Source organism: Serratia sp. JSRIV006, assembly GCF_019968685.1.
Lineage (GTDB): Bacteria > Pseudomonadota > Gammaproteobacteria > Enterobacterales > Enterobacteriaceae > Chania > Chania fonticola_B.
Genome location: NZ_CP074137.1, coordinates 1897658 through 1954500, shown reverse-complemented (window position 1 = coordinate 1954500; position 56843 = coordinate 1897658). Strand labels below are relative to the sequence as shown.

53 protein-coding genes (2 of these 53 running past the window's edge) are annotated in these 56843 nt (G+C 54.7%); 24 read left to right on the top strand and 29 right to left on the bottom strand.

Going from position 1 to position 56843, the window contains the following annotated elements:
• Positions 1-240 carry the beginning of a uridine kinase gene (udk, locus tag KGP16_RS09085; protein WP_021180590.1) on the bottom strand. Its footprint begins 402 nt before the window's first position, so only the first 240 of its 642 coding nucleotides appear in the window; the start codon lies at positions 238-240; its stop codon lies beyond the left edge, outside the window.
• Between the two features lie 256 nt (positions 241-496).
• Here udk and KGP16_RS09080 point away from each other — a divergent pair, with 256 nt between their 5' ends.
• Positions 497-1138 carry a phosphatase PAP2 family protein gene (locus tag KGP16_RS09080; RefSeq protein ID WP_021805050.1) on the top strand — a complete coding sequence of 214 codons (642 nt, stop codon included), beginning with the start codon at positions 497-499 and terminating at the stop codon, positions 1136-1138.
• A 328-nt stretch (positions 1139-1466) separates the two neighbouring features.
• Here the strand turns inward: KGP16_RS09080 and apbC are convergent, their stop codons facing one another.
• Positions 1467-2579, bottom strand: coding sequence for an iron-sulfur cluster carrier protein ApbC (apbC, locus tag KGP16_RS09075; protein ID WP_021805051.1), 1113 nt, complete (start codon positions 2577-2579; stop codon positions 1467-1469).
• A gap of 160 nt (positions 2580-2739) precedes the next feature.
• Between apbC and metG the strand changes: the two genes are divergently transcribed.
• Positions 2740-4770, top strand: a complete 2031-nt coding sequence (gene metG / locus KGP16_RS09070) for a methionine--tRNA ligase (protein ID WP_094982922.1) — start codon at positions 2740-2742, stop codon at positions 4768-4770.
• Positions 4771-5038: 268 nt separating this feature from the next.
• Here the strand turns inward: metG and KGP16_RS09065 are convergent, their stop codons facing one another.
• Positions 5039-5356 (bottom strand): endonuclease domain-containing protein, encoded by a 318-nt coding sequence (locus KGP16_RS09065; protein ID WP_371822689.1) that lies wholly within the window; start codon positions 5354-5356, stop codon positions 5039-5041.
• A 276-nt stretch (positions 5357-5632) separates the two neighbouring features.
• On the opposite strand from KGP16_RS09065, the gene KGP16_RS09060 reads away from it, so the two are divergent.
• The 7 genes from KGP16_RS09060 to sanA all read left to right on the top strand — a co-directional run bounded on the left by KGP16_RS09060 (position 5633) and on the right by sanA (position 13099).
• On the top strand, positions 5633-6706 hold the full coding sequence (locus KGP16_RS09060; RefSeq protein ID WP_021805054.1) for a sugar ABC transporter substrate-binding protein: 1074 nt from the start codon (positions 5633-5635) through the stop codon (positions 6704-6706).
• A 135-nt stretch (positions 6707-6841) separates the two neighbouring features.
• The gene (locus tag KGP16_RS09055) at positions 6842-8065 is read left to right on the top strand and encodes an MFS transporter (protein ID WP_094983328.1); all 1224 of its coding nucleotides are present in this window, start codon (positions 6842-6844) and stop codon (positions 8063-8065) included.
• A 139-nt stretch (positions 8066-8204) separates the two neighbouring features.
• Positions 8205-8612 (top strand): CidA/LrgA family protein, encoded by a 408-nt coding sequence (locus KGP16_RS09050; RefSeq protein ID WP_059200306.1) that lies wholly within the window; start codon positions 8205-8207, stop codon positions 8610-8612.
• Positions 8609-9304: a CidB/LrgB family autolysis modulator gene (locus KGP16_RS09045; protein ID WP_021805057.1), complete on the top strand. Its 696-nt coding sequence runs from the start codon at positions 8609-8611 to the stop codon at positions 9302-9304. The genes KGP16_RS09050 and KGP16_RS09045 overlap by 4 nt, the downstream gene beginning before the upstream one ends.
• A gap of 137 nt (positions 9305-9441) precedes the next feature.
• Entirely contained in the window at positions 9442-10326 is an 885-nt protein-coding gene (cdd, locus tag KGP16_RS09040) for a cytidine deaminase (RefSeq protein ID WP_202670744.1), read from the top strand.
• A 157-nt stretch (positions 10327-10483) separates the two neighbouring features.
• Positions 10484-12181, top strand: a complete 1698-nt coding sequence (locus KGP16_RS09035) for an NAD-dependent malic enzyme (RefSeq protein WP_021805059.1) — start codon at positions 10484-10486, stop codon at positions 12179-12181.
• Positions 12182-12346: 165 nt separating this feature from the next.
• Complete coding sequence (sanA, locus tag KGP16_RS09030) at positions 12347-13099, top strand: outer membrane permeability protein SanA (RefSeq protein ID WP_021805060.1); 753 nt, start codon at positions 12347-12349, stop codon at positions 13097-13099.
• Between the two features lie 436 nt (positions 13100-13535).
• On the opposite strand, the gene mglC is transcribed toward sanA, so the two are convergent.
• The 7 genes from mglC to KGP16_RS08995 form a co-directional block, all read right to left on the bottom strand.
• On the bottom strand, positions 13536-14546 hold the full coding sequence (gene mglC / locus KGP16_RS09025) for a galactose/methyl galactoside ABC transporter permease MglC (protein WP_021805061.1): 1011 nt from the start codon (positions 14544-14546) through the stop codon (positions 13536-13538).
• An 11-nt stretch (positions 14547-14557) separates the two neighbouring features.
• Complete coding sequence (gene mglA, locus KGP16_RS09020; RefSeq protein WP_223501184.1) at positions 14558-16066, bottom strand: galactose/methyl galactoside ABC transporter ATP-binding protein MglA; 1509 nt, start codon at positions 16064-16066, stop codon at positions 14558-14560.
• 127 nt (positions 16067-16193) lie between these two features.
• The gene (gene mglB / locus KGP16_RS09015) at positions 16194-17186 is read right to left on the bottom strand and encodes a galactose/glucose ABC transporter substrate-binding protein MglB (protein ID WP_021180577.1); all 993 of its coding nucleotides are present in this window, start codon (positions 17184-17186) and stop codon (positions 16194-16196) included.
• 257 nt (positions 17187-17443) lie between these two features.
• Positions 17444-18481 carry an HTH-type transcriptional regulator GalS gene (gene galS / locus KGP16_RS09010; protein WP_223501183.1) on the bottom strand — a complete coding sequence of 346 codons (1038 nt, stop codon included), beginning with the start codon at positions 18479-18481 and terminating at the stop codon, positions 17444-17446.
• Between the two features lie 129 nt (positions 18482-18610).
• A complete protein-coding gene (yeiB, locus tag KGP16_RS09005; RefSeq protein WP_094983263.1) occupies positions 18611-19792 on the bottom strand; it encodes a DUF418 domain-containing protein YeiB in 1182 nt (393 codons plus the stop codon).
• Between the two features lie 67 nt (positions 19793-19859).
• A complete protein-coding gene (gene folE / locus KGP16_RS09000; RefSeq protein ID WP_218519613.1) occupies positions 19860-20525 on the bottom strand; it encodes a GTP cyclohydrolase I FolE in 666 nt (221 codons plus the stop codon).
• A 314-nt stretch (positions 20526-20839) separates the two neighbouring features.
• Positions 20840-21997, bottom strand: coding sequence for a YbfB/YjiJ family MFS transporter (locus KGP16_RS08995; RefSeq protein ID WP_218519614.1), 1158 nt, complete (start codon positions 21995-21997; stop codon positions 20840-20842).
• Between the two features lie 105 nt (positions 21998-22102).
• Here KGP16_RS08995 and KGP16_RS08990 point away from each other — a divergent pair, with 105 nt between their 5' ends.
• The 3 genes from KGP16_RS08990 to fghA are packed head-to-tail and all read left to right on the top strand — an operon-like array spanning position 22103 to position 25027.
• Positions 22103-23005 carry a LysR family transcriptional regulator gene (locus KGP16_RS08990; RefSeq protein WP_021805066.1) on the top strand — a complete coding sequence of 301 codons (903 nt, stop codon included), beginning with the start codon at positions 22103-22105 and terminating at the stop codon, positions 23003-23005.
• Between the two features lie 39 nt (positions 23006-23044).
• Positions 23045-24169: an S-(hydroxymethyl)glutathione dehydrogenase/class III alcohol dehydrogenase gene (locus KGP16_RS08985; protein WP_021805067.1), complete on the top strand. Its 1125-nt coding sequence runs from the start codon at positions 23045-23047 to the stop codon at positions 24167-24169.
• Positions 24170-24184: 15 nt separating this feature from the next.
• A complete protein-coding gene (gene fghA / locus KGP16_RS08980) occupies positions 24185-25027 on the top strand; it encodes an S-formylglutathione hydrolase (RefSeq protein WP_115159877.1) in 843 nt (280 codons plus the stop codon).
• Positions 25028-25210: 183 nt separating this feature from the next.
• Here fghA and gsiD read toward each other — a convergent pair whose 3' ends face one another.
• The 6 genes from gsiD to KGP16_RS08950 form a co-directional block, all read right to left on the bottom strand.
• Positions 25211-26116, bottom strand: a complete 906-nt coding sequence (gsiD, locus tag KGP16_RS08975) for a glutathione ABC transporter permease GsiD (RefSeq protein WP_024485755.1) — start codon at positions 26114-26116, stop codon at positions 25211-25213.
• A 12-nt stretch (positions 26117-26128) separates the two neighbouring features.
• Complete coding sequence (gene gsiC, locus KGP16_RS08970) at positions 26129-27049, bottom strand: glutathione ABC transporter permease GsiC (protein ID WP_094982927.1); 921 nt, start codon at positions 27047-27049, stop codon at positions 26129-26131.
• Between the two features lie 58 nt (positions 27050-27107).
• The gene (gene gsiB / locus KGP16_RS08965) at positions 27108-28643 is read right to left on the bottom strand and encodes a glutathione ABC transporter substrate-binding protein GsiB (RefSeq protein ID WP_059200300.1); all 1536 of its coding nucleotides are present in this window, start codon (positions 28641-28643) and stop codon (positions 27108-27110) included.
• A gap of 25 nt (positions 28644-28668) precedes the next feature.
• The gene (locus KGP16_RS08960) at positions 28669-30546 is read right to left on the bottom strand and encodes a dipeptide ABC transporter ATP-binding protein (RefSeq protein ID WP_223501182.1); all 1878 of its coding nucleotides are present in this window, start codon (positions 30544-30546) and stop codon (positions 28669-28671) included.
• A 19-nt stretch (positions 30547-30565) separates the two neighbouring features.
• Positions 30566-31525: an isoaspartyl peptidase/L-asparaginase family protein gene (locus KGP16_RS08955; RefSeq protein ID WP_059200298.1), complete on the bottom strand. Its 960-nt coding sequence runs from the start codon at positions 31523-31525 to the stop codon at positions 30566-30568.
• Positions 31526-31865: 340 nt separating this feature from the next.
• Positions 31866-32402 (bottom strand): DUF924 family protein, encoded by a 537-nt coding sequence (locus tag KGP16_RS08950; RefSeq protein WP_223501178.1) that lies wholly within the window; start codon positions 32400-32402, stop codon positions 31866-31868.
• A 118-nt stretch (positions 32403-32520) separates the two neighbouring features.
• On the opposite strand from KGP16_RS08950, the gene moeA reads away from it, so the two are divergent.
• Together moeA and moeB are read left to right on the top strand one after the other, a co-directional pair.
• Complete coding sequence (gene moeA / locus KGP16_RS08945) at positions 32521-33759, top strand: molybdopterin molybdotransferase MoeA (RefSeq protein WP_209527861.1); 1239 nt, start codon at positions 32521-32523, stop codon at positions 33757-33759.
• 2 nt (positions 33760-33761) lie between these two features.
• A complete protein-coding gene (gene moeB / locus KGP16_RS08940) occupies positions 33762-34571 on the top strand; it encodes a molybdopterin-synthase adenylyltransferase MoeB (RefSeq protein ID WP_115159241.1) in 810 nt (269 codons plus the stop codon).
• 264 nt (positions 34572-34835) lie between these two features.
• Here moeB and KGP16_RS08935 read toward each other — a convergent pair whose 3' ends face one another.
• The gene (locus tag KGP16_RS08935; RefSeq protein WP_021180561.1) at positions 34836-36428 is read right to left on the bottom strand and encodes an ABC-F family ATPase; all 1593 of its coding nucleotides are present in this window, start codon (positions 36426-36428) and stop codon (positions 34836-34838) included.
• Between the two features lie 174 nt (positions 36429-36602).
• A complete protein-coding gene (cynR, locus tag KGP16_RS08930; protein WP_223501177.1) occupies positions 36603-37490 on the bottom strand; it encodes a transcriptional regulator CynR in 888 nt (295 codons plus the stop codon).
• 118 nt (positions 37491-37608) lie between these two features.
• Between cynR and KGP16_RS08925 the strand changes: the two genes are divergently transcribed.
• On the top strand, positions 37609-38262 hold the full coding sequence (locus KGP16_RS08925) for a carbonic anhydrase (RefSeq protein WP_021180560.1): 654 nt from the start codon (positions 37609-37611) through the stop codon (positions 38260-38262).
• Between the two features lie 25 nt (positions 38263-38287).
• Entirely contained in the window at positions 38288-38758 is a 471-nt protein-coding gene (cynS, locus tag KGP16_RS08920; protein WP_223501176.1) for a cyanase, read from the top strand.
• Positions 38759-38821: 63 nt separating this feature from the next.
• Here the strand turns inward: cynS and KGP16_RS08915 are convergent, their stop codons facing one another.
• Positions 38822-39166, bottom strand: a complete 345-nt coding sequence (locus tag KGP16_RS08915; RefSeq protein WP_223501510.1) for an antibiotic biosynthesis monooxygenase — start codon at positions 39164-39166, stop codon at positions 38822-38824.
• On the bottom strand, positions 39147-40124 hold the full coding sequence (locus tag KGP16_RS08910) for a cytochrome P450 (RefSeq protein WP_209527876.1): 978 nt from the start codon (positions 40122-40124) through the stop codon (positions 39147-39149). The genes KGP16_RS08915 and KGP16_RS08910 overlap by 20 nt, the downstream gene beginning before the upstream one ends.
• A gap of 79 nt (positions 40125-40203) precedes the next feature.
• On the opposite strand from KGP16_RS08910, the gene KGP16_RS08905 reads away from it, so the two are divergent.
• The 4 genes from KGP16_RS08905 to KGP16_RS08890 all read left to right on the top strand — a co-directional run bounded on the left by KGP16_RS08905 (position 40204) and on the right by KGP16_RS08890 (position 43886).
• Positions 40204-40887, top strand: a complete 684-nt coding sequence (locus KGP16_RS08905; RefSeq protein WP_021805091.1) for a helix-turn-helix transcriptional regulator — start codon at positions 40204-40206, stop codon at positions 40885-40887.
• 77 nt (positions 40888-40964) lie between these two features.
• On the top strand, positions 40965-41672 hold the full coding sequence (locus tag KGP16_RS08900) for a glutathione S-transferase N-terminal domain-containing protein (RefSeq protein WP_021805092.1): 708 nt from the start codon (positions 40965-40967) through the stop codon (positions 41670-41672).
• 138 nt (positions 41673-41810) lie between these two features.
• The gene (gene phoA, locus KGP16_RS08895) at positions 41811-43223 is read left to right on the top strand and encodes an alkaline phosphatase (RefSeq protein WP_223501175.1); all 1413 of its coding nucleotides are present in this window, start codon (positions 41811-41813) and stop codon (positions 43221-43223) included.
• A gap of 219 nt (positions 43224-43442) precedes the next feature.
• Positions 43443-43886: a helix-turn-helix domain-containing protein gene (locus tag KGP16_RS08890; protein WP_021180553.1), complete on the top strand. Its 444-nt coding sequence runs from the start codon at positions 43443-43445 to the stop codon at positions 43884-43886.
• Positions 43887-43988: 102 nt separating this feature from the next.
• On the opposite strand, the gene KGP16_RS08885 is transcribed toward KGP16_RS08890, so the two are convergent.
• From KGP16_RS08885 to KGP16_RS08870, 4 genes are all read right to left on the bottom strand, one after another.
• Positions 43989-45020: a fimbrial protein gene (locus tag KGP16_RS08885; protein WP_059200288.1), complete on the bottom strand. Its 1032-nt coding sequence runs from the start codon at positions 45018-45020 to the stop codon at positions 43989-43991.
• On the bottom strand, positions 45017-47575 hold the full coding sequence (locus KGP16_RS08880) for a fimbria/pilus outer membrane usher protein (protein ID WP_223501173.1): 2559 nt from the start codon (positions 47573-47575) through the stop codon (positions 45017-45019). The genes KGP16_RS08885 and KGP16_RS08880 overlap by 4 nt, the downstream gene beginning before the upstream one ends.
• 74 nt (positions 47576-47649) lie before the next feature.
• Entirely contained in the window at positions 47650-48381 is a 732-nt protein-coding gene (locus tag KGP16_RS08875; protein ID WP_021180550.1) for a molecular chaperone, read from the bottom strand.
• A 168-nt stretch (positions 48382-48549) separates the two neighbouring features.
• Positions 48550-49107, bottom strand: a complete 558-nt coding sequence (locus KGP16_RS08870; protein WP_021180549.1) for a fimbrial protein — start codon at positions 49105-49107, stop codon at positions 48550-48552.
• Between the two features lie 471 nt (positions 49108-49578).
• Between KGP16_RS08870 and KGP16_RS08865 the strand changes: the two genes are divergently transcribed.
• Both KGP16_RS08865 and KGP16_RS08860 read left to right on the top strand, forming a co-directional pair.
• Positions 49579-50295 carry an EAL domain-containing protein gene (locus tag KGP16_RS08865; protein WP_021805096.1) on the top strand — a complete coding sequence of 239 codons (717 nt, stop codon included), beginning with the start codon at positions 49579-49581 and terminating at the stop codon, positions 50293-50295.
• Between the two features lie 21 nt (positions 50296-50316).
• On the top strand, positions 50317-50907 hold the full coding sequence (locus tag KGP16_RS08860) for a LuxR family transcriptional regulator (protein WP_024527543.1): 591 nt from the start codon (positions 50317-50319) through the stop codon (positions 50905-50907).
• 79 nt (positions 50908-50986) lie between these two features.
• Here the strand turns inward: KGP16_RS08860 and KGP16_RS08855 are convergent, their stop codons facing one another.
• The 4 genes from KGP16_RS08855 to KGP16_RS08840 are packed head-to-tail and all read right to left on the bottom strand — an operon-like array spanning position 50987 to position 53048.
• A complete protein-coding gene (locus KGP16_RS08855; protein WP_080673319.1) occupies positions 50987-51238 on the bottom strand; it encodes a YdgH/BhsA/McbA-like domain containing protein in 252 nt (83 codons plus the stop codon).
• 60 nt (positions 51239-51298) lie between these two features.
• A complete protein-coding gene (locus KGP16_RS08850; protein ID WP_024527541.1) occupies positions 51299-51589 on the bottom strand; it encodes a pentapeptide MXKDX repeat protein in 291 nt (96 codons plus the stop codon).
• A gap of 60 nt (positions 51590-51649) precedes the next feature.
• A complete protein-coding gene (locus KGP16_RS08845) occupies positions 51650-52438 on the bottom strand; it encodes a molybdopterin-dependent oxidoreductase (protein ID WP_223501171.1) in 789 nt (262 codons plus the stop codon).
• A 10-nt stretch (positions 52439-52448) separates the two neighbouring features.
• Positions 52449-53048 carry a cytochrome b/b6 domain-containing protein gene (locus KGP16_RS08840; RefSeq protein WP_021805100.1) on the bottom strand — a complete coding sequence of 200 codons (600 nt, stop codon included), beginning with the start codon at positions 53046-53048 and terminating at the stop codon, positions 52449-52451.
• A gap of 150 nt (positions 53049-53198) precedes the next feature.
• Here KGP16_RS08840 and KGP16_RS08835 point away from each other — a divergent pair, with 150 nt between their 5' ends.
• Together KGP16_RS08835 and KGP16_RS08830 are read left to right on the top strand one after the other, a co-directional pair.
• A complete protein-coding gene (locus KGP16_RS08835) occupies positions 53199-53912 on the top strand; it encodes a response regulator transcription factor (protein WP_037375074.1) in 714 nt (237 codons plus the stop codon).
• A 3-nt stretch (positions 53913-53915) separates the two neighbouring features.
• A complete protein-coding gene (locus KGP16_RS08830) occupies positions 53916-55382 on the top strand; it encodes a HAMP domain-containing sensor histidine kinase (protein ID WP_209527884.1) in 1467 nt (488 codons plus the stop codon).
• Positions 55383-55459: 77 nt separating this feature from the next.
• On the opposite strand, the gene KGP16_RS08825 is transcribed toward KGP16_RS08830, so the two are convergent.
• Positions 55460-56843, bottom strand: the 3' portion of a protein-coding gene (locus KGP16_RS08825; protein WP_223501169.1) for a fimbria/pilus outer membrane usher protein. Its footprint extends 710 nt past the window's final position; 1384 of the gene's 2094 nt are visible here — the last part of the coding sequence; its start codon lies beyond the right edge, outside the window; its stop codon occupies positions 55460-55462.

Sequence of the window (56843 nt, the reverse complement as noted above, 5' to 3'; positions counted from 1 at the left end):
ATGCTGGAACAACAGGTTGTGATCCATGGCGCTGGGGTGGTCATAGTTGGTTTTGACCCGCTCTTCCATGGTCAGGTGCGTCTGGTCTTTGTAGTAACTGTCTTCCGGGATCACACCGATATGTTGATCGCCAACCTGATCGCGGAGTTCGCGGTATAACGTACTGGCAATAAGGCTTTTTCCGGAGGCTGATGCGCCAGCTATACCAATAATGACGCACTGATGCGACTTGTCAGTCATAAAATTAAAGACCTGATTTCATATGTGGGGAAAGGGGGTATAAAACAGGTCAATTATAGGGAGTTAGTGCTCTCGGCGCCAGCGTTTAGACGGTAAGGCGGGAGATTATCCCCACAAACCGGCGTAATTGACATACAGAGTATCTTTTGCCGGGGGATTTAAGATTTTTTACGCTACTGCAAATCGGCGACTCAGGGTACAATTCACGCCATCATCAAGACCGTCTTCGATCCTATTTCTTAGAGTAAAACCATACATGAACTGGCATTTCCTGACATTCTTTGGTGACAGCATGCTGCTGCTGCCCTGCGCAGCCATCGTCTTTATTATTTTACTCCTGTCCCCTACCAGCAGAAAACCGACCTGGCAATGGATGCTGCTGTTTGGCGGCGTGGGTGCCGTAGTTTGCGTATCGAAGCTGGCGTTTATGGGCTGGGGTATCGGCAGCAGCCACTGGGATTTTACCGGGTTCAGCGGCCACTCGGCCCTGTCTGCCAGTATCTGGCCGGTGTTGCTGTGGTTGCTCTGTGGGCGTTTCTCGTCGCCGGTCAGGCGCACCGCGGTGATCGTCGGCTATCTGTTGGCCGCCGCGGTAGGGTATTCACGTTTGGTGATACACGCCCATTCCACTTCTGAGGTGATCACCGGTCTGGCACTCGGCTTTATTGTCAGCAGCACCTTCTTAATGCTGCAACGTGGCACGCAGCCACCACGGCTGTCCTACCGCAAAATTGCCGTTACGCTGGCTCTGCCCCTGGTCCTGATCAATTCCGGCACTGCAGCACCGACCCAGGGGTTACTGGAAAGGATTGCCGTGACTATTGCGCCAGTAGAAAAACCTTTTGTGCGGGCTGATTTGCACAAAAAACCACAGGTTTCAGCACCTCAGAGTCGTTAATGACCCCTCACCCTAACCCTCTCCCACAGGGAGAGGGGACAGAACGTGCCACAACGTTAATTACTACATCTAACCTCAATATCCGTCGAATACGTTTGCCACAGATTGACTCCTGTACCTCAACGCATCTCCATACTGCTCCCTCTCCTTTTTGGGAAGTGGGGACAGAACGTGCCACAGCGTTAATTACTACATCTAACCTCAACATCCGTCGAATACGTTTGCCACAGATTGACTCCTGTACCTCAACGCATCTCCATACTGCTCCCTCTCCCTGTGGGAGAGGGTTGGGGTGAGGGGACAAAGCGGGCACGTAATTCTGGGCGTATTAGAGCGCGCGGAAAGAGATCTCGGTAGGGATGGCTTCCCCCTGCCAGTACATCTGAGCCGCAACGCGCCCCGCCAGTTGACGGTACATTTCGGCAAACTCGCTGTCCGGGCGGCTGACCACGGTCGGTTGTCCGCGATCCAGATCTTCTCGCAACGAGATATGCAACGGCATCTGCCCCAACAGGCGGCTATGGTATTTCTGCACCAGCTTCTCTGCCCCACCGGTACCGAAAATTGGTTCGTGATGACCACAGTTGCTGCACACGTGCATGCTCATGTTCTCAACGATGCCCAATACCGGCACATGCACCTTTTCGAACATCACAATGCCTTTAGCGGCATCAAGCAAGGCGATATCCTGAGGCGTCGTCACCACCAGCGCACCGGTCACCGGGATATTCTGCGACAGGGTCAGTTGGATATCCCCGGTCCCCGGTGGCATATCCAGTACCAGATAATCCAGATCCGGCCACAGCGTGTCCTGCAACAGTTGCAGCAGCGCCTTGCTGGCCATCGGCCCACGCCACACCATGGCGTTGTCGTCGGTCACCAGGTAGCCGATAGAGTTGGTCGCCAGGCCGTGCGCCATGATCGGAGCCATATGCTGTCCGTCCGGCGAGGTTGGGCGTTCATGTTCAGTGCCCAGCATGTTGGGGATCGACGGGCCATAAATGTCCGCATCCAGGATCCCCACTTTGGCACCTTCGGCGATCAGCGCCAGCGCCAGGTTGACCGCGGTGCTGGATTTCCCCACCCCGCCTTTGCCTGAGCTGACGGCAATAATGTTACGCACCCCCTTCACCCCAGCCTGGTCGTTGGCGCGTTTCAAGGTGGTGATATCGTGCTTCAGCTTCCATTCGATAGCCTGAACGCCGGTCACGCGCAGCAGTTCGGCGCTTACCGATTCTTTCAGCGCCTCAAACCCACTTTGCCAGGCAAACGGCATGACTAACTCGATATGCAGGACATTGTCCAGCAGCGTGCAGTGGTGAATAGCTTTCAGTGCGGTCAGGTTGTTTTTTAACGTCGGGTGTTCGAAGGCGGCCAATACTCCGGTCACCAGGGCGCGCAGAACTTCAGGGTTGGTCTGCTCAGGGGATTTGGCGTTCATCCCGGCTCCTTGATTTTGAATGGGTAGCAACCCGATAAGCATATCAGAACTGCAGGGTAACTCGCTCGTATAACCCGAAAGAAACCGCCCTAGCAGCAGAGAGCGCGATCGGGTAACATCAAAGACCCTTTTCACTCATTAAAGAAAGCAACTTTTCATTATGGCTCAAGTCGCGAAAAAATTATTGGTGACGTGCGCGCTACCGTACGCAAATGGTTCCATCCATCTCGGCCACATGCTCGAGCACATCCAGGCAGATATCTGGGTTCGTTACCAACGAATGCGCGGCAACGAAGTTCATTTCATCTGTGCGGATGACGCGCACGGTACGCCAATCATGCTCAAAGCACAGCAGATGGGTATCCCGCCAGAAGAGATGATCGCGGAAATGAGCCGCGAGCACCAACAGGATTTCGCCGGTTTTGGCATCAGCTATGAGAATTATCATTCGACCCATAGCGAAGAAAACCGTGAACTGTCAGGTATCATCTATGGCCGCTTGAAAGAGAACGGTCATATCAAGCGACGCACCATTTCTCAGCTTTACGATCCTGAGAAAGGCATGTTCCTGCCGGATCGTTTTGTGAAGGGTACCTGCCCGAAATGTAAATCTCCGGATCAATATGGCGATAACTGCGAAGTTTGTGGCGCAACCTACAGCCCAACCGAGCTGATCGACCCTAAATCCGTGGTTTCCGGCGCTACCCCGGAAATGCGTGATTCTGAGCACTACTTCTTCGACCTTCCCGCTTTCAGCGACATGCTGCAAGCCTGGACACGCTCCGGCGCGCTACAAGAGCAGGTGGCAAACAAGATGCAGGAATGGTTCGAATCCGGCCTGCAACAGTGGGATATCTCCCGCGATGCGCCGTATTTCGGCTTCGAAATTCCGGATGCCCCAGGCAAATATTTCTACGTCTGGCTGGATGCGCCAATCGGTTACATGGGTTCGTTCAAGAACCTGTGCGATAAACGCGGCGATCTGGATTTCGACGAGTTCTGGCGTAAAGACTCCACTACCGAGCTGTATCACTTCATCGGTAAGGATATCGTCTACTTCCACAGCCTGTTCTGGCCAGCAATGTTGGAAGGCAGCGATTTCCGCAAGCCAACCAGCCTGTTTGTGCACGGCTATGTGACCGTGAACGGCGCCAAGATGTCCAAGTCGCGCGGCACCTTCATTAAAGCTGGTACCTATCTCAAGCACCTGGATGCCGATTGCCTGCGTTATTACTACGCCGCCAAGCTCTCTTCACGCATCGACGATATCGACCTGAATCTGGAAGACTTCGTGCAGCGCGTGAATGCCGATATCGTGAACAAAGTGGTCAACCTGGCTTCCCGTAACGCTGGCTTTATCAACAAGCGTTTTGCCGGGAAGTTAGCCGACCACCTGGCCGCCCCCGCGCTGTACCAGACCTTTGTGGATGCTGCCACCAGCATTGCGCAGGCCTATGCCAGCCGTGAAACCAGCCGGGCGATCCGCGAAATCATGGCGCTGGCCGATCTGGCCAACCGCTATGTCGATGAGCAGGCTCCTTGGGTAGTGGCGAAAGAAGAAGGCCGAGACGCCGATCTGCAAGCTATCTGTTCGATGGGCATCAACCTGTTCCGCGTGCTGATGACCTACCTGAAGCCGGTTCTGCCTGCGTTGACCGAACGTGCCGAAGCGTTCCTCAACTGCGAACTGAGCTGGGATGGCATTGAGCAGCCGCTGCTGGGCCATCAGGTGAGCACCTTCAAGGCGTTGTTCAACCGTATCGATCTCGACAAAGTGAATGAAATGGTCAATGCATCAAAAGAAGATCTGGCCGCCAGCCAGAAGGTTGTCAGCGGACCGCTGGCGGACGATCCGATCCAGGACACCATCAGCTTTGATGATTTCGCCAAAGTCGATATGCGTATCGCGCTGATCAAGAGCGCCGAGTTTGTTGAAGGTTCTGACAAGCTGCTGAAGCTGCAGTTGGATCTGGGTGGCGAATCACGCCAGATCTTCTCCGGTATTCGCTCTGCCTACCCTGATCCTTCACTGCTGGAAGGGCGTTTGACGATTATGGTGGCCAACCTGGCGCCGCGTAAAATGCGCTTTGGCGTTTCCGAAGGGATGGTGATGGCGGCTGGCCCTGGCGGTAAGGAGATCTTCCTGCTCAGCCCGGACAGCGGCGCACAGCCTGGTATGCAGGTTAAGTAAGCTTCTGTAATATCGAGAAAAGTCCCCTCACCCTAACCCTCTCCCACAGGGAGAGGGGACCGATCGAGTTCGTTGATTTTCCTGAGTCATACCCAACCTTTCTTCTTATTCATTTCTTTCCGATCTAGTAATACCTATCGAGTTCGTTGATTTCTCTGAGTCATACCTGCCTTTCTTCTTATTTATTTCTTCCCGAAGCAGCACGGACTAATTATATGCTCCGGGCAGCCCCCTCGCCCTACGGGAGAGGGTTGGGGTGAGGGGTATCTCAGAAGCTAGAATGAGGGGAAACACGATCCTGCAAATGCCATAAAATCACCTGTCTCACACCCTCCCAATTAAGTAAAACCTCATCATTCCAAAAACGAATCACGGTAAAACCTTGCTGCTCTAGAAAATAGGTGCGCTGCTGATCATAAGCCACCTGCCCCGAATGCTGACCACCATCCAGCTCAACAATCAGCTTCGCCTGCCAACACGCGAAATCGGCAAAGAAAGGCCCAACCGGAAATTGCCGTCGGAACTTAAACCCAGCCAAGCGGCGATCGCGCAGCTGCAGCCACAAAGCTTGTTCTGCCTCTGTCATATCAGATCTTAAACGGCGCGCCTTAATCAGCGTGATTGCACTCTTCATCAGCCAAGATTAGCGCCACCAGCACCGTCGATCTCTCGGTTCCTGCCAAAACTGCGCACCCCATCCAAACCAATCGTTATATCACCTGAGAAAAATTCATAAGCCGGCGGATTCCCAATTGCCAGGCATCTGGTTATGATGCTGCATTGCACTAAATAGACGTCTAGACAGAAAGATATCTAAACATCCAATTTTAACGGGAACTCTTCACCTGCTTCGGAGCCAATAATGAAAACGATAAAGACCTCACTGCTCGCCCTCAGCCTGCTGACCAGCCTGCCCCTGCTGGCCGCTGAAGCCACGCTTGCCCCCGTTCCTGACGCTATTGCTCAGCATCAAGGGCAGATCCGTGTGGCGGTGATCCGTAACCTGGGTTCCGATGACAACACCACCCAGTTTTTGGCCGGAGCAATCCAGGAGGGGCGCAAGCTCGGTTTCAAGGTCGATACCTTCCTGAGCAACGGCGATGACGCGCGCTTTCAGGACTTCGTTAACCAGGCCATCAGCCAGAAATATGACGGCATCATTCTTTCTCAAGGCCGCGCGCCCTATTCCACCGATCTGGTCAAGCGCATCGCTGCGGCAGGTATCGCGGTGTCAGCCTTTGATACCGACGTTAGCGGCGAGATCCCCGGCGTCACCGTTTCCCAACAGGATGATGCCTCGCTGGCCAATGAATCCTTCGGCCAACTGATTAAAGACTTCGACGGCAAGGCCAACATTATCAAACTGTGGGTTGCAGGCTTCCCGCCGATGGAGCGCCGCCAGGCCGCTTACCAGCAATTGCTCAAGCAAAACCCGGGCATTCATGAGTTGGAATCAATCGGGGCAGTTTCCTCCGACGTTCAGGGCGATACCGCCAATAAAGTGGGGGCGGTGCTAGCCAAATACCCGAAAGGTAAAATCGATGCCATCTGGGGCACCTGGGATGCCTTCAGCCAGGGAGCCTATAAGGCGCTGCAAGAAAATGGCCGCACCGAGATCAAGCTCTACAGCATCGATATCTCCAACCAGGATCTGCAACTGATGCGCGAAGCCGGTAGCCCGTGGAAGGTCAGCGTCGCGGTAGATACCAAGTTGATCGGAGCCGTCAACCTGCGCCTGATTGCCAACAAGCTGGCGGGCGAGCCAACACCAGCCACCTATCAGTTTAAAGCCGCCGCCATCCCGCAAGCCTTGCTGGTCAGCCAGACCGGTCCAATCAACGTAGCCTCGCTGGGTAAAATTATCCCAGGCTGGGGCAGCAGTGAAGACTTCATCCAACCCTGGTTTGCCACCCTGCAGGCCAAATCCGGTAAATAATGCTGTTTTACCGAGGGGCTACAGACGTAGCCTCTTTTTTTTAAACAATTTTTCCGTTCGCCCCTTCTCAGCACCACAAAATACGCTACTGTAGTTGCATTGACGTAATAACTGTATGCATCAACAGGTTTGGTTATGAAGGGATTCCCCCCACTGATTAAGATATTGCTGGCAAGTTCGCTGGTGCTGACCATAGGCCGTGGCGTCACGCTGCCCTTTATCACCATTTACCTGACCGAGCACTTCCACCTGCTGCCGAAAAGCGTGGGGATTATCTTGGGCGTCAGCCTGACTATCGGCATCATCAGCAGCTTTTATGGCGGTTATCTGGTCGATCGCTTTAATAAAAATCCGCTGATCCTGCTGGCCATCCTGCTATTTTCGCTGAGCTTTTTTGCTATCCCATGGGTCTCGCACCCCGCTGGCGTTATCCTGGTGCTGGCCATCTTACATACCGCCTATGCGGTGCTCAGCATCGCCATCAAGGCCTGCTTTGCCAGTTGGCTGCCGGTAAATCAGCGTATCAAGGCCTTCTCGATCAACTATACGCTGGTGAACGTCGGCTGGGCCGTCGGCTCATCATTGGGCGTGATGGTAGCCGGTTACAGCCCACTGCTGCCGTTCTACCTGTCCGGCGGGTTGGCGTTACTGACTGTGATAACCCTGAGCTTCCGCCTGCGCAGCTATCCATCGCCACCGATGGAAGACACCGGCAACACTCCACCATCGGTTCTCAACTTCCGCCAGACGTTGAATGTGCTACGCGGCGATCGGCGGCTGATTTATTTCACCCTTGGCAGCACGTTAGGCGCGGTGGTATTTGGCCAATTTACCGGCTATCTGTCGCAGTATCTGATCCTCGTTAGCGATGCCGAATTTGCTTACAAAGTGATTGGCGTGGTGATGATCGTCAACGCCTGCATCGTGATCGCCCTGCAGTATCTGCTGAGCCGCGGTATGCGCCAGGACAACATGCTGCGCTGGCTGATGCTGGGCACGCTGTTCTTCGTCCTGGGGCTGATCGGCTTTATGCTGGCAGGGCTTTCGATATGGCTATGGGTGCTGGCCATGGCGATTTTCACCCTGGGGGAAATCATCGTCATTCCGGTTGAATATATGTTTATCGACTTTATCGCCCCGCCGCACCTGAAAGGCAGCTATTACGGCGTACAGAGTCTGAGTAATCTGGGTGGTGCCATCAACCCGGTGATGTGCGGTTTCCTGCTGAGCTATGCGCCACCGCCGGTAATGTTCCTGGTGTTGATCGCCGCCGCGTTGTTCAGCCTGCTGTTCTTCTTCCTCGGCCATCGGTTAGCGGAACAGCAAAAGCCACTAGCCAGCCTGAGCAGCGCGGAATAGCCTGGCCCGCTACACTTAAGGCGGGCCACAATCTTGCCAAAATGGCATGATAGGCATAGCGAGAATTCATGATGCGTTTTGTGGCGTAGCTCACAGTTTAATTGTATGATGAATACGTCAACATCAACGAGAATGCACTATGGGCAACCTATTTAACCTGTGTTGGAAATATGTCAGGGCGATCGTGCTGATCTACCTCAGCCTGTTCGCCGGTAACGCCATTGCGGCGCTGCTGCCGATCGCCATCCCCGGCAGCATTATCGGGATGTTGATCCTGTTTGCCTTGCTCTCCTCACAAATTTTACCGGCCAAATGGGTCAAGCCTGGCTGCCATCTGTTTATCCGTTATATGGTGCTGCTGTTCGTGCCAATCGGCGTCGGCATCATGAAGTATTACGACCAGATAGTTGACGATCTGGCTCCGCTGATCGTGTCTTGCCTGATCAGTACGCTGCTGGTGTTTGTGGTGGTTGGCTATACTTCACATTACTTCCATCGCGAGCGTCCCATCCTCGGTAAAGCAAAAAATGCGGAGGATGAACAATGATGCAAAATATCTGGTGGTCCTTGCCGCTGACCCTGGTGGTATTTTACGCGGCACGCAAGCTGGCGCAAAAGCTCAACATGCCATTGCTGAACCCATTATTGGTCTCGATGGCGGTGATTATCCCGCTGCTGTTGCTGACCGGCATTCCTTATGAACGCTATTTTCAAGGCAGCAAAATCCTCAACGATCTGCTGCAACCGGCGGTGGTCGCCCTTGCTTTTCCGCTATACGAGCAGATCCATCAGATCCGCGCGCGTTGGAAATCCATCATCACCGTCTGCTTTATTGGCAGCATGACCGCGATGATCAGCGGCGGTGCCATTGCCCTGCTGATGGGGGCCAAACCTGAAATTGCCGCCTCGATCTTGCCAAAGTCGGTGACGACCCCAATAGCCATGGCGGTAGCCGAGTCGATTGGCGGCATCCCGGCCATCAGCGCGGTGTGCGTGATTTTTGTCGGAATTCTGGGGGCGGTTTTCGGCCATTCGCTGCTTGGCCTGTTACGGATCAACACCAATTCATCGCGCGGTTTGGCGATGGGGACCGCCTCGCATGCGTTGGGTACAGCACGCTGCGTAGAAATGGATTACCAACAGGGCGCATTCAGTTCGCTGGCTCTGGTTATCTGCGGGATTATCACTTCGCTGACCGCGCCGTTCGTATTCCCGATACTGCTGCGGCTGTTTGGTTAACGGCTAAAAACCTGCGATACATCTCGCATTTATAAGTTTCATTGCAGTTGTTTCATTAAAAAATAGATACAAGTCACATTTTGTTGTGGGCCGGTTGCCTAGAATGTTAACCCGTTAACTTGTAGAGAGACTTCCTTATGCATTCTCGCTTTCACTCCGCCTACAGCGAATTGCCTGCGGCCTTGCAATCCGCCCTGCTGCCCTATTTAGATGCGCCTGATTTCGCAGCCATGTTCAAGGCCGAGCAGATTGCGGCGATCAAGCAACAGTGCGGGTTGGATGACGATGCTCTGGCCTTTGCTCTGCTGCCATTGGCGGCGGCCTGCTCGTTAACGCCGATTTCGCATTTCCACGTTGGGGCGGTGGCGCGTGGCGTCAGCGGCAACTGGTATTTTGGTGGCAACATGGAATTCCGTGGTGCACCTATGCAACAAACCGTGCACGCGGAACAGTGCGCTGTCACGCATGCCTGGCTGCGCGGCGAAGCCAAGCTGGTCGCGGTCACCGTCAACTACTCGCCTTGCGGCCACTGCCGCCAGTTTATGAATGAGCTTAACAGCGGCACCGAGTTGGAGATCCATTTGCCTGCACGGGCAACCGCCACTCTGGGTGATTACCTGCCTTACTCCTTCGGCCCGAAAGATCTGCAAATCAGCGAGTTGCTGATGGATCCGGTCGATCACGGCTTCCAGCTGACGCTGGATGATGAACTGGCGAAAGCGGCTCTGGATGCCGCCAACCGCAGCCATGCCCCTTACAGCACCGCCCATAGCGGCGTAGCGCTGGAAGCCGAAGACGGCAAGGTTTACGCTGGCCGCTATGCAGAAAACGCCGCGTTCAACCCTAGCCTGCCGCCATTGCAGGCCGCACTGATCCTGATGAATGTCTCCGGTGGTGATTGCCAGAAAGTACGCCGTGCCGTATTGGCCGAAGCGGAAGGCGCAATCCTGACCCAGTGGGATGCCACCCGCGCCACCCTGGCGGCCTTGGGCTGCGAAGACGTCCAACGCGTGACCTTCTGATCCCTCAGGCGGAGCCACCGTGCTCCGCCGCAATCCGGCTAAAAAACCAGCAACAAGCGACAATTCCTCATTATTTACTAACAAATGCTGTACATATTTTGCCGATATCTTAGGATCGGCAGTAATAAAGCTTACCCTAGGCAAAGAGTAGAAACTGATGGAACTGGAATACGAAAGCAAACGCCCTCTCTACATCCCCTACGCTGGCCCCATTCTGTTGGAATTCCCGTTGCTGAACAAAGGCAGCGCCTTTTCCGAAGAAGAACGCAGTAACTTCAACCTGCACGGCCTGCTGCCGGAAGCGATAGAAACCATCGAAGAACAGGTGGAACGCGCTTACCGTCAGTATCAGGATTTCAAGAACGATAACGACAAGCACATCTACCTGCGCAATATCCAGGACACCAACGAAACGCTGTTCTATCGCCTGCTGGATTCGCACCTGAGCGAGATGATGCCCATCATCTATACGCCAACCGTGGGCGAAGCCTGCGAGCATTTCTCTGACATCTATCGCCGCGCACGTGGGCTGTTTATCTCCTACCCGAACCGCGATCGCATCGACGATATGCTGCAAAACGCCACCAAGCAGAACGTTAAGGTGATTGTGGTCACCGACGGGGAACGCATCCTTGGCCTAGGCGACCAGGGCATCGGGGGCATGGGTATTCCTATCGGTAAGCTCTCTCTGTACACAGCCTGTGGCGGCATCAGCCCGGCCTATACCTTGCCGGTGGTGCTGGACGTGGGCACCAACAACCCGCAGCGCCTGAACGATCCGCTCTATATGGGGTGGCGTCATCCACGTATTTCTGGCGACGAATATCACGCCTTTGTGGAAGAGTTCATCCAGGCGGTGAAACGTCGTTGGCCGAACGTGCTGTTGCAGTTTGAAGATTTTGCCCAGAATAACGCCACGCCGCTGCTTAATCGTTATCGTGATGAGCTGTGCTGCTTTAACGACGATATTCAAGGCACCGCCGCAGTGACGCTGGGCAGCCTGATCGCCGCCAGCCGTGCCGCTGGCAGCCAACTGCGCGATCAAACCGTCGCCTTCCTGGGGGCAGGTTCCGCAGGCTGTGGGATTGCCGAACAGATCATCGCCCAGATGAAATCCGAAGGGCTGAGCGAAGAAGAAGCCCGCTCTCGCGTGTTTATGGTTGACCGTTTTGGCCTGCTGACGGATAAGCTGCCGAACCTGCTCGATTTCCAGAGCAAGCTGGTGCAGAAAAGTGCCAATCTGGATCAATGGCAGGTGGAAAGCGATGCGATCTCCCTGCTGGAAGTAGTGCGCAACGCCAAGCCGACCGTGCTGATCGGCGTCTCTGGCCAGCCGGGGCTGTTTACCGAAGAACTGATCCGTGAGATGCACAAGCATTGCCCGCGTCCGATCGTGATGCCGCTGTCCAACCCAACCTCCCGCGTGGAAGCCCGGCCAGAAGATATCATCAACTGGACCGACGGTGCTGCACTGGTCGCCACTGGTAGCCCGTTCTCACCGGTAACCTATAAAGACCAGCTGTTCCCGATTGCCCAGTGCAACAACTCCTATATCTTCCCAGGGATTGGCCTTGGCGTATTGGCTGCTGGGGCAAAACGGGTCACCGATGCCATGCTGATGGCCGCCAGCCGAGCCCTGGCCGACTGTTCTCCGCTGGCTACCGACGGCCACGGCGCACTACTGCCGAATATCGATGATATTCAAGGCGTATCCAAATGCATCGCGATGGAAGTGGGCAAAGCTGCTCAGTTGCAGGGTGTAGCTGTGGTGACGTCGGAAGAGGCGTTGTCTAAAGCCATCGAGCATAACTTCTGGCGTCCGCAGTATCGTATCTACAAGCGTACCTCGTTCTAAGTTCCTCACCGGGCCTGTTAGTCAGGCCCGGTTATCACGCCAAGACCAGATTTTGCTGAAAAATGCAGCGTAACACCTGCGGTAAACGGCTCATTGCTTGCGTCTGCCGGGCAGGTAAAGTAGCCTTGAGTCTTACTTTAGCCCTCGTTCGCGCAAGGCATCAACATGTGGAAACGCCTGATAATTAGCCTGTTCATCATCATTTCGGTGCTGATGCTGTCGGCTATCGCGCTCGATCGCTGGATAAGCTGGAAAACCGCGCCTTATATTTACGAAGAAATGCAAACGCTACCACACCGTCAGGTGGGGGTGGTGCTTGGCACCTCCAAATATTACCGTACCGGAGTGCTTAACCAATATTACCGCTACCGTATTCAAGGGGCGATCAACGCCTATAACAGCGGCAAGGTGAAGTACCTGCTACTGAGCGGCGATAATGCCCAGCAAAGCTACAACGAACCGATGACCATGCGCCGCGATCTGCTGGCCGCTGGCGTTGCGCCTAGCGATATCGTGCTCGACTATGCCGGTTTCCGTACCCTCGACTCCATTGTCCGTACGCGCAAGGTGTTCGATACCAACGACTTCATCATCATCACCCAGCGATTCCACTGCGAGCGCGCCCTATTTATCGCCCTGCATATGGGTATCCAGGCGCAATGCTATGCGGTACCTTCGCCAAAAAATATGATGACGGTGCGCGTGCGCGAGATCTTTGCTCGCCTGGGTGCCCTGACCGATCTGTATATCCTCAAGCGTGAGCCCCGCTTCCTTGGCCCATTAATCCCGATATCTGCGATGCACAAGGTGCCGGAAGATGCACCGGGTTACCCGGCGGTGTCGCCGGAGCAGTTGGTAGAGCTGGAGCACAAGCTGACGGCGGAGAAGCTTAAGGCCCAGCAGCAGAAAAAGAGCTGAGTTCACCTCACGCTCCAGCGATTGCCCCTCACCCTAGCCCTCTCCCACAGGGAGAGGGGACTGTACGTGCCACAGATTGGCTCCTGCGCCTGACCACAACACTGAATGCGTAAGCGAGCACAACATGGCCACAGATAAACTCTTGTGCCTGAACGCAGCTCCGTACTGCCCCCTTTCCTTTTTGGGGAGAGGGGACCGTACGTGCCACAGATTAACTCCTGCGTCTGACCACAACACCGAATGCGTCATGGCCACAAATAAACTCCTGTCCCTGAACGCAGCTCCGTTCTGCCCCCTCTCCTTTTTGGGGAGAGGGTTGGGGTGAGGGGGAACAGCGACGAATGGAATAACAGTAAGATGGCATATCTGCCGTGTTACATAGCAAAAGCAAAACGGCCAGCAGATGCTGGCCGTTATCGTAAAGCGCAAAACAGACTTATTTTTTCTTGGCGTACTTCAGGGAGTCCAGCGCTACCGCGAAGATGATAATGCTACCCTTGATGATGTACTGCCAGTAAGGGTTCACGCCGATATAGGTCAGGCCGTAGTTGATGACGGTAAAGATGATCACCCCGGTCACCACGCCCAGCACCGTACCTACCCCACCGGCGAACGACACCCCGCCGACCACACAGGCCGCGATTGCATCCAGTTCATACATAAAGCCGAGGTTGTTAGTGGCACTACCGATACGGCCCGCCTCCAGTAAACCGCCAAAGGCATAGAACACCCCGGACAGCGCATAAATCATGATCAGGTTCAGCGGAACGTTGACGCCAGAGACTTTCGCCGCTTCCGGGTTACCACCGATGGCGAAGATATTCTTGCCGAAGCGGGTTTTATTCCACAGCACCCAGACAAAGGCGATCGCAATAATGGCGTAGAAGGTGATATAGGACAGCTTGAAGTCACCGAATCGCAAGAACCCTTGGGCAAAGGTGGAGAATTTCGGATCGAAACCGGCCACCGGTGAAGCCCCCACGTAATCGTAATACAGGGAGTTAATCCCATACACGATGATCATGGTGCCCAACGTGGTGATAAACGGCGTCACGTTGAGATAGGCAATAATCAAGCCGTTGACCAGGCCAATCACCGCGCCCACGGCGCAAACCAGCAAGATCACCAGCGGGATCGACCAGGTTTCCATATGCGGGAACACTTTGTTGACGTTATCCATCGATTGCAGCAGGGTCGCGGCAATTACCGCTGCCAACCCTACCTGACGCCCGGCGGAAAGGTCTGTCCCCTGCGTGACGATCAGCCCGGCCACGCCCAGCGCAATGATAATACGCACCGAGGATTGGGTCAGGATATTACTCAGGTTCATCAGGCTTAAAAAGGTGGGGTCCTGGATAATAATAATCGCCAGTAACACCAACAGGACCAGATAAATGCCACCCTCTTTAAAATAGGTGAACAAGGTTTTTTTATTCAGTGCGCTCATAATTACGATCCTTAAAGATGCAAGGAGGCTAGCCGCAATATTTCATTTTGCGAGGTCTGTTTGGTATTCACAATGCCCGCAACCTGACCATTACTCATCACCAATATTCTGTCGGTAATTCCCAAAAGCTCCGGCATTTCGGAAGAGATTATAATGATCCCCTTGCCCTTCTTCGCCAATTCGGTCATTAACTGGTAAATTTCAAACTTGGCCCCCACGTCGATACCGCGCGTTGGCTCATCCATCATCAGGATTTCCGGCTGTGTCAGTAGCCAGCGGCCAATGATCACCTTTTGCTGATTACCGCCGGAAAGCGAACCGATATTGGTATGGTGGCCCGGCGTTTTCACCCGCATGGCATCGATCACCCATTGGGTGTCGCTTTTCATCCGGTTATTATCCAGCAGGCCCATCTTGTTTTTGTATTGGCGAATATTGGCAATCAACGAGTTAAAGCCAATATTCAGGTAAGCATAAATACCGGTGGAACGACGCTCTTCCGTCACCAGGGCAAAACCGTGGTTGATGGCTTCGTTAGCACTGTTATTGTTGATATTTTTACCGTGCAGCTTGATGGTGCCGGCCACCTTTTCGCGGATGCCAAACAGGGTTTCCACAATGTCGGTGCGCTTGGCGCCCACCAGCCCGGCAATGCCCAGGATCTCTCCCTGATGCAGATCAAAGGAGATATCGCGGATCGAAGGCTGGTGCAAAGAGGTCAGGCCTTTCACCTCTAAAATCACCTCACCCGGCGTATTCTGACGATCGGGGAAACGCTGGCTCAGCGAACGCCCAACCATCATTGAGATAATCTTGTCCATATCCAGCCCTTCCAGCGGCTGGGTGGCGATCCATTGGCCGTCGCGCAGAATGGTGATTTCATCGCATAGCTGGAAGATCTCTTCCATCTTGTGCGAGATATACACGATGCCGCAGCCACGCTCTTTCAGCTTACGGATAATGGTGAACAGATGATTCACCTCTTTCTCGGTCAGAGAAGAGGTTGGCTCATCCATAATCACAATTTTAGCGTTGTAGGAGAACGCCTTGGCAATTTCGATCATCTGCATCTGGGATACCGACAGCGTGCCGACTTTGGCTCGGGGATCGATATCAATATCCAGTTCGTCGAAAATTTCCTTGGTGTCTTTGTACATCTTGTCCTGATCGACAAACAGCCCTTTGGTGGGATAGCGCCCCAGCCACATGTTGTCCATCACGGTACGTTGCAATACCAGGTTCAGTTCCTGATGTACCATCGAAACGCCCTGCTCCAACGCCTCTTTGGAACTTTTGAAATCGACTTCCTGCCCCTGAAACAGAATACTGCCGGAGTCTTTTTTATAAATGCCAAACAGGCATTTTAATAAGGTGGATTTTCCGGCGCCGTTCTCCCCCATTAGTGCATGAATGGAGTTTGGACGTACGCGTAAATTCACTTTGTCTAATGCCTTTACGCCGGGAAACGACTTACTGATATCCGTCATTTCCAGTAGCCACTCACGAGAGTTTTCGGCCATAAATAGTCCTGGCTAATTCTGGAACCAGCACTCTCCCAAGCTGGCTTGCAGCAGTGGAGAATTAACGGGTTCTTCTAATAAGTTCCCCCGCCTAAATTCCGGCGGGGGCATTTCTCTCTATCTCGGTTTATTTCACAAACTGAGACAGGTTATCTTTATCTACACCCACGTAAGGAATACGTACAATTTTATCGACGATCTTCCATTGGGTGCCGTCAGCAGCAGGTTTGCCCGCGGCCAGGTTCTTCGCCAGATCGAAGGTCGCCTTCGCCTGATTGTCGGCATCGTTCAGCACGGTACCGGCCATCGCCCCGGACTTCACCATTGCCAGTGCTTCTGGCAGGGCATCGACACCAAACACCGGAATGCTGCTCTTGTTATGAGCTTTCAAGGCTTCAACCGCACCCATGGCCATCGCATCGTTGTTAGCGATTACCACTTCGATCTTGTTGGCGTTAGGGCCAGACAGCCAGGCGTCCATCTTGTCTTTAGCCTGAGCGGTATCCCACATCGCGGTGTCCATCTGCAGTTGCTGAGTCTTATCGCCTTTTTCATTCAGCGTTTTGATCACGTAGGTGGTACGCGCTTCTGCGTCCGGGTGGCCTGGTTCACCTTTCAACAGTACATATTGGATCTGACCGTCTTTGTTCAGATCCCAGGCTGGGTTGGCTTTCCAGTGTTTGGCAATCAGCTCGCCCTGGATCACGCCAGACTCTTTAGAGTCGGTACCAACGTAATAGGCTTTGTCGTAGCTATCCAACGCCTTGCGGGAAGGTTCTTTGTTGTAGAACACCACCGGGATATCGTTGGCACGTGCCTTGTCAATCACCACCGGAGCGGCGGCCGGGTCCACCAGGTTGATCGCCAGCGCTTTTACGCCTTTGGCAATCAGTACGTCGATCTGGTCATTCTGCTTGGACTGGTCATTCTGTGAGTCATTCATCAGCAGCGTGACATCCGGAGAGGCCTTGGCATCTTTTTCGATCGCCTTACGCACCACCGACATAAAGTTGTCGTCATATTTGTAAATCGTGACGCCAATGCGGGTATCAGCATGCGCAGCTGCGCCAAACATCATGCTTGCGGCCAGCGCGGCCAGGGTGAAAACCTTCTTATTCATTGTCTGTCTCCGGTTTGTAGAGGGTCGTACTCGGTATTAAGCCTTTAGCCACAATGCACACAGTTGGGCGTGGCAGTTTCAAAAGAATTCCTGTCATCCGTGTTGCTTGTTATTCCTGTGATGCTGTGTCAGCGCCAGATTAAAAGCTTGGCTGGCAAGAGCCTTTGCGCTGGAAAACGACTAGAGCATAGACGGCACTATGTTAATAATCTGTGAATTTTCTCACAGATTGAAAACGGTTACACACTATTAAATGTTCAGAGAGTGACCGAAGCCTCACTTTGCCACGGCGCTACAGAATGGCGGCGTACCAGCGTCGGCATAAACAGGTGTGAAGCCTGAGGTTCAAGCTGCCCGGCAGCGCCCTTCAGCGCCAGCTCGGTAGCCAGCGTGGCCATTGAAACGATCGGATAACGGATGGTGGTCAGCTTGGGGCTGGTATAGCGGGCAATGGGGATATCATCAAACCCCACCAGCGAGAAATGCTGCGGCACTGTGATACCGTTTTCTTTCAGTACCGCCATCGCACCGGCTGCCATGGCGTCGTTATAGGCGAACACGGCGCTAAGGTGCAGGTTGCGACCCAGCAGTTCAACCATCGCTGCCTCACCCCCCTGCAGGTCCGGTGAACCATAGGCACGCCAGCTATCCGGTGGGGAAAAACCTGCCGCGGCCATCGCCTGGCTATAGCCTTGCTGGCGCAGCGGGCCGTCTTCGATGGGGTGATCGGAACCCAGGTAACCGATCCGTTGATGCCCCTGCGAGAGCAGCAAGCGCATGGCAACTTCAGCGCCAAACACATTGTTCAGGCCAACGCAGCGGTGCTCATGGCCCGTTACAATTCTGTTAATTAACACCATACCCGGGATCTGATCCATAAAGGCGATCAGTTCCGCGTCACCTAACGCTTTTGCATGAACAATCAAGGCATTGCAGCGTTGACGGATCAGCACCTCGATGGCATGGCGCTCTTTGTCCGCCTGATGATAACTGTTGCCGATCAGCAGGTATTTGTGGTTTTGCTGCGCCACTGTGTCTACCGCTTTCACTAACGCGCCGAAGAACGGATCGGAGACATCCATCACCACCACGCCCAGCGTTTCACTGCTCTGGGTAGCCAATGCCTGCGCGTTGGCGTTTGGCCGATAACCCAGTTCCGCCACGGCCTTCAGCACCTGTTCGCGGGTCTCTTTGCTGGTCAGGGTACTGTTGTTCAGCACTCGCGAGACGGTAGCGACGGACACACCCGCACGCTTCGCCACATCGCGAATGGTGGTTGAATGCACAGAATTCATGAAACGTCCCGAGGTCGACAGAGTAGACAGTGGCGCTATCCTACCCCGTTTGTCATCCTCCTCAGCGTGAATTACGTCACAGGAAAGAAAACGTTTACATACAATTTTTTAACCTACCTGCGCCAGATCTCATTTTGTCGGCTGACGTAGACTTTCGCCCGCAGCAAGGGAAGTCAGCTTGCGCCATAGCCATTCCATCGGGCCCTGCGCGAAGTACCGCAGCCACAGTGTGGAAAACAGCAGGTTAGCCAACCACACCAAGGGAACGACCGCCAATAGCTGCAAACGGTCGAGCTGTTGATAGAGGCCAAAATGAAAGAACAGCGTGCTGCAAATCAGGGTTTGTAGCAGATAATTACTTAGCGCCATCCGCCCAACCTGGGTTAACCAGTGGCTGATACGCAGACGGGAAAGCGTTGGCCAAAAACCGTAGACCAGAGCCAGGTAGCCAATAGCCTGCAGCGGCGAGCCCAACTCACGCGGCACCTGCAGCAAAAAGCCACTCCAGCGATAATCCCAATTCAGCTGCCACTGCAGCAGCACACCGGGCAACTGGATCAGCAATGAAAGCGGTATCAGCCAGGCGGCCTGACGGCGGTAATAAGCAGGCGAATAGCTGTTACGCAGCCAACCGCTGCGCATCATGCCTGCACCAAACAGCATCAGCCCGGCCAGTTGCCAGCCATACTGCGCACCGATGGCTATCAGGCTGGAAGAGAGCAGATCCAGACGGCTGCGCCAGGCTTCCGGTCCGCCTTGCAGCTTCCAGAACTTCTCATACTGCAATTCGGCCACGCTCGGCTGCCAGAAACTGCCCGGCTCACCGTGAGAGATAAACCCTAGCAGCAACAACACCGCCACGCCGATCAGATACAACACCGCCCCTGTTTTCAACAGGGTGAAGGTATTCTGCGCGTCGCGGATCATCCTCCAGCACACCAGGCCGATCAGCCCGTAGGCCAGCAGGATGTCCCCATCCCATAAGAAAATGGCGTGCCCCAAGCCAATCAGGACCAGCCAGGATAACCGGGCACGGATCCAGACTTTGCCCCGCCGTAGCAGCAGTTGCAGACCGGCACCAAACAGCAGCGCGAACATGGCCAGGAACTTGACCTGAGCGAACAGATCCAACAGTGCCCAGGTCCAGACATCGCGTGTAGAGGGCATACCCAGATAGGCGGGGTTGAGATAGGCGGCTTTCGGCAGGCCAAACGCGCTGATATTCAGCAACAGAATGCCAAGGATGGCGATACCGCGTACGCAGTCCAGCGTAGCAATGCGTGGTAGCCGGGGAGTTTCGTTAGCGTTCATGTTCTTCCGCTGTATTTCTATCAGTAAAAAGGCGCCCACAGGCGCCTTCATCGTCATAGCTCAGCCATCAACCGTGATGGTGACGCACCGCACGCAGGAACTCCTGGCGCGTATTCTGGCTGGACTTGAACAACCCACCCAGCGACGTGGTGGTGGTAGCACTGGTAGCGTCACGAATACCGCGAGCCTTGACGCAGTAATGTACCGCATCGATCGATACCGCCACGTTGTTGGTGCCTAACAGCGTTTGCAACGCCACCAGGATCTGCTGAGTCAGCCGCTCCTGTACCTGTGGGCGACGGGCAAAGAACTGCACGATGCGGTTGATTTTCGACAGGCCAATCACCGAGTCTTTGGGAATATACGCCACGGTGGCTTTACCATCGATGGTGACAAAGTGATGTTCGCAGGTGCTGGTCAAGGTAATATCACGCACCGTCACCATTTCGTCCACTTTCATCTTGTTTTCGATGACGGTGATCTTCGGGAAGTTGGCGTAATCCAGGCCGGAGAAGATCTCATCGACATACATTTTCGCAATACGGTGTGGCGTTTCTGCCAGGCTGTCGTCGGACAGATCGAGGTTCAACAGCCGCATGATTTCCGTCATGTGCTCTTTGATACGGCGCTTGCGCGTCTCACGATCCAACACTTCCCCACATAGCGGGGTTTCCAGGCCACGCGCTTCAAGCGCCGCGTGCACCAGTGCAGCTTCATTACTTAACGATGTCATGGCGATGTATCTCCAGCAGGCGGCCCCGGCAATATCCCCGTGGTCTTTCAAATTGCAGCGTTGTTATCGGCTGTTGGTTACTCGCCCCGAGTGATGAGGAGCAGTATACAGCGCCCCTACAAATCCAGGGAAAGAGCTAACTGCAGCTTGAAAGACGACGGATAGATAACGTGAACCCGATCAATATTTTCCCCCACTCTAGATGAGAGTGAGACGTTTATCCAGTGATTGTGTTTCATCCTGGTATGAAAAATCCGCATCCAGCCCGTAGCAGGCTGGCTGCGGCTATCCCACATTTTTTGTATGTATTTTACTCAAGATAACGTTGGCTTGCTGGCCGTGGCCCGCGCCGGGGTATTGATCACGAGCACACCGGCGATCAGCAGCCCCAGCACCGCTACATACAGCGCGGGTTCCAGGCGATGCGTCAGCGCCGTTGAAACCGCCGAGAGCATCGGGCCCACCAACTGACCGATGGCATAACCCGTGGTCAACAGCCCGGCCATATAGCGTGCGTGATTCGGAGCCAACTCCCTACCGTGCTGGATAGATAGCTGGACTACACTGAGGAACCCACCGCCGGTTAGCATGGCCCCTAATGCCAGGCCGGTAACGCCCGGCACCACTTCGGCACAAAGTACGCCCAGTGCCTGTACCCACAGCGTGATTGCCAGGCGGGTCTGCGTGGTGAGCCGATGACGGGTTGCAATCCCGATGATAATCCCCAGCACCGCCGCACCGCCAAAAATCGGCCAGACAAACTGGGCGAACAGGCTATCAGGGAAACGGGCCGCCGCCATCTGTGACAGGAAGGTCGCAGGCAGGATATAGCCAAAGCCCGCCAGGCTGTAGCTCCACACCAAACGCTTCAATGCCGGGGTGAGCACTAACGGTTCAGGCTTCACATCGGGGCGATGCAACTCCCCTGCCCTTGGCAAGTTAATGCTGATCGCGGCAATTAACACCAACGCCAATGCGCCATACACCAGCCAGGCCTGCGAAGCGCTCAAGCCCCAGCTGTTGATCGCCACCGCCAGCATGCCGCTGATGAATATCCCGGCCCCAGGCCCGGCAAAGACCGCAGCACTTAACGCGGGACGGCCATAATGCGCCAACCGCTCGTTAGTCCAGGCCGCCACCAACACCATCGACCAACCGCTGGCCCAACCAATCGCAAAGCGCACTGCACCATGCAGCCACTCGCCCGACACCAAGGCAGACAGCAGCGTCAGCGCCACTGCTCCCCACACGCCAAGCCACAGACGGCGCTCCACATGGCGGCTGGCACGCATCGCATCATAGGCACCGCACAGGTAGCCCAGGTAGTTCAACGCCGCCACCAGCCCGGCCCCGGTCAGGGTGAACTGGTGCTCAGCAATCATCAACGGCACCTGCGGGGTAAAGGCAAACCGGCCAATCCCCATCGCCACGATCAAAGCAATAAAACCACTCAAGGCTATTTTTAGCGCCATCGCTGTATCCAACCTGTTAAAAGAAAGTTGCGGCTAGCATGCCGCAGTATTACACTCACAAAAACTGAATAATACTCATCAAGTTCATCACGAAAAGAGAAGGTTATGGATCTCACCCAACTGCGCATGTTCTGCTGCGTGGCCGAAACTGGCTCCGTCGCCCGTGCCGCCGAGCAATTGCACCGCGTGCCGTCAAACCTGACCACGCGCCTGCGTCAGCTCGAGCAGGAACTGGGCACCGATCTGTTTATCCGTGAGAAACAGCGTCTGCGCCTCTCGCCGATGGGCCATAATTTTCTCTGCTACGCCCACCGCATTCTGGCGCTCAGTGAAGAAGCCATGAGCATCACCCATGCCGGGGAACCGGCCGGTAACTTTGCGCTTGGCTCGATGGAAAGCACCGCCGCCACCCGGCTACCTACCTTGCTGGCAGCTTATCATCAGCGATTCCCGCAGGTTTCCCTTTCGCTGGCTACCGGCACCTCAGGAGAAATCATCGAGCGTGTACGCGCTGGTACCTTGGCTGCCGCCTTGGTAGATGGCCCGTTGCAACATGATGAACTGAACGGTTGCGTTGCTTTCCCCGAACGCATGGTGGTGATCACCTGCCTGGACCATCCGCCCATTCACAGCGCCCAGGATGTCAAAGGGGAAACCCTGTTTGCCTTCCGCGCCAGCTGCTCTTATCGCTTGCGCCTGGAGTCCTGGTTCAAGCGTGACGGTTCATTGCCAGGCACCATCATGGAGATCCAGTCTTATCACTCCATGCTGGCCTGTGTGGCCAGCGGTGCCGGGCTGGCGATGATCCCGTATTCGGTGCTCAACCTGCTGCCCGGCTACAAGCGGGTCAAAGTTCATGCACTCCCTGCCGACATTGCCGAAACCGCCACCTGGCTGTTATGGCGGCGTGATGCGTTTGGGCCAAACGTCCGCGCGTTAAAACAACTGATTATAGAACAGGCTGAAAGTTCGGAGGTGGATGCCGAGTCCATCCTCCTGACAGAGTAGCCAAAATCTGCACTACTAGAATTTAATGAGGAGAGAATCATGGAATTTATCAAAACCCGTGCTGCCGTAGCTTGGGGACCGAACCAGCCGCTGAAGATTGAAGAAGTCGATCTGATGCCGCCACAGAAAGGTGAAGTACTGGTGCGCATCGTCGCCACCGGCGTTTGCCATACCGATGCCTATACCCTGTCAGGCAAGGATCCGGAAGGCGTGTTCCCGGCGATTTTGGGCCACGAAGGCGGTGGTATAGTCGAAGCGATCGGCGAAGGCGTGACCAGCGTTGCCGTCGGCGACCACGTGATCCCGCTGTACACCCCAGAATGCGGCGAGTGCAAATTCTGTAAATCCGGCAAAACCAACCTGTGTCAGGCCATCCGCGCCACCCAGGGCAAGGGTCTGATGCCAGACGGCACCACCCGCTTCTTTAAAGACGGCAAGCCGATTTTCCACTACATGGGCACCTCCACCTTTGCTGAACGCACCGTAGTACCCGAAATCTCACTGGCAAAAATCAGCAAAGAAGCACCGTTGGAAGAAGTCTGTCTGCTTGGCTGTGGCGTCACCACCGGCATGGGTGCGGTGATCAACACCGCCAAGGTCAAGGCTGGCGATACCGTGGCTATCTTCGGCCTGGGCGGCATCGGGCTGTCGGCGATTATTGGCGCTCAGATGGCCGGTGCCAGCCGCATCATTGGCATCGATCTCAACACCAGCAAGTTCGATCTGGCTCGCAAGCTGGGCGCGACCGATCTGATCAATCCAAAAGATTACGATAAACCTATCCAGGACGTGATCGTCGAACTGACCGACGGCGGCGTCGACTTCTCCTTTGAATGTATCGGCAACGTCAACGTGATGCGTTCGGCGCTGGAGTGCTGCCACAAGGGCTGGGGTGAGTCGGTCATTATCGGCGTTGCCGGCGCCGGTGAAGAGATCGCGACCCGTCCGTTCCAACTGGTGACTGGCCGCGTCTGGCGCGGTTCTGCCTTTGGTGGCGTAAAAGGCCGCAGCCAACTGCCGGGGATCGTGCAGCGTTATCTGGACGGCGAATTCGCACTGAACGACTTTATCACTCATACCATGGGGCTGGAGCAGATCAACGAAGCGTTCGATCTGATGCATGAAGGCAAATCGATCCGTTCCGTGATCCATTTCGATAAATAAGCCAGGAGGCAGAGGATGACGATGTCATTAGAACTTCTCGAAGAGCACCGCATGTTCGGTGGTTGGCAACAACGTTACCGTCACGCGGCGCAGAGCCTGAATTGCAACATGACGTTCAGTATCTATCTGCCACCACCGCGCGACGATAACCCGCCGCCGGTGCTGTATTGGCTGTCGGGTCTGACCTGCAATGATGAAAACTTCACGTTGAAGGCCGGTGCCCAGCGCGTTGCCGCAGAATTAGGGTTGGTGCTGGTGATGGCGGATACCAGCCCGCGCGGCGATGAGGTGCCAAATGACGAAGGTTACGATCTGGGCCAGGGGGCGGGGTTTTACCTCAATGCCACTCAGGCACCTTGGGATCAACACTTTCGCATGTATGATTACATCAGCGATGAGCTGCCTGCGCTGATTAGGCAGCATTTCAGCGTCAGCGATCGGCAATCCATTGCGGGCCACTCGATGGGCGGCCATGGTGCGTTAATGATGGCAATGCGTAACCCGCAGCGTTTTCGTTCGGCATCGGCCTTTGCGCCGATCGTCAACCCTTGTCAGGTGCCTTGGGGTCGTAAAGCCTTTGCTGCCTATCTGGGGGATGACGAAACGCAGTGGCTGCAATATGACAGTTGCCATTTGCTGGCCAGCGGAGCGGAACCGCTGCCGATGTTGATCGATCAGGGAGATGGGGATCAATTTCTGGCAGATCAGCTGCAACCGGCCAAGCTGGCGGAGTTGGCACGCCAGCGTGACTGGCCGTTAACCCTGCGCATTCAGCCAGGTTACGACCACAGCTACTTCACCATCGCTACCTTTATCGAAGATCATCTGCGTTTTCACGCCGAGCATCTGTTTAAATAGTCGATATCCCCTCACCCTAACCCTCTCCCTCAAGGGAGAGGGGACCGATCGAGTGAGTTTGAAAATGCAGTGACGCACCTTGGATGAAGGAGTGATCGAATTTGCTGAGATAGCTTCTTTAACTTCCAAAAGAGCAGGGACTTTCAGCTCCCTCTCCCTGTGGGAGAGGGTTGGGGTGAGGGGTCATCCCTTCAGCTTCGGATCCAATGCATCACGTAGCCCATCGCCCAACAGGTTAAAGGCCAGCACGGTAAAAAAGATTGCCAGGCTGGGGAAGATCGCCACATGCGGAGCAATCACCATATCCGCCCGCGCTTCATTAAGCATCGCTCCCCATTCCGGCGTTGGCGGCTGCGCCCCCAATCCCAAGAACGACAGGCTGGCAGCGGTAATGATTGAAGTACCGATACGCATGGTGAAATAGACCACGATCGACGAGATGGTGCCCGGCAAGATATGCCGCAGGATGATGGTCCAGTCCGAAGCGCCAATGCTGCGCGCCGATTCAATGTAGGTCAGATGCTTCAGCACCAGAGTATTGCCACGCACCAGGCGCGCAAACGCCGGAATGCTGAAGATGGCCACGGCAACAATCACGTTCGCCATGCCACTGCCCATGATCGCCACCACGCCAATCGCCAGCAGAATACCGGGGAAGGCAAACAGCACGTCACTGATACGCATCACGATGCGATCCCACCAGCCTTCGTAATAGCCCGCCAAGAGCCCGAGCACCGTGCCAATCACGCTGCCAACCAGCACCGAGAACACCCCGGCGGCCAAAGAGATCCGCGCGCCCATCAGAATACGGCTGAAAATATCCCGGCCCAGCGAATCCACCCCGAGCCAGTGCACCAACGAAGGCCCTTCATTGAGCCGATCGTAATCAAAGAAGTTTTCCGCATCAAAAGGCACCAGATGCGGTGCCAGCAGCGCAGCGGCCACCAGCAGCAACACAAACACGCCAGCCACCATTGCGACCTGCTGGCGACGAAAGCGCCGCCAGAACTCATGCCAAGGCGTACGCACCGCGTTGGGATTAATCACCGGCATTGCCTTGAGCGCGGCATTACGTCGCCAATATTTCATCATACGGCCTGCCTATTGGTAACGAATCGAAGGGTTGATTGCCGCATACAGCATATCCACCAACAGATTAATCAGAATAAACTCCAGCGAGAACAGCAGCACTTCGGCCTGGATCACCGGGTAATCGCGCATTTCTACCGAATCCACCAGCAAGCGCCCCAACCCCGGCCAGTTAAACACCTTCTCGACCACGATCGAGCCACCCAACAGGAAACCAAACTGTAGGCCCATCATGGTGATCACCGGGATCATGGCGTTGCGTAGCCCGTGTTTGACGACCACCAGTGACTCCGGTACGCCCTTGGCACGGGCGGTGCGCATGTAATCTTCCTGCATCACCTCAACGAACGAGGCGCGGGTGAAGCGTGCCATCACCGCCGCTACCGCAGCGCCCAGCGTGATTGAAGGCAGGATGTAATGCTGCCAGGTATCCGCTCCAACCGTCGGCAACCAACCGAGATTGACCGAGAACACCTGCATCAGCAGCATCCCCAACGCAAAGGCCGGGAAAGAGATGCCCGAAACGGCCAGCGTCATCCCCAACCGGTCAGGCCAGCGGTTGCGCCATACGGCGGAAATCATGCCGATCGCCATGCCAAAAATCACCGCCCACACCATGCTGGCGATGGTCAGCCAGAAGGTTGGCATAAAGCGCGAAGCGATCTCTTCACTGACCGGGCGTTTGGACACCATCGACGTGCCGAAATCGCCCTGCAAAATATTGACAAAGAAATGCACAAACTGCTGTGGCAACGGCTTGTCCAGCCCCAGATCCTGGCGCACCAACTGTACGACGGCTTCGTCGGCCTCCGGCCCCGCGGCCAACCGCGCCGGATCGCCCGGCAGCATATGGACAAACAAGAACACCAGCACGGCCACGATCAGCAGCGTCGGGATCAGGCCCAGCAGACGTTTTAGAAAATAATTAAGCATTGCGCATAAATCCCCCTCACACCGCCCTTCCCGTCAGGGAAAGGGCGGCGCTCAGCCCTTATTTCAAATCCGCGTTATCAAAGTTGAACGAGGTGTCCGGCATCACGTAGAAACCGCTCAGCTGTTTGTTGTTGGCAGACAGCAGGCGCTCTGTCACCAGGAAAATCCATGGCGCATCGGCCCAAATGCGATCTTGGGCATCTTTGTATAGCGCCTGCTTCTGGGCACGATCGGTGGTGGCCAACGCTTCGGCCAGATCCTTGTCCACCTGCGGGTTGCTGTAGAACGCAGTGTTGAACTGCTTAGGCGGTGCGGATTGGGTGGCGAACAGCGGCGTCAGCGCCCAGTCGGCTTCCCCAGTTGAGGCAGACCAGCCGGTATAGAACATGCGCACACCGGTATCCTTCACGCCGACGCTCTCTACCTGCGCCGCACGCTGGCCCGCATCCATCGCGGTGACGGTGACTTTAACCCCAACCTGCGCCAGCTGCTGCTGAGCAAACTGCAACACTTTCTGCGCGGTACTGTGGTTATGGGATGACCACAACGTGGTAGTAAACCCGTTCGGATAGCCCGCTTCTTTCAGCAGCTCACGCGCCTTGGCCGGATCGTATGGCCAAGCGTTGTAGAGGGTGGCAAAATCAATGGCCGGAGGCACCGGGCCTTGCGCCGGAACGGCAAAGCCGGAGAACGCGACCTTAATCAGCGCGTCCTTGTTGATCGCATAGTTCAGCGCCTGGCGCACCTTCGGGTTATCGAACGGTTTCTGCGTCACGTTCATGCTGATGTAGCGTTGCAGGATCGACGGCGCGGCCACCAGATCCAGCTTGCTGTTTTTCTCCAGCACCTTGGCTTGCTCATAAGGGATTGGGAAGGCAAAGGTCGCTTCGCCGGTTTGCAGCATTGCCGCACGGGTGTTGTTATCCACTACCGGCCGCCAGGTGATGCTGTCCAGCTTCGGTAAGCCCGCTTTCCAGTAGCCGTCGAATTTCTTCACTTTCACATAGTCGGTCTGGTTCCAGGTTTCGAACTGGTAAGGGCCGGTGCCCACCGGATGGAAACCAATCTCCTTGCCATACTGCTTGAGGGCCGCCGGGGAAATCATCGCCGCCGCCGGGTGCGCCAGGTTGTTGATAAACGCCGAGAATGGCGCTTTCAGCACGATCTTGACCGTGGTGGGATCGACTACTTCGGTCTTATCGATCATCTTGAACAGGTTATAGCGTTTCAGGCGATTATCCGGGTTACTGGCACGATCCAGGTTAACCTTGACCGCTTCGGCGTTGAATGCGCTGCCGTCGTGGAATTTCACACCCGGCTGGAGCTTGATGGTGTAGGTCAGTCCGTCTTTGCTGACGTCATAACTGTCCGCCAATACGTTCACCAGCTTCATATCCTTATCAAAGCCAAACAGCCCCTGATAGAAGGATTTGGCGACCGCCTGCGACAAGGTGTCGTTGGCATCGTACGGGTCGAGCGTGGTGAAGTTGGACGCTACGGCAATCACCGCATCCTTGGCAGCCCAAGCCGGGCCAGCAGCGGCAGCCAGCAGTACGGCGGCCAAAACATTACGCTTGAATGTGTGCTTAGTCATATTGCTTAACTCTCCTGAGGCAAGGCTAAAAAGCACCGGCGATAGGGTGGCGGGCCACAAAGTGCCCTGGCCCTACCTGCACTAAAGGTGCGGTAACGGGTTCATCGTGCAGCCCACGGATCGGGCTGGGTATTTCATCCACCAGCAACGGCTGGCGTTTATGCGCATGGGTTGGATCGGCCACCGGCACGGCGGCCATCAGCTTACGGGTATAGGCGTGCTGCGGGTTTTCGAACACCGCACGGCGTGGGCCGATCTCCACAATCTGGCCCAGGTACATCACCGCGACGCGATGGCAGACGCGTTCCACTACTGCCATATCGTGGGAAATAAACAGAAATGCGATGCCCAATTCACGCTGTAAATCGAGCAGCAGATTGACAATTTGCGCCTGAATCGACACGTCCAGCGCGGAGACCGCCTCATCGGCAATTACCACTTTCGGATTGAGTGCCAGCGCGCGGGCAATGCAGATACGCTGGCGTTGGCCACCGGAGAACTCATGCGGATAACGCCGCGCATGTTCCGGCTTCAGCCCTACCCGCTCCAATAGCCAGGCGACCCTTTTTTCTGCCTCCGCCCCACGAGCGACATTGTGCACCAGCAACGGCTCCATGATGGAGAAACCAACGGTGAGCCGTGGATCCAGGGAAGCGTAAGGGTCTTGAAAGATAAACTGAATATCACGGCGTAAATGCTGTAAGGCGGAACCTTTCAAGCGGTTGATCTGTTGACCGTTGAAGGTAATGGTGCCGCATTGGCTGTCTACCAGCTTTAACAGTGAGCGGCCAGTGGTGGATTTACCACAGCCGGATTCGCCGACCAACCCCAGCGTTTCACCGGGATAGAGATCGAAGCTGATATTTTCCACCGCATGCACACGGCGCGTGACGCGGTTGAGAATACCGCTGCGCAGATCGAAGCGCGTAACCAGATTTTCTACCTGCAGGATCGGCGCAGCTCCTGCGGGTATGGTGTCTTGCGGCTGGTCGTTATCGTCAACGCCAGCCAACGGAAATTTTGCCGGGAAGTCTTTATCTGCCATCGCACCCAGCTGTGGCACGGCAGCCAACAAAGCTTGAGTGTAAGGCTGCTGAGGAGCGGCGAACAACGCCCGCACAGCCCCCTGTTCCACTTTTTCGCCTTGATGCATCACCAGAACCCGATCGGCAATCTCCGCCACCACGCCCATATCGTGGGTAATGAAGATCACCCCCATCTGCATTTCCTGCTGCAACACGCGGATCAGTTGCAGGATTTGCGCCTGAATGGTGACGTCCAGCGCGGTGGTAGGTTCATCGGCAATCAGCAGCGCCGGTTTACACGACAGCGCCATGGCAATCATCACCCGCTGGCGCATCCCGCCAGACAGTTGATGCGGATAGCGGCCAAGGACGTTTTTGGCCTCGGGAATGCGCACCAGATCGAGCATACGCAGCGCTTCACGTTTGGCGCTGCGGTGATCCATCCCCTGATGCAGACGCAAAGATTCGGCGATCTGCTCCCCCACCGGAAACACCGGGTTGAGCGAGGTCATCGGCTCTTGAAAAATCATCGCCATATCGGCGCCGCGCAAGGTTCGCAGGGTGCTCTGTTTCGCCTTGGCCAGATCGAGCACCTGGCCGTTACGCCGGCGAAATTGCATTGTGCCGCTGGTCAACTCACCGCCACCCTGCTCTACCAGACGCATCAACGCCAGTGAGGTGACCGACTTGCCGGAGCCGGACTCTCCAACGATCGCCAGCGTTTCGCCACGGTCGACGTCGAAGTCCAGATGACGCACCGCCTCAATGACGTCGCCTTCTTGACGAAATTGCACGCACAGATCGCTCACTGCCAGTACACGCTCGGGCGGTAAAATCAGCCCACGTTCTGCCTGTGGCTGGATGGCCGTATCGGTCATTTGCCCTCCCGGCAAGCGTTCAGCGGTAGATACCTACGGAAGGGGCATCGCCGACGTAGCCGAAACCGCGATACATTCCTTCACTGTTAAACGGCAGTGCGACGTTGCCAAAACGATCGATGGCGATCAGCCCGCCGCTGCCACCCAGCGCCAACAGCTTTTCCATCACCACTTTATCGCAGGCCTGTTGCAGGGTTAGACCGGCATATTCAATCAGTGCAGAAACGTCGTAGGCCGCGACGGTGCGCATAAAGATTTCGCCAGTACCGGTGCTGGAGACCGCTACCGTGGCGTTGTTGGCATAGCAACCAGCGCCAATAATCGGCGTATCGCCAATGCGCCCTGCCGCCTTATTGGTCATCCCGCCGGTTGAAGTGGCCGCAGCCAGGTTGCCCAGAGCATCCAGCGCTACCGCTCCCACGGTGCCAAATTTGCGATCGGGATCCAGTGGGTCGCCGCTGAGCGCCGCCGCGCCGTCGTGATCGAGCAACACCCGGCCCTGCTCTGCCTGAGCACGGTGCAGTTGGTCAAAACGTTCCTGGGTAAAGAAGAAATTGGGCTCGACCATTTCCAGGCCATGATTGGCTGCAAATCTTTCCGCCCCTTCGCCGCCAAACAGCACATGAGTGCTGTTTTCCAGCACCGCACGCGCGGCCAGTACCGGGTTGCGTATCCGGCTGACCCCGGCGACCGCCCCTGCGTCACAGGTATGGCCATCCATCACGCAGGCATCCAGCTCATGGGTACCCTGGTGGGTAAATACCGCGCCCTTGCCTGCGTTGAACAGCGGGCACTCCTCCAGCAGCCTGACTGCCTCCGTAACCGCGTCCAGTGCGCTGCCGCCTGCGGCCAAAATAGCCTGCCCGGCAGCCACAATGTCGGAAAGCGCCCGGATATAATCTTGTTCTTTCTCTGCACTCAATGCCGCACGGGTAATTGCGCCCGCACCACCATGAATGGCAATCACTGGTTTGCTCATTGACCTGACACCTGTTTCTATCCGCGGCAATTCAAGCAGGTACCGCATGAAAATGGAGAGAGAATTATTATTTCGTGTTTTTCGACTATATTTAGCCCGGCAATCGATGTAAAGCACAAACTGGTCGCCAAGCATTAAGCGTAGCCTGCTTAGACTGTTTTGTGCATAGAAAGAGCTAAACGTTATAAAAACAGTGGGTTATCTGGTTTTTTATTTATCGCTGACAGATTTAACCAGCCTATTGGCAGCAGCAGGAAATAGACCGGCTCGGCTCATGTTTAATAAGCGTTATCCCATGCCCCTTTCCGCTATTCCCCACTTACACGCCAATGAAAAATATTCAGAAACCCGAACCCGGTTGTTGCAGAAATTCCTGCTCCTCAAACGTAGATTCTCGGCCTAATATCTCGTTACGATGGGGATAACGTCCAAAACGATCGATTATGGCTTTATGACGTAATTCAAACTCCAACTGGTCACCATTATTTAATTGGCGAAACAGCTCCAACGCCTGCTGGTGGATCAAGGCGGATTCGGAATGCATAAACGGCAGATAGAGGAAGCCGCGCTGCTCAACCGTCAGGTTTTCACATAGCCCAGTGGCGATCGCTTCCTGAGCCAGCACCAGCGCCATTCCGTCACAAGCAAAGGAGCGTGGTGTGTTGCGGAACAGATTACGGCTGAACTGATCAAGCACGATGATTTCCGCCAGTCTGCCTTTGATGGTTGCACGCCAATGTGCCAGTTCCCCCTGGGACGCCGCCTGCCACAGCTGGCCAAAGCGGGTGTGCAGCAAACGGTCGAACTCATCGTCCTTCTTAAACCACATGGCTGGGTCGATCTCTTCGAACCAAAAATCCAGTACGTGCTGATGCATGGCTGTCTCCTGTTATTGATTTCAATGCGTTAACCTGGTTTCTCCACCACGGCGTTATCTGCCATAATAGCCCCACTTTGCCGAAAAATTCGCGCACGCCGATTACGGAGTTTTGTTTATGGATCACTGTCATACTTCTGACCTCATTTCTCTTGAGCAGGCACTGGAGAAAATGCTCTCCCAGATCGCGCCACTGCAACAGAGCGAATCTATCGCCTTGACCAGCGCAGCCGGGCGCATTACCGCCACTCCGGTGGTCTCCCCTATCGATGTCCCCCCCTTCGCCAACTCGGCGATGGACGGCTACGCGGTACGTCTAAGTGACCTGAACGGCAACTCTTCGTTAGCGGTGGCGGGTAAAGCCTTTGCCGGGGCTCCGTTTACGGATGCCTGGCCTGCCAACACCTGCGTACGCATCATGACCGGAGCGCCAATTCCCGCCGGTGCGGATGCGGTGATCATGCAAGAACAGGCTGAAGTCACCGAGGCTGGAGTGCGTTTCAACGCCCCGGTAACCGCCGGGCAAAATATCCGTTTGGCGGGTGAAGATATCCTGCGCGGGGCGAGCGTGCTGCCCGCCGGGATCACGCTGGGGGCCGCACAGTTGCCGTTACTGGCCTCATTGGGCGTAGCCGATGTGCAGGTGATGCGAAAATTGAAGGTGGCGGTATTCTCTACCGGTGATGAATTGCAGCCGGTCGGCCAGCCGCTGCAAGCCGGACAGATCTACGACACCAATCGCTTTGCCGTACGCCTGATGCTTGAACAGCTGGGCTGTACGGTGATCGACCTGGGGATTATTCGTGATAATCAGGAAGCATTACGCGCGGCCTTTATCCAGGCGGATAGCGAGGCCGACGTGGTGATCAGCAGCGGCGGCGTTTCCGTCGGTGAAGCCGATTACACCAAGCAAATGCTGGATGAACTGGGTAAAGTCAGCTTCTGGAAGCTGGCCATCAAACCGGGCAAGCCTTTTGCTTTTGGCAAACTCCAGAACGCCTGGTTCTGTGGCCTGCCTGGCAACCCGGTCTCTGCGGCTTTGACCTTCTATCAGCTGGTGCAACCGCTGCTGGCCAAACTGGCCGGTCACACCGAATGGCAACTGCCACCCCGCCTGAAAGCTCGCGCCCTGACGCCACTGAAAAAGTCGCCGGGCCGCCTCGATTTCCAGCGCGGCACCTTCACCAGCAATGCCCAAGGCGAGCTGGAAGTGAGCACCACCGGCCATCAGGGCTCCCACGTTTTCAGCTCATTCAGCCAGGGTAACTGCTTTATCGTGCTGGAACGCGAACGCGGCTCGGTGGCCGCTGGTGAGACAGTGGAGATCGAACCTTTCAATGCGTTGCTAAGGAACTGAACATGCTGCCGGAATTAACCGATGCACAAGCGCTGCGCTACAACCGCCAGATCGTACTGCGGGGTTTCGACTTCGAGGGTCAGGAAAAGCTGCAGGCGGCGCACGTGCTGATCGTTGGACTTGGCGGACTGGGCTGTGCGGCGGCGCCTTATTTGGCTGCCGCTGGCGTCGGCCATCTGACGCTGGTTGATTTCGACACGGTTTCCCTCTCCAATCTCCAGCGCCAGATCTTGCACCGGGATGATCGCATTGGTATGGCGAAGGTCGAATCTGCCCGCATTGAGCTGGGCTCCATCAATCCTCATATCCGTATTGACACCCTGGACACTCACCTGGATGACGAGCAAATGGCGGCGCAGATTGCCGCTTGCGACGTGGTGCTGGACTGTACCGATAACGTGGCGACCCGCGATCTGCTCAACCGCCTGTGCCATGCACAGCGTAAACCGCTGGTCTCAGGGGCAGCCATCCGCATGGAAGGCCAGCTCAGCGTCTTTACCTATCAGCCGGAACAACCTTGTTATCGCTGCCTGAGCAGGCTGTTTGGCGAAAATGCGCTGACCTGCGTTGAGGCGGGTGTGATGGCGCCTTTAGTGGGCACCATCGGCACGTTACAGGCGATGGAAGCCATCAAGCTGTTGGCAAACTATGGCCAGCCTTTGGTGGGTAAGTTGTTGATGTTTGATGCGATGAGCATGCAGTTTCGCGAGATGAAGCTGCCTAAGGATCCACGGTGTGAGGTGTGTGGTAAAGATGCGGCCCCTCACCCTAACCCTCTCCCACAGGGAGAGGGGACAGATCGAGCTCGTTGATTCTTCTGCGTAATACCTTTCGTTCTCTTACTCATCACGTTCCGAAGCAGTCCAAGCTAATTAATCGCCCTGGACTGCTCCCTCTCCCTGTGGGAGGGTTGGGGGAACAGATCGAGTTCGTTGATTGCCCTGGGTAAAACCTTGCCTTTCTTGTTTTTACTCCCTACTTTCCGAAGCTGCACGGGCTAATTACCTACTCCGGGCAGCTCCCTCTCCCTGTGGGAGAGGGTTGGGGTGAGGGGCGTGCGGTAAAGCTCGAAGGTATTAGTTGATACCCTGGCTACGCAGATAGTCTTCGTAGTTGCCGGTAAAGTCGATCACCTTGTTCGGGGTCATTTCCAGAACGCGTGTGGCCAGCGAGCTAACAAACTCACGGTCATGGGAAACGAAGATCAAGGTACCTTCATACATTTCCAACGCCATGTTCAGTGACTCGATGGATTCCATATCCATGTGGTTGGTTGGTTCATCCATAATCAGGATGTTCGGGCGCTGCATCATGATCTTGCCGAACAGCATACGGCCCTTCTCACCACCGGACAGCACTTTTACGCGCTTCTTAATATCGTCCTGGCTGAACAACAGGCGGCCAAGAATGCTACGTACCGCCTGCTCATCGTCCTTTTCCTGCTTCCACTGGCTCATCCAGTCGAACACGCTCAGGGTTTCATCGAACTCGTATTCGTGATCCTGTGCGTAGTAACCGATCTTGGCGTTTTCGGACCATTTCACCGTGCCGTGATCCGGCTGCAGGTCACCCACCAGCGTTTTCAGCAGGGTAGATTTACCGATACCGTTGGCACCCAGGATCGCCACCTTCTCGCCCACTTCAACCATCAGGTTGAGTTTGCTGAACAGCGGGCCGTTGTCGAAGCCTTTGGCCAGCGCTTCCACTTCCAGCGCGTTACGGAACAGCTTCTTGTCCTGTTCAAAACGGATGAACGGGTTCTGACGGCTAGAGGCTTTCACCTCTTCCAGTTGGATCTTGTCAATCTGGCGGGCACGAGAGGTAGCCTGCTTGGATTTGGAGGCGTTGGCACTAAAGCGGCTAACGAAGGACTGCAACTCGTTAATCTGCGCCTTCTTCTTGGCGTTGTCAGACATCAGGCGCTCACGAGCCTGGGTAGCCGCCGTCATGTATTCGTCGTAGTTACCTGGGTAGACACGCAGTTCGCCGTAGTCCAGATCCGCCATGTGAGTACAAACCATGTTCAGGAAGTGACGGTCGTGCGAAATGATGATCATGGTGCTGTTACGTTCGTTCAGCACCTGCTCCAGCCAGCGAATGGTATCGATGTCCAGGTTGTTCGTTGGTTCGTCGAGCAGCAGGATTTCCGGATCGGAGAACAGGGCCTGAGCCAACAGGACACGCAGTTTGAAGCCGGGAGCGATCTCGCTCATCGGGCCATAATGCTGTTCTACCGGAATACCTACGCCGAGCAGCAGCTCACCGGCACGTGCTTCTGCGGTGTAGCCGTCCATCTCGCCATAGGCCACTTCCAGATCGGCCACTTTATAGCCGTCTTCTTCGCTCATCTCCGCCATGGCGTAGATGCGGTCGCGCTCTTCCTTCACCGCCCACAGTTCGGTGTGGCCCATGATCACGGTGTCCAGCACGCTGAACTGTTCAAAAGCGAACTGATCCTGGCGCAGTTTACCCAGGCGCTCATTCGGATCCAGGAACACGTTACCGCCGCTCGGCGCCAGATCGCCACCGAGGATTTTCATGAACGTCGATTTACCGCAGCCGTTGGCTCCGATCAGACCATAGCGGTTACCGCCGCCAAATTTGACAGAGATGTTTTCAAACAACGGCTTACTGCCGAACTGCATAGTGATGTTGTTAGTGCTTAACACAGCGCTCGCTCTTAATTTGATTGGGAATGTGATTTGGCGCGCATTATGCCATAACGCAACACAGAGATCGTGGGAAGTTTTGGTGAAGATTTGCTCGGCGCTCGGGGTGTGGAGATATTCGCCAGCTAAATATCTCCTGCAGAACGAATTAACGGATAACCAAACCAGTCATTTTTACCCCATTTCCTTGACCTGATCTTGCAACATCGCAATAAATGCTCGTGAAGCTGCGCTGCGGTAGCCCTCTTTGCGTTGCAACACTACGGCATGGCGTTCGGGCATGGGAACCGACAGCTTGATAGGCAGCAGCAGCGGATTACTCCGTGCGATGGCCTGCGGCAGAATGGTCGCGAGCTGGCCGTGGCGCACAATCTCGACGATGGCGCTAATCGCATTCGCCTCCATGGCAACCTGAGGATAAATCGCGTGCTGCTGGAAATATTCATCTACATAATGACGCGTGGCGAAGTCACCGTTGAGTAGCACCAACGGCACCTGCTGCACCTCCGCAACGCTCAAGGCAGCGCGGCGCTTGGCAAGCTGATGCCCCTTCCCCACCATCAGTTGCAGCCGCTCCGTGAACAGCCTGGTCGCGGCTATATCCGCAGAGTGAACCGGCTCGAAGGCAATCCCCAGATCCAATTGGTCATCGCACAATAACGCCTCTATCTTATCCTGCGTCATCTCACGGATATTAAGGGTAATCCCTGGGTAGCGCCGGAAAAAACCGTCGACCAATGGGCCAATCAGGTAGGAGGTAAAGGTCGGCGTCATCGCCAAACGCAGGTTGCCGCGTTCCAACGTCGCGACATCCTGAATGGCCCGCTTGCCGGCATCCAGATCCTGTAACGCCAGCCGGGCATAGCGCATCCACGCCTGCCCCGCATCGGTGAGTTGTACCCTGCGCCCGGAACGGTCGAACAGCTCTACCTGCAGCGTCTCTTCCAACTGTTTGATCTGCTGTGACAAGGTGGGCTGAGAAACATGCAGCACCTCCGCAGCCCGGGTGAAGTTCCCCTGCTCCGCAACCGCCAGAAAGTAACGTATGTGCCGCAGTAACATAACGCCTCAACTATTAGTTATCCCTATCGAGGTGATTATAAATGAGTCTTGGAACCTATAGCTAGAAAAGTCCATTCTTGCCTCTATTGAAAGCAAGCCACACATTGATGGAGTCACCATGCAAGAGGTTATTGACGGTTTTCTGAAGTTCCAGCGCGAGGCTTTTGTCGAGCGCACAGAGCTGTTCAAACGCCTGGCCACCAGCCAGAACCCACGCACCCTGTTTATCTCATGTTCCGACAGCCGATTGGTGCCGGAGCTGATCACCCAACGTGAACCGGGCGACCTGTTCGTCATCCGCAACGCAGGCAATATCGTGCCTTCTTTCGGGCCTGAGCCCGGTGGTGTTTCGGCCTCGGTGGAATATGCCGTTGCCGCGCTGGGCGTAGAGGATATCGTGATTTGCGGCCACTCCGATTGCGGCGCCATGACCGCCATCGCCACCTGCAAATGCCTGGATCACATGCCCACCGTAGCCAACTGGCTGCGTTATGCCGATGCCGCCAAGGCGGTCAATCAGGCCAATGAACACGCCAGCGAGCACGATCGTATTAATTCGATGGTGCGAGAAAACGTCATCGCCCAGCTCACCAACCTGAAAACTCACCCTTCGGTCGCGCTAGCGCTCGATCGAGGCAATCTGCGGCTGCATGGCTGGATCTACGATATCGCTACCGGCTGTATTGACGCATTAGATGGCAATACCCGCCGTTTCGTGCCGCTGGCTAGCAACCCAAGCGTCACCGCCAGCCCAGCTATGCAACGTTTCTAATCTACCCAAACCTCTAGGAGTTAACATGACACAATCACTACATAGCGTTTCAGCACGCCAAAGCCTGACCGACGTCATCATGGACGCTAAAGTCCGTAAGGGCCTGACCTTCGAGGCGATTAACCAAGGCACCGGCTTGAGCCTGGCGTTTGTTACCGCCGCGCTGCTTGGCCAGCATCCGTTACCGGAACAGGCCGCCCGTGCAGTAGCGACAAAGCTGGATTTGGATGAAGATGCGGTGCGCCTGCTGCAAACCATCCCGGTGCGCGGCAGTATCCCCGGCGGTGTGCCGACAGACCCGACCATCTACCGTTTCTACGAGATGGTGCAGATCTACGGCTCAACCCTGCGGGCGCTGGTGCATGAACAATTTGGTGACGGGGTGATCAGCGCGATCAACTTCAAGCTGGATATCAAAAAGGTCCAGGACCCCGATGGCGGTGAACGTGCGGTGATCACGCTGGATGGTAAGTACCTGCCAACCAAGCCATTCTAATAATTATGCTGTTAAATTATTAAGTTAATATAATCCAGCACCGGAACCCCGGCGCTGGATCACTCAACCATGAAAATAGCGGCTATCCGCCGGAGCCTCTTCACGCGGTTCCAACCCATAATCCCGCACCACCTCGGCCACCCGCAGCCGGTAGTATTCCAGCACCTCATGCCTGCCACGCGCCTGGGCCCGACGGTGTTGCTCCAGGTTGCGCCACTGCTGTACCGCCGCCTCGTCACGCCAGAACGACAGCGAGAGCAACTTGTCCGGCTCGCTCAGACTCTGAAAACGTTCGATAGAGATAAAGCCGTCAATTTCTGCCAGCAACGGTTTCAGCTCCGCCGCCAACTCTAGATAGGTTTCCCGCTGCCCAGCGGCAGCCCGTAGTTCAAAAATCACCGCGATCATCATCGTTCTCCTCGGCAGTATAAAATTCGGGTACGCGCGCATTTTGCGAAACGCGCCAACGAAAATGGCTTAACAGTTCGGGCTTAAGGTGGTGTTTGGATAAATGGCCGATCCCCACCAAGGCAATCAACCGTGCCCAACGTTCTCCCGGGCAGCGATGAGCACCATAACCGAAGGCAAAACTTTCCTGCGGCGTTTTCAACTGCACCAATACGCTCTGCCCCACCGCCAGCTCTTGACCATCAAGCAACGTAGCCTGTCGCGCAAACCTGCGGGTAGTATGGATCGGCGGAGTTTGCAGCAACACCGCCAGGATCAACTCTTCTGCTGACTGATGAGGTTGATTTGCCAGCAACAGCGTCTGGCCGATTAATCCGGCGGTGCCTTCACAAGCCTGGAACAACAGCCCGATGGCATTGGCGATCGCCAACGAGCGATCGCCAATGTGTTGGCACAGTTGTTCAAACAACGGTCCATCAGCCAGTTGCATCCGGATCTGCAACTTCCCGGCAGCCGCCGCCCCCACAGCCATCTGCTCTGCGCTGCCGCCAGGAGCAATACAGCGCACAAAGTCCAACACCTCATCCACCAAGACAGATCGATCCTGATGGGCTACGCCCAATAAGTCAGCCAGTACGCAGATCGGCAAAGCGTAGTTAAACCGGGTGAGCTGCTCTGCCGTTGTCAAACTGGCCGCTAACCGTTGAGCCACGTAAACCGTGGTCTGGCGGATCTCATCATCGGTGATAGCGGCCAGCGCCACCTCGATCGCTCCCTTTAATTCACGCTGCACGGCACCATCATTCATACGTACCAGAGAGGCGAAAATCGATTGAGCGGGCGTCCCAATTAAAGCTGCGGGCACCGGCTCATCCGTGGGGCGAACGCCGAGTTGAGGATGGGTTAAGGCTTCACGCACCGCTTGCCGCGATGCAACTGAAAAGGGGCAGGCCGTCATGGCAATTTCCTTCCGATAAGCATAGAGAGCAGCCATTGTCGGGTTAGACGAGCAGCAATACTTCGGTTATTCTCGAAGTATGAATGACAATACGCTTGAAGACCGCCTGGCCGCACTGACGGCCGCTATCGCCGATCGCACCCGAGCGCGCATGCTGTGCCTGTTGATGGATGGGCGCGCCTATACCGCAACGGAGCTGAGTGCGGCAGTGGACGTCGCGGCCTCCACCGCCAGCAGCCATCTGGCACGCTTGCAGGAACAGAACCTGATCGGCTGCGTCAAACAGGGCCGCAATCGCTTTTACCGCCTGGCGGGCAAACCGGTGGCCGACATGCTGGAAAGCCTGATGGCGTTGGCCGGCGTAGAACGCCCAACGGTCAAAAGCAGCACCCCGGCCTCATTACGTTATGCACGCACCTGCTATGACCACATGGCCGGTGAGATCGCGGTCCAATTACATCATCAGTTGCTGGCGCGGGCCTGGCTAATCGGGGATAACGACTATCAGCTCAGTGAGTCTGGGCAGGCTGCCTTGACACAGTTGGGTATCGACTGCTCTCCGGCCCCGACCCGGCGGCGCTTTGCCTGCGATTGTCTGGACTGGAGCGAACGCAAGGCCCATCTCGGTGGCGCACTGGGCGCTGCCATGTTAGCTGCATTTGAAAAACGCGGATGGGTTCAGCGCCAGCTAGACAGCCGTGAGCTGCAACTGACCGCCACAGGTCGAAAAGCACTGAGCACACATTTTGGCCTGGCGCTTTGAATACCTGGCGCGCTAGCTTTACTGCCATACTCAATGAGTTTTCCTGTTGACGATCCCGTCGCTTCCGAGGAGTTATCATGTCCGATATTACCCTGTTCCCGATCGCCAAACGTTGGCCCGCCAAGCATCCTGAACGGTTACAACTCTACTCGCTGCCGACCCCTAACGGGGTGAAAGTTTCCATCATGCTCGAAGAGATCGGCCTACCCTATGAGGCCCACCTGATCGACATCGGCAAAAATGAAACCTGGACGCCGGAGTTCCTGTCGCTCAACCCTAACGGTAAAATCCCGGCGATCCTCGATCCTGCTGGCCCGGACGGTAAGCCGTTTGCGCTGTTCGAGTCCGGGGCAATCCTGCTATATCTGGCAGAGAAATGCGGCAAGTTGTTACCCAAAGACCCCGCCCAACGTTATGAAACCATCCAGTGGGTATTTTTCCAGATGGCGTCCGTGGGGCCAATGTTCGGCCAGCTAGGCTTCTTCCACAAATTCGCCGGGCGCGAATATGAAGACAAACGGCCGTTTGAGCGCTACCAGAAAGAGTCCAAACGGCTGCTGGGTGTGCTGGAAGAGCGGCTGCAAGGGCGTGATTGGATTATGGGGTCGGAATATACCATTGCCGACATTTCCCTACTCGGCTGGGTACGCAACCTGATCGGTTTTTATGAAGCGCGCGACGTGGTGGAGTTCGACAATTTCCCCCTTGTTGGCCAATGGCTGGAACGTGGACTGGCAAGACCAGCCGTACAACGCGGCATTAATATTCCTGCCCGCCAAGTCTGATAACCTATTGGGATTGCCAGGAAAGGCTATCCCTTTTCCCACCTCGCTCGTCATAAAAATGTCACTTTCCTGCTCTACTCTCCGATGTAACAAAATAATGCCAACAATATTTTTGTATTACGACAAGGAGCCCTACCCATGCAACAGTCCGTTTCTCTGATCGCCGGTGCCCTATTATCCGCTCTGTTATGCTCCACCGCCCTGGCTGACAACAATCAACTCAACAACCGCGCGGCTCGTGGCGATATTACCGAACCCGGCGGTGCACGCCGTTTGGCAGGCGATCAAACCGCCGCACTGCAAGCATCGCTGTCGAATAAAACCGCTAAAAACGTGATCCTGCTGATCGGCGACGGCATGGGCGATTCGGAAATCACCGGCGCACGCAACTATGCGGAAGGCGCAGGCGGTTACTTCAAAGGGATCGATGCTTTGCCGCTAACCGGCCAATACACCCACTACTCGCTGGATAAGAAAAGCCATCAGCCGGACTATGTCACCGACTCTGCCGCCTCGGCCACCGCCTGGGCTACCGGCGTCAAGACCTACAACGGCGCGTTGGGCGTAGATGTGAACGGCAAAGATCAACCGACGATTTTGGAACTGGCCAAGGCCGCGGGTAAAGCCACCGGCAACGTCTCTACGGCGGAGCTGCAAGATGCCACACCGGCAGCACTGGTTTCGCACGTAACCTCCCGCAAGTGCTACGGCCCAGAGGAAACCAGTGAGCAATGCGCCAGTAACGCGCTGGAAAATGGCGGACATGGTTCTATCACCGAGCAGTTGATTAAAACCCGTGCCGACGTCACGCTGGGCGGCGGAGCAAAATCCTTCGCTCAGTTGGCGAAAAGCGGTGAATGGCAGGGGAAAACGCTGAAGGCCCAGGCCGCCGCATTGGGCTACCAATGGGTGGAGGATGCCGAGAGCCTGAACGCGATTAACCTAGCCAATCAGCAAAAGCCGCTGCTGGGCCTGTTTGCGCCAGGCAATATGCCTGTACGCTGGAAGGGACCGAAAGCCTCCTACCACGGTAATCTCGATCAGCCTGCGGTGACCTGCGAGAATAACCCTGAGCGCAGCGCCAATGTGCCAACGCTGGCAGCGATGACCGAGAAAGCCATCGAGTTGCTGAAGAACAACCCGAACGGTTTCTTCCTGCAGGTCGAAGGAGCGTCCATCGACAAGCAGGATCATGATGCCAACCCATGCGGCCAATTTGGTGAAACGGTCGATCTGGATGAAGCGGTACAAAAAGCGCTGGAGTTCGCCCGCGCCGACGGTAATACCCTGGTGATCGTCACCGCCGACCACGCTCACTCCAGCCAGATTATTGCCGCCAAAGCTAAAGCACCGGGGCTGACCCAATCATTAACCACCAAAGACGGCGCGGTGATGACCATCAGCTATGGCAACTCGGAAGAAGGCTCCCAGGGCCATACCGGTACCCAGTTGCGCATTGCCGCTTATGGCCCGCATGCCGCCAACATCGTGGGGCTGACCGATCAGACCGACCTGTTCTTCACCATGCGCGACGCCATGAACATCAAGTGATCCACACGGGCACAGCATGCTGTGCCCCTACCTATTTCCCTATTCCCCCGCCCAATTAACTAAACCCCTACCCCTGACGGAGCATTTTTCGCCACGTCAATTATCCAAGTTTACCCTTGCGTAACTGCCGATGCGCGCCTATTATCAAAGAATAATCTTGGATTATTAAGTCCCATTTGACGGTTACCCGAATGTCGTCGCTGCAGGAGAATTAAACCAATGGATCGCGCCAATATCATTCACGATTTGCTGAACTGGATCGAAAACCACCTGGATCAACCGCTGCTGCTGGATAACGTGGCTGCAAAATCTGGCTACTCCAAATGGCATCTGCAACGTATGTTCCGCAGTACCACTGGCCATGCGCTCGGCAGCTATATCCGCGAACGCCGTTTGTCGAAGGCCGCACAGGCATTACGCGCTACCCCCCGGCCGATTCTGGACATTGCCCTGCAGTTCCATTTTGATTCCCAGCCTTCATTTTCCCGGGCCTTTAAAAAGCAGTTTGGTGAAACGCCGGCGGTCTATCGCCGCACGCCGCAGCAAGATGAAGTGGCGCTCTCCTCAGAGCACAGCTATCGGCACAGCACACCGAGCCTGCATTCACTCTACAAACGCCAATGCGTAGACGAAGGCTGCACCAACTGGGTCGGCCAGCGTTAAAAGCAAAAAGGCCAACGGGTGTCTAAACCCATTGGCCTTTTCAGATCCCGTTAAACGGATGCAACAACGCCGCCCCTACGTGTCGAACTGGCTGACGTCTTATCAGTTATATTCTAGGGTAAAGGTGGCAATCGACTTGATGGTGCCGCCCTTCATTTTTGCTGCGGTCTGGTAGTAACGCGCCTTGAGCGGCAAGGTGATGGTATTGGTCTGGTTGGCAATGGTATGCCCGGCATATACCGCCGTGCCGCTAGTGATTGGCGTTGAGTTTTTGCCGGTCAGCAGTTGGACACCAACGCCGCTGGCGGCATTGCTATCCTGTACCGGCTGGAGCACACCCGGTGCATTCGAGGTATCGCGGGTATAGTCAAAACGTACGTTCACCAGCCCCTCCCCTGTACCACCAGGCAACAGTTCCGTCCCCGAACCACCTACGCAGTTGATGTTAATCGAAAAGTCCTGCTCTGCGGCAGTACTGCCCACGCCTTTGAACGCCGCAGTAGCTACCGTACTCAGGTTGATCACCTTATTTTTGGAACCGGCGTCCACCGAACAGGATGAGGTGACGATAGTGATACTATTCGCCAATACGTGAGAGATCAGGATCGGTCTGGAAGGCCCCGTCCCATCCGCATAGTAAGAAGAATACTGCCCGGGGGCTAACGAACCGGTACCGGTATTCTGGGCAATTTTGATCACCTCAACCACAAAATACCCCTCAGCCAGATACACCCCGCCGTTGCGGTAGATCTCGTGCGGGTAATAGGCACCTTCCTGCGAGCCGATCTGGCGATAAAGCCGCAGCCCCACTCCCGGTACGTTGGTGGTCCAGATTTTGTCACTGATCGAACTCGGCCCACCTTGTAAAATGCGGCCGTACAACGTGCTATTACCGCTGCAAGAAATATTGTTATCCCGACTGATATCGAATTTGCCAGTGGCCAGGATATCGCCCACCTTGGTATCCGGCGTAATCAATACCCTGCCGACGTTCATGATGATGTCCTGCGGCCTGGTCGTGTTAACCCGGCATTGAGCATAAGCCTGTTGCCCGGCCAACATCAGTAACATAAACAGCATGGCTTGTTTAGGGCGCTGGCGCATGGCGGTGAATTTATGGATAAGGTTGATCATTTGCAGCTCGCCTCGATAATTTCGTAATCAGTGCTGTTTTGTGCTTTGGCCTGGTAGTTCACGGCACACTGTTGTGTCGGCTGAGTCCCCCATTTCACCAATAGCAGCCCCCGTAACGCTTCGGTACGCAGATAGATACGGCTGCCCTGGCCGACGATGCCGACCACCTGGTTACGGGTATCCAATACTTCGGCACCAAAAGGTAACGCCGTGTTGTTCGGGCCTAACGCATGGATAATCAGCGCCTGACCTTTGATGGTCTTGAACTCCAGCTTGGCAATCGCACCGGCATAAGGCGCAATTTGCTGGCTACTGCTTTCCAGCTCAACATCGCGTGACATGCCGTTAGGATCCAACGTGACGTTGGTCATACGGTAGGGAGCAACATAAGGCACCACCGCATAGCCGTTGTCATCGATTCGCACCCCAGGAGAGTTGGTGACGATGGCCCCTGCGGCATCCGGCGCTTCAACCAACACCATGGTTTGGCCACGTTGAGGCGTCATGGTCACGCCGCCGCTATGGGCCACAATGCTGCCGGAAGCCCCGATCGACGACTGGCGGAAATCGCGGCCATAGCTGTAAGAACCGTTCATGGTGGCGAAACGGCTGCGGTATTCCCCATTCACACTGGTATTGGTCCCGCCGCTCTGGTCGTTAGCCAAGGTGGCGCTGTAACTGATGTTGTTATCCTCCCCGGTGGAGCCGTTAATCCCGATGCGGCTGCTGTCGTAGCCTTGGTCGTTATAAGCCAATGCGCTGTTCAGGCTGATGTTTTGCGAGCCAATGTTGAACGGGATCGAGAAATTCAGGAAGTAACGGGTTTCATCGTGGTTATAAGTATCGGTGGTACGCATGGCGGACAAACCGTAGGTAACTCGACCGATGAAGTTGTTGTAGCCCACCTGATACTGTTTGGAGGTACCGCCACGGTTCCAGTAATCGCGCACCGAACCGGTGATATACAGCGATCCCAGATTGGCACCCAGCCCCTGGTTCAGCGTGAGCTGATATTCACTGCGCTGGCGGTTAACCGCATCGGCACTTAAGCCCCGGCTCTCGTTATCACGGGCATACACCGCATCACGCAGTGACAGATAGCCGGAAGTCGAGTAGCGGTAGGCCGCAATGGTGAAGTTGGTGTTGGTTTCCGACATCAGCTTGCTGTAGCTGATTTTGTAGCTCTGGCCGGACATATCGCCCTGTTTCAGGCGGGTGTTGGCCTGAGTCACGTCGACGGCAAAAGCCCCCAACGGTGTTGCCACCGCACTCCCCAGCAGCACCGCGCTGTAACCGTCACTCACGGTCGCACCGGTATACCCGGTCAGAATATTGGTAAACCCGCGCTGATAAGTCGCCTGGAACATCTCGGGCAAGGTATGTAAATTATCATCGCGAACTTGGCCTGCGGTTAACGCATAGCGCTGGATCCCCGGGCGCAACATCTGCGCCACCGAAGCATAGGGAACGCTAAACTGGCGCACAGAACCATCGGCTTCATTGACCGTCACGTCCAGATCGCCGCCGTAGCCGGTAGGGAACAGATCGTTAATCACGAACTCACCCGGCGCTACCGTGGTTTGATAGATCAACTGGTTGTTCTGGCGAACTTCCACCAAGGCGTTGCTTTGTGCCACACCGCGCACCACGGGTGCATAGCCGTTAAGGGAGTCCGGCAACATGCGATCGTCGGTACTCAGTTGCGCACCGCGAAAACCGATCGAATCAAAGAAATCCCCGCTGGTAAAGGCATCCCCCAAGGTCAGCATACCGCGCACAGCCGGAATGGCACGCTGCGCATAGGTGGCCGTGTTCTGCCAATGGGTGCTTTCCTGACTACGCCAGTTCACGTTAGAGTCATGGCGCAGTTGCCAACCGGCAATGTTCACCCCGGCGTTCATCGTCAGATAAGCGTTGGTCGAGTCCGAGTTGCCACCGGAATTGGAGCTGTGCGAATTAAAGGCGTTGAAGTTATAGGACAGAAAACCAGCGGTGATGCCGCGATCCCAGAATTTCGGATCGACATAACCCCGTGCGGTACGGCGTAACGCAACCTGCGGAACGCTGACATCCATACGCAAGGTGCTAGTATTGAGGCGGTAAGACGCTTCCGGCACCCATTCCCCCAGCGGCTTGCAGCTGCTGGTCGTCACCGCCGGATCGCTGCCCATTGCCGCAGTATCGACGCCAAACTCTTCCAGAGACAGCAGGTTAAAGCAGGTATCGGCACTGTCTTTACCCGGCACGCTCTTGAATTCGATGTTCTTTTTGCCCTTCCATTCCCCATTGACGTAAACATCCAGAGAATATTTCCCCGCCAATACCGGGTTGCCGTCACGAAAGCGTGAAAGATCCACACCCTGCGCCTGGCCAACCAGGAAATTGCTGTTAAAAGTGGCTTCGACCGGTGCAGCGGCCTGGTTGGCATCGCTTTGAGCCGCTGCCAGGGAAAATGCCGGGGTGGTCAGGCAAAGGGCACTACCGGTCAACAGCAGGATGGATCTGTAATTGAAAAGTGCCGACTTGACGGCGGCAGAGATAGGTAACTCGTTCATATCCATGCATTCCTTTACCAAATTAAGCGTCCCCACCGGCTGACTTCACCTCGCGGCATGGGGCTTTCCAGGAGTTACTTTTGCTGATTTTTGCTGCGTTGAACCCGGCCACCAAAGTCATTGATGGTGGTGTACTCAATATCAGCGATGCGTGAACTGTCACCGGAAAAGGCCAGCGTTTTTTCCTGGCCTGGGGCCAGCATGTCGCCATGCGGTGCCAGCGCGACTTTCTTGCGATTGGCAACGGCATTGATTTCGGTGAAAGAAACATAAAACGGCGTGGGATTTTTCACTTTCACACCGCCCGCCACGAAGCTCCACTGCAGTTTTTCTGGCGCGTCATTGGCTACGCCGCTCAGACCTTCCGGCCGATAGAACAATTTCACACGGGTTCTGAAGGCCACCTGCAGGAAGTTTTCTGGCGTAGTGTCGGCGGCCGTTCCGGTCGGTGCAGGGGGAATTTCCAGCACGTTCAACCAGAACAGAGATTCTTTGTCTTGCGTCAATGCCGAAGTCGTCAGCGAAACACGCAGCGCCTGGCCGCCGTTAGGCTCAATACGGCTGATGGGAGGCGAAATAATAAAGGGAGCCTTGCTGTTTTCTGGCGTCGTTTCCGCGTTGCCCTCATCGATCCAGGCCTGGATCAACGCCGGCGAGGTCCCATTATTGGACAATTGGACGGTCACTTCCCGCTGTTTGGCCGGATAAATAACGCGAGTGCCGTTAACAATAACGCTGGCAAAAGCGCTGCTGCTGAAAAGCACAGCCATCAGCAATACGCTGTATTTCTTAAACGATGTTTTCATTTTAATATCACTACTATAGAAATACAGCGGGGGAAAAGTTTCCACCCGCCAGAATAAATACCCGATGCTTTCACCCCCTGTAATTAGAGGCTATCAGGGCGAAACTATTCGCCCCGAATGCTCACAGGGAGGAAACAACATTTAACTATAAAATGGACGGGTAATAACTTATTGGTAGATGATGGTGTATTGTACGTTTGAGGTTACATCACCGGCGCCCGCAGCGGCAGTTGCGAAATATTCCGCATAGTAGTTCAGGTCTGCTGAATCACCTTCATTGGCAACGGTAACCCACTGGGAGTTGGTCTGTGCGCCGTTGTTGGTGGCAGCCAGAATTGGCAGGAACTGGTTGTTGCTACCCAGCAGCTGGATTTGCACGTTGGTTGCGGCATTGGTTTTGGTTTGGTTATTCAAACGACCCGTTTTGAAATCAACGGTTGAACCTGGTTCGAAATAGGTTGCTACCTGGCCTTTAGAACATTTGGTCAGGTTAATTGCGAATGGAGTACGGCCCGCGGTGGCGCTAACCGCATTCAGGGTAGAAGAAGATACGGTTGGCAGAGTAACGGTAAAATCTTTACCACCTGGGGTGCTGATAGTACAGGTCTGGTCGGTCACTTTACCGTTGAAAGTAATAGTACCATCGGCAGCCTGTGCTGAAAGAGAAGGAATGGCGGTGGCGCATACAGTCAGTGCTAATACAGCGGACAGCTTAGAGATTTTCATATTTTCGACTCTCGGTGAATTAATACATCCGTTAAGTACATTCAACGATGCTACTCCCTGTCAGGAATGAAGCCCGATGAATCCATTGCCCGGCGAAATATAGTCCAAGAACATTCTCATTGATAAATCGTTTAAAACATTCATAACGCCCCTCATGATAGGAAAAAACTATCAACAAATACCTATCGATCGATGTTGACGATTTACCCGGTTCGTAATAATCTTAATTAGTCAAGTTTAGCGGTCAAAAAATTCGATAAAACGCCGTAAAACCAGAATATAACTCTGTTAATGCGCTTTCAGCCATCTTGAGCGCAAGCCTGTTCCCTCTGAAATTTCAATCTTTTAGGGGAATTTACCACCAGGTAAGATGATTCTTTCTTTAATAAGATTATTACCAATAAACAGCCATTTTTTTCTTTGTTTATTGTTTAAAATCATACAGATAAATTTCAATCAAAGGATTGAGGAATGCGCAGCGATTTTAACGATAAAAATAACGGCATTAATTATGTTTTTCAGCCTATGTTTGCCAAATCGGGGCAACTGCTGGCCGTTGAATGTTTATCACGCTTCTCTTTTGATAGCGAATTTGCGCATTTCTCTCCAGAACAATTCTTTCAGCAGGCCGACCGGGAAACCCGCGTTGAGATCCTGCATCAACAAATTGAATTGATAGAAAAATACCGAGACTGGTTTCAACAACACCAGATCATTGCCACCATCAATGTCGACGACCATTCGCTGCAGGCGCTGGCAAACGGTGCGTTGGCCGATAAAATCCGCGCGATGAATTACCTGCATTTCGAAATCAACGAGAACGCCAGCAGACTGGTAAAAAACCGTGTCCATAACGATCCTTCTTTGAATAATTATTCATTTTGGCTCGACGATTTTGGTTCCGGCTATGCCGGGTTTTCCGCCTTGTATAACAGCCGTTTCCGCTTCGTAAAACTCGATCGACAACTGCTGTGGGACTTTATGAAAAAGCCCGGCGGTGAAGGGTTGATGCGCGCCTTGCTGCGTTTTTTTCACCTGAATCATTACCGGGTGATTATCGAAGGAGTTGAAACGCATGAACAAAAAAAATGGTTGGACGAAATGCCTTATTATGCACTGCAGGGGAAGTTGTGGCAGGAATCCAGCATCAAAGATTTAAATCAGCTGCTTGCTGCTGAATACTTTTAACTCATTATGGGTATCCCCAATATGTCTAAAAACAATGTCCTGGTGATTAGTGAGTGTAAGTACAGCTATGTCGGGCTTTCAATGCTGTTGAAAAAGCATTATGGCAAGTACGATATCAAGCTGTTTTCGGACTTTATGCACGGTGGTGCGAAGGCGGAGAAAATTATCAAGCATGATATTGCGCTGATTTTCACCTCGCAAAATCTGGAACAAAGCGTCAACGTGATCGAAAGCCTGGTGTCTGTGCATCAGCAACACATGAGCTCAACGCGTATTCTGGTGTTTTATGATGATGAACGGGTGGCCAAACTGTTGGCGATCCTGGGGATCTCGGTGGAACTGGTATCGGCACGTATGCCGCTTTATTTACTAGAAGAAAAAGTGGAAAACCTGTTGGCGAGTGAAGAGTCTGGGCAATTAAAGGTGCAGAAAACCCGCGAGCTCAGCCCAGCAGAAAGCGATGTGATCTTCAACCTGTTGCGCGGCGATAGTCTGCTGAACATTGCGGCCAAGCGAGGCACCCATCCGAAAACTATTTTTTCACAGAAATACAGTGCATTGAAGAAATTGCGTCTGCGAAATATGAGCACTATTTTCGTCACCAACGGCTGACTCAGGCGAGTATAGTAAAGGGGCGAGTTCATCGATTGAACGTCGCCCCTCGTCGATATACCACCATGCCCTCTCCCGATTATTTATACAAATCCGCAGTGCCGTAAACGTGGTTATTAACGGTAACCGAGGTAATGCGATAGGCACTTGCCCCCTGCCGTTGCGCATCGGCGGCGATCGCCTGTTCAAAGCTGCTCAACGTTGTCGTCTGGCTGGAAACCTCTCCGATTTTTTGCAGCCCTTGTGCAGCACTGCTTGTTACCGGCATGGCCGCCATGACACCGCTGCTGGCTGCTGCCAGCACCAAAGCCAAAATTACAGTTTTCATCATAAAATCCTCTCACTAGCTTGGTGATAACCGGCAGCAAAAGCCGCCGGAGGGATTATGCCTCTACTGACTCATTGCGTCTTTCTTCATGCCATCTTTAGCCATAGAGTCTTTCTTCATGCTGTCTTTGGCCATGTGATCCTTCTTCATGCCGTCTTTGGCCATAGAGTCCTTCTTCATGCAATCTTTATCCATGCACTCTTTTTTCATTCCCTGTTTTGCCATCCCATCGTGAGACATCTGGCTCATACCGTCCTTTTTCATCGCATCCTTGCCCATGCTATCGGCCGCATTGGCTCCGGTGATACCCAGCATCAGTGCGCTACACATCATCATGGCAAATAACTTTTTCATGGTATTTCCTTTTCTTGGTTAATCGGCACGCGTCGTGCCATGAAACTGCACCGGCGGCAATCAACTACCGCCAAACCAGTTGTAGCCTTGGTCTTCCCAGTAACCACCGGGAAAGTGGTTGGTGACTTCGATCACTTGAATATGTTTGGGATTCTTGTAACCCAGCTTGGTGGGCATCCGCAGTTTCATCGGATAGCCGTATTTACGCGGTAAAATCTGCCCGTCGTAGGTCAGCGCCATCAGCGTTTGCGGATGTAACGCCGTAGCCATATCGATGCTGGTGTAATAGTCATCGGCACATTTAAAGCCGATATAGCGGGCGTTAAGATCTGCGCCAATCGCCTTCAGGAAGGTGGCAAACGGCACCCCACCCCATTTGCCGATGGCGCTCCAGCCTTCGACACAGATGTGCCTGGTGATCTGGCTGATTTGCGTCATCTGGTGCAACTGTGCCAACGTCCAGGGTTGCTTGTGCAGTACCAGCCCCGCCACTTCCAGACGATAATCGTCACCGTTGATATCCGGAGCCTGATCCTCGCTATAGAAGGCATTGAACGGGAATGGCCGAGTGATCATCGATTCGGCATACTCTGGTGCCAGATGGTTGGCATTGAACAGCCAGCCCTGAACCCGATCGTTGAAGCGTGAGATGCGACTCAAGGCCTGCTCTACCTGAGCATTATCACTGAGATCGCAGCCAGTCAGCATCGCCATCCCCCCCAGGGTCAAGCCATTGCGCAGAAAACGGCGGCGCGACGACGATGCCAACTGGCGCGCTAACAGACGTTGCGCTTCTTTAACGATATCCTGGCCTTCGCTCAGGCTGAGAGGTTCTTTTTCCGTTTTCATCGGTGTCTCCTTAGCGTCCACGCAACATGGCCAGCAACGTACGTGGCACCAGGGCCACCATCACCAGATGGATCACCACGAAGCCAACCAGCGCCGTCATGGCAAAAAAGTGGATATAGCGCGCCGCGTCGTAGCCCCCAAGCAAGGTACGTAGCAGAGGAAACTGCACAGACTTCCACAACACCAGCCCAGAAAGCACCATCAGGATGCTGACCACGATAGCCACCAGATAAGCCACACGCTGCACCATGTTGTAGTGGCGCAGATCGGCGTGTGACAACTTGCCGCACAGTGCGGCCCAGAGATCGGCCACAAACTGCTTGGGGCTGAGCGGCCAGAATTGGCGTTTAAAGCGGCCACTGAACAGGTTGATCAGCAGATAGCACAGGCCGTTGATGCCAAACAGCCACATACCGGCAAAATGCCATTGCAGCGCGCCCCCCAGCCAACCGCCTAGCGTCAGCTCGTTGATAAAACTAAAGTTAAACAACGGGGAAGCGTTATAAATGCGCCAACCGCTGGTGACCATAATCAGCATGGCAAGTGCGTTCAGCCAATGTGTCAGCCTTAGCCACAGCGGGTGGATAAGGGTCTGTTTCGCCGTGATCATCGCTTCTCTCCTGCCCCGTATCGGTTGAATGTCTGCAGTATTCAACGGATTTGTTCCCCAAGACCTCACGCAAAGTTAAATAAAATGTGATCACTTCCAAGGTGGGGGTTGTGTAGACTTCAGGTAGGCCAGTTAACCGCGGTAGAGAAAATGGAAAAGGCAAAACGAATTTTGATCGTCGAAGACGACGGACATATCGCCGAACTGTTGCAACTGCATCTGAGCGATGAAGGCTATGACATCAGCCATGCGGCCGATGGCAATCAGGGTATGGCAATGCTGGAACAAGGGGGTTGGGACGCGCTGATCCTCGATCTGATGCTGCCGGGTATCGATGGCCTGGAAATCTGCCGCCGCGCTCGCAATATGACACGCTATACCCCCATCATTATCACCAGCGCCCGCTCTAGTGAAGTCCACCGGGTACTGGGGTTGGAACTGGGTGCAGACGACTATTTGGCTAAACCCTTTTCCATGCTGGAGCTGGTCGCCCGCGTAAAAGCCCTGTTCCGCCGCCAAGAGGCGATGACCCGTAATCTCCGGATGGAAGCGGGAACGTTAAGCGTGAACGGGCTGGTGATCGATCCCATCGCCCGCGAAGTGTTTCTGAACCAGCAAACGGTAGAACTAACACCGCGCGAGTTCGACCTGCTGTATTTTTTCGCCCGTCATCCCGGCAAAGTGTTTTCCCGCCTCAGCCTGCTCAATCAGGTCTGGGGCTATCAACATGAAGGGTATGAACACACGGTGAACACCCATATTAACCGGCTACGGATCAAGATTGAGCGCAACCCGGCAGAACCCGAACACATCCTGACCGTGTGGGGCATGGGCTATAAATTCGCGGCTTCGCCGCAAGGGTAAAAGATGAAAAATCTCACGCTGACACAACGCCTGACTCTGGTTTTCGCCCTGCTGCTGCTCATCTGTTGTTCGATCTCCGGTTGGTTACAGGTGCGCAGCAGCACGCAATATAGCCAGGCGGTGATCCAACAGCTGTCCACCAATCTGGCGCAACATATCGCCACCAGCAACCCCCTGTTGAGTTCGCAGGGCTGGAACGATCGGTCGGTGCATACCCTGTTCGATAAACTGATGGCGGTTAATCCGAGCGTTGAGGTTTATCTGCTGGATAAACAAGGCAATATCGTCGGTAACGCGGCGCCTGCCGGGCACATGAAACGCCAAAAGGTCGATCTGTTACCGATACAGACATTGTTGAACGGGGCCGAAATGCCCCTCTATGGTGACGACCCGCGCAATCTTGATAACCAAAAAGTCTTCAGCGCCGCGCCGCTGCGGGTAAATGGCGAGATTGAAGGCTATCTCTACGTAGTGCTGCTGGGGGAAGATTATGATGCGCTGGCCAATAGCGCCCAGATCAACTCTGCCATTTATACCGCGCTGTGGTCGATGGGGCTGGTGGCGCTGTTCGGCCTGCTGGCTGGGGGCTTTGCCTTCCACTGGGTGACACGCCCGATCCGCCGTCTGACCCAGCAGGTTAGTGCGCTGGATGGCGACGGCATCTCAGCACTGCAAACCTATGCCAATGCCCCTGCGGAGGGTCATAGCCGTGATGAGGTCAGCCAGTTGCAGCAGGCATTCCGCCGTATGGCACAGCGCATTACCGAGCAGTGGCAAGCCCTGTCACAACAGGACCAACAACGGCGCGAGTTTATCGCCAATATCTCTCACGATCTGCGTACTCCATTGACCTCGCTGCATGGTTATCTGGAAACGCTGTCGGTGAAATCCGCCAGCCTGACCCCCACCGACCGTCAACGCTATCTGGAGATCGCCCTGGCGCAGAGCCGCAAAGTCGGGCGGTTGGCGCAAGAGCTATTTGAGCTGGCCAGGCTGGAATACGGCGTGGTGAAACCTCAGAAAGAACCTTTCTCTCTCAGTGAGTTGGTGCAGGACGTATTCCAGAAGTTCGAATTGGCCGCCGAGGCTCGCCAGCAGCGCCTGCTTGCCGATATTCAGCCGGGCATTCCCCAGGTGTTTGCCGATCTGAGCATGATGGAACGGGTGCTGACTAATCTGCTGGATAACGCGATCCGCCATACGCCAAGCGGTGGAGAGATCGAAGTGCGCCTGTGGCCGCAGGGTAATAAGGTGATGGTTCAGGTCAATGACAGCGGACCTGGCATTCCCTTGGAACTGCGCCCAGATCTGTTTATCCGCCCGTCAATTCTCAACCATGCCCGCCGCCATGCGGGGGGTTTGGGGCTGATGATTGTCAAACGCATTCTGCAGTTACACGACAGTGACATTACGCTAGTGGATCAGCCGCATGCTGGAGCCTGCTTTCGTTTCTCCGTGTCGGTACTTTAGCTAAAGTACCGACGGCCTGTCCCCAGGGAAGGGGGCTTACGGCATGTCGGCGTCCTGTACCTCTTCGGCACAGCGATTTAATTAAGCAACTCATAATAGGATAAGGCCCCTAATGTCGGCACTTTAACGACTTCATTGGCTGGCTCACCAAACTCCCTCTCCTGGCCTATCTCATCATTGACCACGTTGACCTGATAGGGAATGAGATTGGGGATAATGGCATAACCGCGGCTGTCGGTAACCACATCAACCTGCTCAGGGATCGTCGCATTGGGATGCTTTTTGCTATAAACCAGTGCGTTAGTGTCACCTAACGTTGGCCCTAAGGTAATCCCCGCCTGGTGGGCAACCAATGAACCTGAGCTGTTCGCCGAGTAAAGCGCATAGTTTGTTCCAGACTGGTATCTGATCGCAGATTCACCGGCGGCGTAGCGGTAATTGGCACTCGCCTGATAACTTGCCTTGCTCTGTTTGCCCTTACGGCTAATCACCCGGTAGTTAAGGTTGTTATTTAAATGCCTACCGCTAACGCCAAGCTCAGTTTGATAGTGATCATAGGGGTTATAGCTGTATCCCAGATTCAGGCTGGTGTTATCAATCCCCATTCTCTTTAAGGGTACCCTGAAGGTAAAACCAAACAGCATTTCATTTTTTTGCGTAGGGTATTGATAGTATGACAGGTCAAGATCATAGGATACGTTGACGGTGTTTTGCATAAACCTCAGCGAGTAGAACGTCCGCTTGCCTTGATCTTCTTTGTATTTTTCCTGGTTAATATTGAATGACAAGCTCTGTGAAGTACCAATCAACGCACTTATCGAAAAATCAAAACCATATTCTTTTTTATAGTAATCACAGCAATAATAATCTGTTTTAGCATTATAGGCATAACTATTGAAATCATTAAAGTGAGGCTGTAGATAATACTCGCCATTTAACCTGATGCTGGCATTCGCCTTGTTGAAATTAGCCACATACTGTAAACGCAACCTCTCACCGTTTACCTTGCCCTGCTCTGCCGATGTTATACTGCTGTACTGGTGATTAAAGGTGACATCACCGAATTGATTGAGTCTTTGACCAATACCTAATGAGTGGCTGTAGTAATTGGGTGATATCAGCGCTCCGCCAAATAAAGAGCTTTGTGCAGTGAGACCATATCCAGCGCCTCCCTGAAAGAAAATGGGATTAGACTCTTCCATTCTCTCACGACTCATAAACTTGCCGAATGAGACATCATATTTCCACATGTTCTTATCCAGGATATTGTCCAGTCGACTCCAGGGTACATCATAATAAGCGATGCTACCGTCGCTTTCTCTCACCGTCATGGTAATAGAACCCGATTTGTCAAACAGTTTGATATTTCTCAGCACAAAATCCCCAGTTTGAACCATCGTGCGGTAAACCGGTTTGCCGTTCTGCCGGACCTCAACTTCAGCATCACTGGTGGCCACACCA

What these genes read in the sequence shown, in the direction of transcription:
- cynS (WP_223501176.1), top strand. Translation starts at nt 38,288, where the DNA reads ATGACACAATCACTACATAGCGTTTCAGCACGCCAAAGCCTGACCGAC.
- mglA (WP_223501184.1), bottom strand. Translation starts at nt 16,066, where the DNA reads ATGGCCGAAAACTCTCGTGAGTGGCTACTGGAAATGACGGATATCAGT.
- metG (WP_094982922.1), top strand. Translation starts at nt 2,740, where the DNA reads ATGGCTCAAGTCGCGAAAAAATTATTGGTGACGTGCGCGCTACCGTAC.
- KGP16_RS08850 (WP_024527541.1), bottom strand. Translation starts at nt 51,589, where the DNA reads ATGAAAAAGTTATTTGCCATGATGATGTGTAGCGCACTGATGCTGGGT.
- fghA (WP_115159877.1), top strand. Translation starts at nt 24,185, where the DNA reads ATGACGATGTCATTAGAACTTCTCGAAGAGCACCGCATGTTCGGTGGT.
- gsiB (WP_059200300.1), bottom strand. Translation starts at nt 28,643, where the DNA reads ATGACTAAGCACACATTCAAGCGTAATGTTTTGGCCGCCGTACTGCTG.
- folE (WP_218519613.1), bottom strand. Translation starts at nt 20,525, where the DNA reads ATGACATCGTTAAGTAATGAAGCTGCACTGGTGCACGCGGCGCTTGAA.
- KGP16_RS08925 (WP_021180560.1), top strand. Translation starts at nt 37,609, where the DNA reads ATGCAAGAGGTTATTGACGGTTTTCTGAAGTTCCAGCGCGAGGCTTTT.
- KGP16_RS09035 (WP_021805059.1), top strand. Translation starts at nt 10,484, where the DNA reads ATGGAACTGGAATACGAAAGCAAACGCCCTCTCTACATCCCCTACGCT.
- yeiB (WP_094983263.1), bottom strand. Translation starts at nt 19,792, where the DNA reads ATGAACGCTAACGAAACTCCCCGGCTACCACGCATTGCTACGCTGGAC.
- KGP16_RS09055 (WP_094983328.1), top strand. Translation starts at nt 6,842, where the DNA reads ATGAAGGGATTCCCCCCACTGATTAAGATATTGCTGGCAAGTTCGCTG.
- moeB (WP_115159241.1), top strand. Translation starts at nt 33,762, where the DNA reads ATGCTGCCGGAATTAACCGATGCACAAGCGCTGCGCTACAACCGCCAG.
- KGP16_RS08870 (WP_021180549.1), bottom strand. Translation starts at nt 49,107, where the DNA reads ATGAAAATCTCTAAGCTGTCCGCTGTATTAGCACTGACTGTATGCGCC.
- KGP16_RS09065 (WP_371822689.1), bottom strand. Translation starts at nt 5,356, where the DNA reads ATGACAGAGGCAGAACAAGCTTTGTGGCTGCAGCTGCGCGATCGCCGC.
- apbC (WP_021805051.1), bottom strand. Translation starts at nt 2,579, where the DNA reads ATGAACGCCAAATCCCCTGAGCAGACCAACCCTGAAGTTCTGCGCGCC.
- KGP16_RS08890 (WP_021180553.1), top strand. Translation starts at nt 43,443, where the DNA reads ATGGATCGCGCCAATATCATTCACGATTTGCTGAACTGGATCGAAAAC.
- KGP16_RS08880 (WP_223501173.1), bottom strand. Translation starts at nt 47,575, where the DNA reads ATGAACGAGTTACCTATCTCTGCCGCCGTCAAGTCGGCACTTTTCAAT.
- KGP16_RS08845 (WP_223501171.1), bottom strand. Translation starts at nt 52,438, where the DNA reads ATGAAAACGGAAAAAGAACCTCTCAGCCTGAGCGAAGGCCAGGATATC.
- galS (WP_223501183.1), bottom strand. Translation starts at nt 18,481, where the DNA reads ATGAATTCTGTGCATTCAACCACCATTCGCGATGTGGCGAAGCGTGCG.
- KGP16_RS08900 (WP_021805092.1), top strand. Translation starts at nt 40,965, where the DNA reads ATGTCCGATATTACCCTGTTCCCGATCGCCAAACGTTGGCCCGCCAAG.
- KGP16_RS08995 (WP_218519614.1), bottom strand. Translation starts at nt 21,997, where the DNA reads ATGGCGCTAAAAATAGCCTTGAGTGGTTTTATTGCTTTGATCGTGGCG.
- KGP16_RS08855 (WP_080673319.1), bottom strand. Translation starts at nt 51,238, where the DNA reads ATGATGAAAACTGTAATTTTGGCTTTGGTGCTGGCAGCAGCCAGCAGC.
- KGP16_RS08865 (WP_021805096.1), top strand. Translation starts at nt 49,579, where the DNA reads ATGCGCAGCGATTTTAACGATAAAAATAACGGCATTAATTATGTTTTT.
- mglB (WP_021180577.1), bottom strand. Translation starts at nt 17,186, where the DNA reads ATGAATAAGAAGGTTTTCACCCTGGCCGCGCTGGCCGCAAGCATGATG.
- KGP16_RS08830 (WP_209527884.1), top strand. Translation starts at nt 53,916, where the DNA reads ATGAAAAATCTCACGCTGACACAACGCCTGACTCTGGTTTTCGCCCTG.
- KGP16_RS08985 (WP_021805067.1), top strand. Translation starts at nt 23,045, where the DNA reads ATGGAATTTATCAAAACCCGTGCTGCCGTAGCTTGGGGACCGAACCAG.
- KGP16_RS08905 (WP_021805091.1), top strand. Translation starts at nt 40,204, where the DNA reads ATGAATGACAATACGCTTGAAGACCGCCTGGCCGCACTGACGGCCGCT.
- KGP16_RS08910 (WP_209527876.1), bottom strand. Translation starts at nt 40,124, where the DNA reads ATGACGGCCTGCCCCTTTTCAGTTGCATCGCGGCAAGCGGTGCGTGAA.
- KGP16_RS08990 (WP_021805066.1), top strand. Translation starts at nt 22,103, where the DNA reads ATGGATCTCACCCAACTGCGCATGTTCTGCTGCGTGGCCGAAACTGGC.
- mglC (WP_021805061.1), bottom strand. Translation starts at nt 14,546, where the DNA reads ATGAGCGCACTGAATAAAAAAACCTTGTTCACCTATTTTAAAGAGGGT.
- KGP16_RS09060 (WP_021805054.1), top strand. Translation starts at nt 5,633, where the DNA reads ATGAAAACGATAAAGACCTCACTGCTCGCCCTCAGCCTGCTGACCAGC.
- KGP16_RS08955 (WP_059200298.1), bottom strand. Translation starts at nt 31,525, where the DNA reads ATGAGCAAACCAGTGATTGCCATTCATGGTGGTGCGGGCGCAATTACC.
- phoA (WP_223501175.1), top strand. Translation starts at nt 41,811, where the DNA reads ATGCAACAGTCCGTTTCTCTGATCGCCGGTGCCCTATTATCCGCTCTG.
- moeA (WP_209527861.1), top strand. Translation starts at nt 32,521, where the DNA reads ATGGATCACTGTCATACTTCTGACCTCATTTCTCTTGAGCAGGCACTG.
- KGP16_RS08840 (WP_021805100.1), bottom strand. Translation starts at nt 53,048, where the DNA reads ATGATCACGGCGAAACAGACCCTTATCCACCCGCTGTGGCTAAGGCTG.
- KGP16_RS08950 (WP_223501178.1), bottom strand. Translation starts at nt 32,402, where the DNA reads ATGCATCAGCACGTACTGGATTTTTGGTTCGAAGAGATCGACCCAGCC.
- KGP16_RS08960 (WP_223501182.1), bottom strand. Translation starts at nt 30,546, where the DNA reads ATGACCGATACGGCCATCCAGCCACAGGCAGAACGTGGGCTGATTTTA.
- cdd (WP_202670744.1), top strand. Translation starts at nt 9,442, where the DNA reads ATGCATTCTCGCTTTCACTCCGCCTACAGCGAATTGCCTGCGGCCTTG.
- sanA (WP_021805060.1), top strand. Translation starts at nt 12,347, where the DNA reads ATGTGGAAACGCCTGATAATTAGCCTGTTCATCATCATTTCGGTGCTG.
- KGP16_RS08835 (WP_037375074.1), top strand. Translation starts at nt 53,199, where the DNA reads ATGGAAAAGGCAAAACGAATTTTGATCGTCGAAGACGACGGACATATC.
- KGP16_RS08875 (WP_021180550.1), bottom strand. Translation starts at nt 48,381, where the DNA reads ATGAAAACATCGTTTAAGAAATACAGCGTATTGCTGATGGCTGTGCTT.
- gsiD (WP_024485755.1), bottom strand. Translation starts at nt 26,116, where the DNA reads ATGAAATATTGGCGACGTAATGCCGCGCTCAAGGCAATGCCGGTGATT.
- KGP16_RS09080 (WP_021805050.1), top strand. Translation starts at nt 497, where the DNA reads ATGAACTGGCATTTCCTGACATTCTTTGGTGACAGCATGCTGCTGCTG.
- KGP16_RS08885 (WP_059200288.1), bottom strand. Translation starts at nt 45,020, where the DNA reads ATGATCAACCTTATCCATAAATTCACCGCCATGCGCCAGCGCCCTAAA.
- KGP16_RS09050 (WP_059200306.1), top strand. Translation starts at nt 8,205, where the DNA reads ATGGGCAACCTATTTAACCTGTGTTGGAAATATGTCAGGGCGATCGTG.
- KGP16_RS09045 (WP_021805057.1), top strand. Translation starts at nt 8,609, where the DNA reads ATGATGCAAAATATCTGGTGGTCCTTGCCGCTGACCCTGGTGGTATTT.
- KGP16_RS08860 (WP_024527543.1), top strand. Translation starts at nt 50,317, where the DNA reads ATGTCTAAAAACAATGTCCTGGTGATTAGTGAGTGTAAGTACAGCTAT.
- gsiC (WP_094982927.1), bottom strand. Translation starts at nt 27,049, where the DNA reads ATGCTTAATTATTTTCTAAAACGTCTGCTGGGCCTGATCCCGACGCTG.
- KGP16_RS08915 (WP_223501510.1), bottom strand. Translation starts at nt 39,166, where the DNA reads ATGATCGCGGTGATTTTTGAACTACGGGCTGCCGCTGGGCAGCGGGAA.
- cynR (WP_223501177.1), bottom strand. Translation starts at nt 37,490, where the DNA reads ATGTTACTGCGGCACATACGTTACTTTCTGGCGGTTGCGGAGCAGGGG.